Here is a 55,124-nt window from a genome sequence, read left to right as displayed (position 1 = left end):
GCCGTGCTGCCGTGCTGTCGTTCGATTGGCTCCCTGCCTCGACCTGCGGGGCCGGGCAGGGAGCGGCTTGTCACCGCACCGGAATATGCGGCGGATCCCCGTACTGCCGGTAGGCCGCCTGCAATTGCGTGCGCAGTTCCTCGTTGCTGCTGGCCGCCATGCCGAGGTCGCGCAGCAGGCCGTCGGACACGCCGTAGATCCAGCCGTGCACCGTGACCTGCTGGCCGCGCGCCCAGGCGTCCTGGATCACCGTGGTCTGGCAGACGTTGTTGACCTGCTCGATCACGTTGAGCTCGCACAGGCGGCTGTGCGCATCGTCCTCGCGCACGATGGTGCCCAGGTAGGCGTCGTGCTTGTCGGCCACGTCGCGCACATGGCGCAGCCAGTTGTCGACCAGACCCACGCGCTCGCGCTTGAGCGCGACCTTGACGCCGCCGCAGCCGTAGTGGCCCACCACGGTGATATGGCGCACCTTCAGCACCTCGACCGCGAACTGGATCACCGACAGCGCGTTCAGGTCGCTGTGCGCGATCACGTTGGCGATATTGCGGTGGACGAAGACCTCGCCCGGCGCCAGCCCCAGGATCTGGTTGGCGGGCACGCGTGAATCCGAACAGCCGATCCACAGGTATTCGGGCGCCTGCTGGTTGGCCAGGCTGGTGAAGAAGTTCGGATCTTCCGCGTTGACGCGGTCGACCCATTCGCGGTTGTTGCGGAACAGCTGGGCGATGGCGTCAGTCATGCTGCCCTCCTTGCCGGCTCGTCGCCGGATTCGGTTGGGCCGTATCGATGAATGAAGCGTTCCGAGGCATGGTAAGCGTAGAAGTCATGAACATGTCCGGCCAGCAGCCGGTCCTTGTGTCCCTGCCACAGGGCAGGATCGAAAAAGTCCGCATGGTGCCGCAGGAAGGCCGCGCGCACGCGCGGGTCGCCCAGCAGGAAGGTGCGGAAGGTTTCGGGAAAGATGTCGTGGCGGCCGACGCTGTACCAGACCTCGCCCGACATCTCCTCTTCCTCGTTGCGGGGAGTCGGTACGCGGCGGATATTGCAGTCGGTCAGGTATTCGATCTCGTCGTAGTCGTAGAACACCACGCGGCCATGGCGCGTGACGCCGAAATTCTTGTACAGCATGTCGCCCGGGAAGATGTTGGCGGCCATCAGCTCCTTGATCGCATTGCCGTATTCGATGATGCCGTGCTCGACCTGCTCGTCGGTGCCTTCCTGCAGGTAGATGTTCAGCGGCGTCATGCGGCGCTCGATATAGAGATGGCGTACCACGATTTCCTCGGTGCCGTCCTTGGCGCGCTGATATTCGATCATCGACGGCGCATGCTCGTGCAGCTCGCGCACCAGCGCATCGTCGAAGCGCGACAGCGGAAAGGCGACGTCCGAATATTCCAGCGTGTCGGCCATGCGGCCGACGCGGTCGTGCTGCTTGACCAGCTGGTACTTGGACTTGATCAGCTCGCGCGTGGTTTCCTTCGGCGCCGGATAGAAGTCCTTGATCACCTTGAAGACGTAGGGATAGGACGGCAGCGTGAACACCAGCATCACCAGCCCGCGGATGCCGGGGGCGATGATGAACTTGTCCGACGAATGCTGCAGGTGGTGCAGGAAGTCGCGGTAGAACAGATTCTTGCCCTGCTTCTGCAAACCCAGCGAGGTATAGATCTCCGCGCGCGGCTTGCGCGGCATGATGTCGCGCAGGAAGGTCACGTAGGCCGACGGGATCTCCATGTCGACCATGAAATAGGAATGCGTGAACGAGAACAGGATCAGCAGCTGTTCCTTGCGCAGCAGCACCGTGTCGAGCGCCAGCTTGCCCGACGGCCCGTGCACGATCGGGATCGCCAGCGGATAGGTGCGGTCGCCGTTCAGCACGCGGCCGATGATGAAGGCCGACTTGTTGCGGAAGAACAGCGACGACAGCACGTGGATCTGGAAATTCGGCGCGATGCGGAAATCGCCCAGGTGCTCGGTGACGGCGCGCACCACATAGCCGATATCGCGCTTCAGGTCCTCGTACGGCCGCTCGAGCTGGAAGTTGTGCACGATCCGTTCGAAGCAGTCGGCCATGCCCTCGCGGCTGCCCGGATAGTAGGCGCGGAAGGTCGGCCGGGTCGGCGACTCCTCGTTCTCGATGTATTCGGTCGAGATCGCCGGGCGCACGAAGATGAAGTCGTTGTTGAAGTACGACCGATGCAGGATGCGGGTAAAGACCGAATTGAAGAAGGTCTCGGCCAGCTCGGGCTGGTGGTGGTTGGTCAGCAGCCCGATGTAATGCAGCTTGATCTGCTGCCAGATCTCGTCCTCGATCTGCTCGGCGTCGTACTCGTCCTCGAGGATCACCGTGGTTTCGCGCACGCGCTCGTTGTAGAACGCGATGCGGTCGCGCTGCAGCTGCTGCAGCCCGGCCCAGTCGCCGGCCTCGAAGCGGACCTTGGCCTCGATGCTGACCTCGCGAAACAGCCGATAGTGCTTGTCGAACCCGTCCAGCATGGTGCGCGCCACATCGTAGGCGATCTGCGACGACAGCAGTTTCGGGAAGTGGGACATGGCTGGGACGGACTACCTGGGCGCGGGTGAGGTTCGGAAGGCGGTTTCGGCGGAGATATCGGCGGAAATAACGACTGAAATATCGGCTGAGATATCGGCTGGAACCTGTGCATCGGCGCTCGCCGCGGCGAGGCCGGATGTCAGGGGTGATTGTAAGCGCTTCGCGCGAGGCATCGGTGGCGCCGCCCACCATGGAGCGGCGCACCGTGCACGGCGCTTTCCTGTCTTTTACCTCGCGATTACATCGTTTCGGAGAACAGTTCGCGGCCGATCAGCATGCGGCGGATCTCCGAGGTGCCGGCGCCGATCTCGTACAGCTTGGCGTCGCGCCACAGGCGGCCGGTCGGATATTCGTTGATATAGCCGTTGCCGCCCAGGATCTGCACCGATTCGCCGGCCATCCAGGTCGCCTTCTCGGCCGTATAGAGAATCACCGCCGCGCAGTCCTTGCGTACCTGGCGCACGTGCTCGCTGCCGAGCGCGTCGAGGTTCTTGCCCACCGTATACAGATAGCTGCGCGCGGCCTGCAGCGTGGTGTACATGTCGGCGATCTTGCCCTGGATCAGCTGGAATTCGCCGATGCTCTGGCCGAACTGCTTGCGGTCGTGAATGTACGGCGTGACCACGTCCATGCAGGCCTGCATGATGCCGACCGGGCCGCCGGACAGCACCGCGCGCTCGTAGTCCAGGCCGCTCATCAGCACCTTGGCGCCGCCGTTCTCGGCGCCGAGGATGTTCTCGGCCGGCACCTCGACGTCCTGGAACACCAGTTCGCCGGTATGCGAACCGCGCATGCCGAGCTTGTCCAGCTTCTGCGCCACCGAGAAGCCCTTCATGCCCTTTTCGACGATGAAGGCGGTCATGCCGCGCGCGCCCAGATCCGGCTCGGTCTTGGCGTAGACCACCAGCACGTCGCAGTCCGGACCGTTGGTGATCCACATCTTGGTGCCGTTCAGCACGTAGTGGTCGCCCTTGCGGTCGGCCCGCAGCTTCATGCTGACCACGTCCGAACCGGCATTGGGCTCGCTCATCGCCAGCGCGCCGATCCACTCGCCGGACACCAGCCTGGGCAGGTACTTCGCCTTCTGCGCCGGCGTGCCGTTGCGGTGGATCTGGTTGACGCACAGGTTCGAATGCGCGCCGTACGACAGGCCGACCGAGGCGGAGGCGCGGCTGATCTCCTCCATCGCGATCATGTGGGCCAGATAGCCCATGTTGGCGCCGCCGTACTCCTCGGCGACGGTGATGCCCAGCACGCCGAGGTCGCCCATCTTCTTCCAGCAGTCCATCGGAAACTGGTCGGTACGGTCGATCTCGGCCGCGCGCGGCGCCAGTTCGGCCTGGGCCCAGGACTGCACGGACTCGCGCAGCATCTCGATGTCTTCACCCAGGTCGAATTTCAGGCCTGGCAGGGTCGCGGTCATGGTTTGTCTCCTGTTGGAATCCGGATTCGATACGGAATGGGGGCCGGGTGCGGCCGGGGTGGCGCGGGTGGCAGGTATGGACGGGCTCAGACGTGGTCGAGCGTGCGCACCACGCACAGCGTCATCAGCATCGTCGCCACCGCCTTGCGGACGCCGCCGGTTTCGGTAAACACGTCGCCCTGGGCGACGATCAGCGTGCGGCCCGGCTTGAGCACGCGGCCCACGGCAATCAGCCGCTCGCCCCGGGCGGGCGACAGCAGATTGATCTTGTACTCGGCGGTCAGGCCCGCCTCGCCTTCGCCGACCATCGACAGCGCGGCATAGCCGCAGGCGCTGTCGGCCAGCGCGCCGACCACGCCGCCGTGGAAAAAGCCATGCTGCTGGGTGACGCCTTCGGACCATGGCATCGCCAGCTCGACCTCGCCGCGCTCGACGCGGACCAGCGAGGCGCCGAAGGTTCGCATCAGCCCTTGGCGCGAGAAGCTGGCGGCAATTTCCTCGGCGCGGCCCGGCGGCAGGTCGGCGGCGGTGCGGGCCGGGGCATCGGCCTTCATGTCGAGGGCGTCTGCGGCCTCGGCGGCCTCAGCGGCCCCTGCGGCGGCGTATGTCACAACATCCGTGGCGGAATTCGGCATGGCAGCTTCCTGTCGGCGCCGGCACCGCGCGCTGCGGTGGGCTGTCGGCTTATTTTATTTACGTTTACGTAAACGTCAATCAAATTTGTCGGGCGACGAGGGGCGAAGGTGGCATCGGCCACATTCAGGCGCCGGCCGCGCGCTCCCGCTCGGGCTCGGCCGCCGCCAGCAGGGCGCGGCATTGGCGCTCGTGCTGGTCGATCTCGGCCAGTTGCGCCTGCAGGTCTTCCATCTGCCGCTCCAGCGCCTGCCGGTGCTGCGCCAGCGAGGCCAGGAAGCGCTCCAGCTGGGGCACCGTGTCGCGCGGCGATTCGTACAGATCGAGGATCTCGCGGATCTCGTTCAACGTCAGGCCGAGCCGCTTGCCGCGCAACGTCAGCTTCAGGCGGGTGCGCTCGCGGCCGCTGTAGAGCCGCTGCCTTCCCCCGGCGCCGACGCGGTCCGGCGACAGCAGGCCCTGGTCCTCGTAGAAGCGGATTGCCCGGGGCGTGATGTCGAACTCGCGCGCCAGTTCGGTGATGGTGTAGGTGGTGCCCGCCGGCGGGTTGGCGGGCATCGCGGTAGAGGTGGCGGAGCTGGGCATGGGCGCCTGTAAAAGAGAACGAACGTTCGATACGCGTGGGCGTTTTCGCTTAAGATGGCAACAGGCCGTCCGAATTGACGTTTACGTTAGCGTCAAGCAGCGCGCCTGGCAACCGCCCCGACGCCGTTCCGCGCATTGCGTGCCTCATGGCGCCCGGAATCGCGTCCGGCATCCGGATCCACGACGAGAAAGCCCACCGCAGGGCTTCGCAACCGAGAGACTCCCCGATGAACGCACTCGAACACCAGCTCCAATACCCGTTCGGCGAGACCATGCCCGAGCCCGGCGCGCGCCAGCAGGTGGCCCCCGGCGTCTACTGGCTGCGCATGCCACTGCCGTTCGCGCTTGACCATATCAATCTATGGCTGGTGCGCGACCGTGTGGACGGGCGCGACGGCTGGACCGTGATCGACTGCGGCATCACCAACGACACCATCAAGGCGCACTGGGAAACCGTGTTCGCCAACGAGCTGGAAGGCCTGCCGGTGCTGCGCGTGCTGGTCACCCATTGCCATCCCGACCACGTGGGCCTGGCGCACTGGCTGTGCCAGCGCTGGGACGCGCGGCTGTGGATGAGCCTGGGCGACTATATGAGCGCTCGGGTGATGGGGGGCGGCAACGGCGTCGGCTCGAACGCGGGCGGCGACTTCGCGGCGAGCCACTTCGCCCGCCATGGCCTGGCCGACCCCGACAGCCTGGAAAAGCTGCGCGCCCGCAAGAGCTACTACGCGACGCTGGTGCCCGATCTGCCGACGCAATACCGCCGCCTGATGGACGGCGATACGGTGACGATGGGCGCCGATCCGGCGGCGGCCAGCTGGCGCGTGATCACCGGCTTCGGCCACGCTCCGGAGCACGTCGCGCTCTACAACGCCGAGCTGAAGGTGCTGATCTCCGGCGACATGGTGCTGCCGCGGATCTCGACCAATGTCAGCGTGTTCGACATGGAACCGGAGGCGAACCCGCTGGCGCTGTATCTGCGCTCGCTGGACCGCTACCAGGACCTGCCCGAGGACACGCTGGTGCTGCCCTCGCACGGCCGGCCGTTCCGCAACCTGCAGACGCGCATCGGACAGCTGCGCGAGCACCATGTCGAGCGCCTGGCCGAGACCCGCGCCGCCTGCGCCGAAAAGCCGTGCAGCGCGCGCGATATCGTCGACGTGATCTTCCGCCGCCAGTTCGACATCCATCAGATGACCTTCGCGATGGGCGAGGCGCTGGCCCACCTGCACGTGCTGTGGCATGCCGGCGAACTGCGGCGCGCCACGGACGACGATGGCATCATCCGGTTCCGGGCCAACGCCTGAATTGCCGCCTGAATTGCCGCCTGAGTCGCGCCTGAATTCCCGCCTGAATTGGGCCTGACTCGCGCCGTGAATCGCGTCCTGAATCGCGCCTGAATCGCCGCCCATGTCCGCCACCGACAGCCCCACCCACGGCGCCCCCGACAGCGCCTTCGCCCACACCCCGCCGCCGCCCTATTACGCGGTGATCTTCACGTCCACGCGCACCGGCGAGGACGTGGGCGGAGAAAACCACGAGGCCGACTACGGCGCGATGGCGCAGCGGATGGTGGAACTGGCCGCGACCATGCCGGGCTTTCTCGGCGTCGAGTCGGTGCGCGACGGCAGCACGCCGGGCGCGCCCGGCATCACGGTGTCGTACTGGCGTTCGCTGGAGGACATCGCCGCCTGGCAGGCGCATGCCGAGCACCGGGTCGCGCAGCGCCTGGGGCGCGAGCGCTGGTATCAAGGCTTCCAGCTGCGCGTCTGCAAGGTCGAGCGGGCCTACGGGTTCGAGCGCTGATCCCGGTCGCCGTCCCGCGCAGGTGGGGACCCATGGACGTGCTGATGGCGACGTCAACAAGGCAGGCCCCGCGCCGGCGGGGACGACAGGGAGCTGGCGTCAAGCCTGGCGCGCCAGCGTCTCCAGATACGCGATGCCGTCGATCGCGCGGCTGCCGTACCACGACACCATTTCCCCATCGACCAGCAGCACCGGCAGGCCGAGCTGGCGCTCGAGCGCGTCGGCGTGGTCCTCGGTAAAGCGATAGGGTTCGGTCGACAGCAGCACCAGGTCGAGCTCGCGCACCAGCGCCTCGCTCCAGCGAAAGCTCGGATAGCGCTGCCCCGGCGCATTGGGCCGCGCGCAATCGCCATCGACGCAGGCCTGCGGCGCGGCACCCGCATCGTCGGCATCCTGGGCATCGGGCCAGGTCTGCCAGCCGATCAGCGCCAGCATGCGGCTGATATAGGTGTCGCGCGACACCGTCATCCACGGGTCCTGCCAGATCGCGTACAGCACCCTGCGCGTCGGCCACGCGCGCGCCTCGAGGCGCGCCAGCGCCTGCTCCAGCCGCGTGCATAGCGTCTCGGCTTCGGCTTCGCGGTCGAAGATGCCGCCCAGCAGCCGGTACAGCTCCAGGTTGTCGCGCGGCGCGCACGGATGGGTCACGATCACGTTCGGCACGAATCCGCGGATCTCGTCCACGGTCTCGCGCCGGTTCTCGTCGATATTGACCACCACGTGGGTCGGCGCCAGCGCGCGCAGCTTGTCGAGCTGGACGTCCTTGGTGCCGCCGACCTTGGCGACCGCGCGCACCTGCGGTTCGGGATGGATGCAGAAGCCGGTGCGCGCCACCAGCCGGTCGCCGAGTCCCAGCGCAAACAGCAGTTCGGTAACCGACGGCACCAGCGAGGCGATGCGCGCATCGGCAGCGGCGCGCGGGTGCGGCTGGCCCAGCGCGTCCCGCCACATCACGCGCTCCCGCTGCCGTCGCCGGCCGGGTCCGCCGGGCCGTCCGGCCGTTGCGGCCGCTCCGGCTGGCGCGGCTTGCGTGGCGCGCGCGTGAACAGCGCGTCGTAGAGCCAGCGCGGCAGCACGTGCAGTACCGAGGCCACGACTCCCATTTGCCACGGCACCACGGCAAAGCGCCGGCCCGCGGCGATCGCCCGGACCGCCTTGCGCGCGAAGGCGTCGGCGTCCATCAGGAAGGGCATCGGATACGGATTGCGCGCGGTCATCGGCGTGCGGATATAGCCGGGCGCGATGGTGACCACGCGGATGCGGTGCGGCCGCTGCTCCAGCCGCAGGCTCTCCAGCAGCTTGATCACCGCCGACTTCGACGCGCTGTAGGCGCCCGCGCCGGGCAGTCCGCGCACGCCGGCGACGCTGGCGATGCCGACCAGCGTGCCGCGCCACTCGCGCGGCCCCACGTCCCGGGCCTGCATCGGCGCCAGGAAGGGCTGGAAGGTGGTCAGCACGCCGAACCAATTGGTATCCATCACCGCGCGGAACGCCTCCAGATCCTCGCGTTCGCTCGCCACCGTGCCGACCGACACGCCGGCATTGGCGATCACGACATCGGGACAGCCGAAATGGTCGAGGAAGTCCTGCGCGGCGCCGAGCATCGCGTCGGCATCGCGTACGTCGGCCGCATAGACGCGGGCGGCATTGGGATTGGGCAGGGTGGCGACGAACGCGCGCAGTGCATCGTCGCGGCGGCCGACCAGGCCGAGAATCGCGCCCTGCCGCGCATATTCGCGCGCCAGGGCCTGGCCGATTCCGCTCGATGCGCCGGTGAGAAAGACTTTGACGGGTCGCATCGGGCGGCGGGGGAAGGAGAGAGGCGAAGCGGAGGGACGAAGCGGAAGGAAGCGCGCCGCTCAGCCGCGCGCCGGCCGTGCTTCGGCGGCGACGGCGGCGCGCGGTGTCATCACAGCTTCTTGTCGCGGACCTGGGTCACCAGGTAGTCCATCGTCTGCAGCGCGGCGCCCTTGCTGCCCGCGATGGACGGCGAGGTCACGTACTTGCCCTGGATCACGATGGTCGGCACGCCGTCGATCTTGTAGGCGTCGGCGATCTTGTTGGCCCGCGTGGTATTGGTCGACACCGAGAACGAGTTGTAGGCCTCCAGGAAGGCCTTGCGGTCGATGCCGTTCTTGGCCATCAGGTCGGCGATCTCGTTCGGGTCCAGCAGGCGCTTGCGCTCGGCGTGGATCGCGCTGAAGACCTTGTTGTGCATGGCGTCGAGCTTGCCCATCGATTCGAGCGCGTAGTAGATGCGCGTATGCGGCAGCAGGTCGTCGCGGAACGCCACCGGCACGCGCTTGAACACCACGTCCTTGCCCTGCTTCTTGACCCAGCCCTCCAGCTCGGGCTCGAAGTCGTAGCAATGCGGGCAGCCGTACCAGAAGAACTCGGTGATCTCGATCTTGCCTGCGGTGACGGGCTGGGCCGCCTTCAGGACCTGGTATTCCTTGCCTTCGGCCGGCGCGGCCTGGGCGGGCGATGCCATCATCAGTCCCGCGGCGGCGGCGAGCGTGGCGAACAAGGCGGCGATTTTCTTCATGGCGCGAGAGAAAAGTGAAACGGTCTGCGTATGACAGCGATGCGCCGCGCGGGTTCAGCCCGCCCCGGCGCCGCCGCCTCCTGGCTTACTGCTTGGTGAAGCGGATCACCGACGCCTCGAAACCGGCCGATTGCAGGCGGTCGCGCGCGCGGTTCATGTCTTCGATCTTGTTGTACGGGCCGAGCCGCACGCGATACAGCTTGACGCCGTTGACCTCGCGGTCGGTGACCTTGGCCTCGAAGCCCTGCATCGCCAGGTTGGCCTTCTGCCGGTTGGCGTCGTCCTGCGAGCGGAAGGCGCCGACCTGCAGCAGATAACCGACCTTGTTGGCATCGGCCTGGGCGATCTCGGCGATCGGGTCGGCGACCGGACGCTCGGCTGCCTTATCCGCCGGCTTCTCGGCGGTCTTGGGCGCGGGCCTGGCGGCTTCCTCAGGCGCCGGCGCCGGCCTGGTCGCGGGAGCGGCCGGAGTGGTGGGCGCGGTGGGCTCCCGATGCGCCGGTTCCGCCGGCGGGCCGACCGGCTTGGGCGGGGTCTTGCTCCACAGCGGCTTGTTCGGGTCCGACGGCGGCTCCTGCACCGGCGACGGCAGGGTCCCGACCACGTTGCCGGGCTCGGCCGGCTTGGGCGTGCCCTTGCGCTGGAACGGCGTCGGCGCCTTGGTGATATACAGCGCCACCACCACCGCGATGGCCAGGCCGATGATCAGGCCGAGCACCAGGCCGAGAAACGTACCCCCGCGCTGCTGGGCGCGGCTGGCCTTGCGCGGGGCACGCTTGCGTTGCTGTTGCATGGAGTCCTCTTGGATATTGCCGGAAGATTATAGAGCCAGTGCCCGGCATGGCGACCGGGCAGCCGAGCCATCGCGGCCTGCAAACGGGTGGGACGTCGGCAGGCCGCGCAGCCGCCTCACATGCGCTGCGGGGCGGAGACGCCGATCACCGCGAGGCCGTTGCGCAGCACCTGGCGGGTGGCCGCCAGCAGCGCGAGCCGCGCCAGCTTGACCGGCTCGTCATCGACCAGCACGCGGTCGGCGTTGTAGAAGGCATGGAAGTCGCCCGCCAGATCGCGCAGGTAGAAGGCCACCGCGTGCGGCGCCAGCTCGTTCGCGGCCTGGGCCAGCATCTCGGGGAATTCGGCCAGCCGCTGCGCCAGCGCCAGCGCCTGCGGGCTCGCGTCGGCGCCGGTCACCGGCTCCAGGTCGGCGCCGGCCAGCTCGGCCAGGCGCTGCTGCCAGCCCTCGCCGCCCCACGACTCGAAGATCGAGCAGATGCGGGCATGCGCGTACTGGACGTAGTACACCGGGTTCTCGTCGTTCTGCTTGAGCGCCAGGTCGACGTCGAAGACGAACTCGGTGTCGGCCTTGCGCGACAGCAGGAAGAAGCGCACCGCGTCGCGGCCGCGCGTGAAATGCGCCGGCCAGTCGGCCACGCCCGCTTCCAGGCAGGCGCGGATGGTCTCGTCGCCGCCATTGCTCCATTCGATCAGGTCGCGCACCGTGACATACGAACCGGCGCGCTTGGAGATCTTGACCTCCTCGCCGTTCTTCATCACGGTGACCATCTTGTGCAGCACGTAGTCGGGATAACCGGCCGGGATGCCGATCTCCAGCCCCTGCAGGCCGGCGCGCACCCGCGCGATGGTGCCGTGGTGGTCGCTGCCCTGCACGTTGATGACCTTGTGGAAGCCGCGCTCCCACTTGGTGGTGTGATAGGCGACGTCGGGCACGAAGTAGGTGTAGCTGCCATCGCCCTTGCGCATCACCCGGTCCTTGTCGTCGCCGTCGTCGGTGGTGCGCAGCCACAGCGCGCCTTCGCTCTCGTAGGTCTTGCCCTTGGCGATCAGCGTCTGCACCGCTTCCTCGACCTTGCCGTCGGTGTACAGCGACGACTCGAGGTAATAGCGGTCGAACTTGACGCCGAACGCCTGCAGGTCGATGTCCTGCTCGTTGCGCAGGTAGGTGACGGCGAACTTGCGGATCGAATCGAGATCCTCGACGTCGCCCGAGGCGGTCACCGGCTCGCCGTCGGAGGCGCGCACGGTCTTGCGGGCGAGGAAGTCGGCGGCGATGTCGGCGATGTAGTCGCCGTTGTAGGCGGCCTCGGGCCAGCCGGCCTCGCCCGGCTTCAGCCCGCGCGCGCGCGCCTGCACCGAGATCGCCAGGTTCTGGATCTGCACGCCGGCGTCGTTGTAGTAGAACTCGCGGTGGACCGCGAAGCCCTGCCACGACAGCAGGTTGGCGAGCGCGTCGCCCAGCGCGGCCTGGCGGCCGTGGCCCACGTGCAGCGGGCCGGTCGGATTGGCCGAGACGAACTCGACCAGCACCTGGCCGCGCGCGCCCTGCTGCTGGGCGCCATAGCCGTCGCCCTGCTCCAGCACCGCGCGCAGCGTCTCGGCCTTGGCCGCCGGCGTCAGCCGCAGGTTGATGAAGCCGGGACCGGCGATCTCCAGGCTCGCCACCAGCGAGGCGGTACGCGCATCGGCCTTCACGGCGTCGACGATCTGCTGCGCCAGCTCGCGCGGATTGCGCTTGAGCGTGCGGGCCACCTGCATCGCCAGATTGCAGGCGAGATCGCCGTGGGCGGCCACCTTGGGCCGTTCGAAGGCGACAGCGGGCAGCACGGCATCGGCCGGCGCCAGCGCGCGTACCGCATCGGTGAACGCGGCGGCAAGTTTGGAGGTCTGAACAGGCAGCATGAATGTCTGGGCCCGGGCGCCACGACCAGGACCGCGATGGCTTGGGCCATAGTGGCGGTGCCGTCACCGGCAGCGTGGCGATGCCGCAGCGCGGCACGGGCAATCGATTGCAGAACGCGGATTTTATCAGGTGCTATGCTGACATCATCCGCAGGAGCCAGTCGGCCGGCTCCCGGCGCGCCGGAGCAGGACGGCTACCATCCCAACAAGGCTGACAAGGAACCACCATGCTGATCACCTTCAAGTCCCACGCGTCGCAAGACCTGATCATGATGAACGATCTCGCCGTCACGTTGCTTGGCATCATCGGCAAGCACGTCGGCGAACGCGGGGTGATCACCAAGGAAGAACTCCCCCGCGCGATCCACCGGCTCGAGGCCGCCGTGATGCAGGCCAAACAGTCGCCGGCGCAGAGCCAGCTGCCCGAGGAGCAGCGCGGCAAGGGCAGCGACTACGACGATGACGAAGAGGAGCCGCTGCACCTCGGACAGCGCGCCTATCCCTTCCTCGACATGCTGCGAGCCTCGCAGCGCGAGGGCTGCGACGTGTTGTGGGGCGTGTAGACGTCTGAGGAAATCCCGCCTCCCCCCAAAAAAACAGCCCGGCCGCTGGGGGCGGACCGGGCACCGGACCAGGGGGGATCCGAAGGGGGGGTACTGCGATATTGCGGCGTCGGGGGAGGCACCGCAATTCCTTGTCCGGCGCTGCCGATGGCTTCATCGGCAGCGCCGGCGACATTCTTGATGGCGGCATGCGCGGCCGCCGTGGTCGGCCGGGACCGTTACTCCTTGCTCAGCATGTCGGCCAGTTCGTCCGCGTGCTCCTCCTCGACCGCCAGGATCTCTTCCAGGATGCGCCGCGTGGTCGGGTCGCGCTCGCCCATGTACTGGATCATCTCGCGATAGCTCTCGATCGCGATCCGCTCGGCGATCAGGTTCTCGCGGATCATGTCCGTCAGCCCGTTGGGGGCGACATATTCCGAATGGCTGCGCGCCGACAGGCCGTCGGGCGAGAAATCCGGCTCGCCGCCCAGCTGCACGATGCGCGCGGCGATGCGGTCGGCGTGGGCCTGCTCTTCATCGGCATGGACCTTGAACTCGGCCGCGATCGGCTCGGCGTGGATGCCCTTGGCCATGAAGTGGTGGCGCCGGTAGCGCAGCACGCAGACCAGCTCGGTTGCCAGCGCTTCGTTCAGCAGCTTGAGCACGGTGGCGCGGTCCGCGTCGTAGTTCTCGGTGACCGCGCCGTCCTCGATATGTTTGCGGGCACGTGCGCGGATGGTGGCGACATCCGACAGAAAGCCCTGGGTCGGCCCCTTGCCGGCGGAGGAGGCATCGGTGCGGGAAGAGGCGGCGCCCGTGGTCTGGGTGTCCATGTATGCGGTTCTCCTGTCAGGTTGCTTTGTGGGGTTCGCGGCCGGAGGTGCGTTGCCTCCGTTGCCGTCGCTCGTTGCCGTCGCTCGTTCGCTCAGTTGCCGTCGTAGTTGCCGTCCTCGCTGCGGCGGCGGCTGCTGCCGCCCACCAGCAGCAGCGCGGCGATCGCGCCGACCGCCGCGGCGATCGCGATGGCGCGGAACGGCGACTCGGCGACGCTGTGCTGGACGCCGACGACCGCCTGGTCGACACGCTCGCGCGCACGGCTGGCGCTCTGCACCGTGGCCTCGCGGGCCTGATCGGCCAGCATGCGCGCCCGCGTCTGCAGCCGGCGGCTGGCCTGCGCGGCCTCGGACGAACCTTCGCGCGCCAGCACCTCGATTGTGTGTTCGAGGGCCGAGATCAGTCCCCTCACCTCGTCCACCACCGGCGAGGCGGCCTCGCGCGCGGCGCCGCTGGTATCGCGGGCGGCGTGGCGCAACTGGCGAACCGTGTCGCTGGCGCAATCGGCGAGATGGCGGACTTCCTTCTTCACCTTCGGATTGTGGGTCAGCATGGGACTCTCCTTAAGACGCGCGTCGGCCAACGCGCGACGCTAAGCGCCGCGCTTGGCCGACGCAATGCAGGCAACCTGGCGCAGGACCTGGCGAAGATCAGCGGGCCGTCAACGGGCCCTTGTCGGACCATCGACGGCCCTTCATCGGCCTTTCATCGGCCGATCATCGGCCCTTGCGGACCAGGCTCATGACGAAGGTCACCAGCGCCACTACCAGGAAGATGAAGAACAGGATCTTCGCGATTTCGACCGCGCCGGCAGCGATGCCGCCAAAGCCGAACACGGCGGCGACCAGGGCGATGATGAAAAAGACCAGTGCGTAGTAAAGCATGGTGAAACTCCCCTAGTTGGATCGAACTGCCTTAGCACAACAGCGCGCGTGAGCGCGAGCGGTGATCGTCGGGTGGGCCGTCATTTGACCGACTTGAAGATCGTTACCCCAAGCACCAGGAACAGCACGAACAGAATCAGGAACAGGAAGAACAGCACCTTGGCGATGCCCGCCGCGCCCGCCGCGATGCCGGTGAAACCGAGCAGCCCCGCGACGATGGAAATCACGGCAAAGATCAGCGCCCACTTCAGCATGGTGTTTCTCCTGTTCTCGCGGCTCGGTGCTTCGGTGCGCCAGGCCATGCAAGCATGGTAGGAATCGCCACTTCGGCGAGGCACCGACCTTGCACCGATTCCCCTGTCAGCGGTTTCCTACAGGTCCCGCGCGGCGCCAGGTCCCGTGCGGCGCACCGCTTCGCCACGCCTCCGGATGTCCCGGTGGATCGGTTGACCGGGCGCTATCGTTGTGATTCCATCGGCGCAGTCACCGCGCGCGACCGCGAGCGCGCAATCCAGGAAATTCCATCATGTTGAAGCTATCGTCGTTGCGGTCCACCGTGCTGCTCGCGGGTGGCATCCTGCTCACGGTGGTCGTGCTGATCGCCTCGGAGGCCGGCAATATCCGGCTGCGCCAGGGCTACTCGCAGGTCATCCGCTCGCAGAACGTGCAGAGCGACATCAGCGCGCTGCTGGCCGAGCTGGTCAACGCCGAGGCGGGCCAGCGCGGCTACCTGCTGACCGGCAAGGAAAGCTATCTCGAGCCGTACCATCGCGCCATTCCGCGCATCAACACGCTGATGAACGACATCCGCAACCGGTTCGCCGACGACCCGGAGGCGTTGAAGCAGTTCGGCGAGGCGTCGCTGCTGATCAGCCGCAAGCTGACCGAAATGGAGCTGACGCTGATCTACGGCAAGCGCGATGTCGAGGTGGCGCTGGACCTGATCCGCACGGACTTCGGCAAGCAGACCATGGAGAAGGCGCGGCTCGGCCTGGAGACGCTGCGCGCGCGCTCGGCCGCGTCGGTATCGCGCAATCTCGAGAACGCGGACCGCGACATCAACCTGTCGCGCTATGGCATCGGCCTGCTGACCGCGATCAACATCGTGCTGCTGGTCATCGTCGGCTTCCAGCATTCGCGGCGCCTGGCGGTCTCCGAGGCCGCGCGCAGCGAGCTCGAGGAGGAAAGCGCGCGGCTGGACCGCATGGTGCGGGCGCGCACGCGCCAGCTGTCGGCGCTGGCCTCCCACCTGCAGCGCGTCACCGAGGACGAGAAGACCCGGCTGGCGCGCGAGCTGCACGACGAGCTGGGCGCGATCCTGACGGCGACCAAGCTCGACATGCACTGGATCCGCCGGCGCCTGCAGAACGACTATCCCGAGATCCAGGAAAAGATCACGCGGGTGATGCTGCACGTGGACCAGGGCATCCAGATCAAGCGCCGCCTGATCGAGGACCTGCGCCCGACCGTGCTGCTGAACCTCGGCCTGAAGGAGGCGATCGCCCAGCTGGTCGAGGAAGTGGCCACGCGCAATCACTGGGAGACCGAGGTCGAGCTGGACCCGTCCGTGCCGCCACTGCGCGACGCCGCGGCCATCGCGCTGTACCGCATCGTGCAGGAGTCGCTGACCAATGCGACCAAGTACGCCGAGGCGAGCCGCGTGTCGGTCGCGCTCACGCGTACCGACGACCATCTGCTGCTGAAGGTCAGCGACAACGGGCGCGGCCTGCCGGCCGATATCGAAACGCGCCGCACCTCCGGCCACCATGGGCTGCTGGGCATGGAGCAGCGCGTGATCGCGCTGGGCGGCACGCTGCAGATCGATTCGACGCCGGGCGCCGGCGTCACGGTCCGCGTCGAGGTGCCGCTGACCGATGCCGTGGTGGCGCCGCCGCCGTCGCTGGACGAGGCCGACGAGCCGCTGCCGCATGAGCTGCCGATCGCTGGCCCCGGGCAGACGGGATCTGCGCAGACCGGACCTGCGCAGACGGGGCCCGGGCTGACGGCGTCGACGCGGACAGAGCCGACGCAGACCGAGCCCACGCAGACGGAGCCGGCGCGGCCGGAGCCGACACCGGCGCGGCCGGCCGCGGGCGCGGACACGGGCACCGAGCCTTCGCCGGCCACCGGCCCCGCGGGGACATCCCAGCACGGGCAAGGGGCATAAAAAAAAGGAACCTGCGAAGGCTCCTTTTTTCTGCTGGCTGCGTCGCGGCGCATTACATCTTGCGTTTGGTTTCCTCCGCCGCTCCCTGCACCTTCTCGCCGCCCCTTTCGACGTCCTTGCCGGCGCCGGCGATGGTGTTGCAACCCGTAATCAGCGTGACACCGGCAAGAGCGAACAGCGCGATCAGCTTTTTCATGACGATCTCCTTTGCTTAGCGAGGGGGTGCGGCGCGTTGCCGCGACGGGAAAAACAGTTGCTGCCCAAGGATCGGTCGATGGAGCTCAGCACGAGTCGTCGTCGCTGGCCGCCAGCCACAAGCCGTTCGTTTCGAACTCAGGACGGTGCCTGGGCGTATTCCTCGATCACGCGGAATACCTGTTCAAGCTCGAGCGACTTGTCGAAAAAATAGTCGGCTCCCGCCTCGGCGCACTGACGCCGGTAGGTGGGCACCTGCGCATGATTGGTGTAGACGATCCGGATGCCCGGCGCCTGCGCCTTCTGGATCGCCCGCAGCACGTTGATACCGTTGCCCTGACGCAATTGCAGGTCGACGATGACGACCTCATACCTGCCGCTTTCGAACAGGCGGATTGCGGTGCTTTCGGTATCCGCCCAATCGACGGTCTCGACGAAGGAGAATGCGTTCAAGTACTCCAGCAACATGCTCCGCAGGACCGCCGAGTCCTCGATCAGTAAGACCCGCAGCGTACGGTAGGGAGTTGCCGCGGCTTGATCCAACATGGTTCGATGGTAGCAATGGCGCCAGGGGCCAGGTATCCGGGTCCGTCCTACAGCACCGCCGCCGGCCCCGTCCATGCCGGGACGAACGGCGTGCCGCCTACTCGACCAGGCCGTTCTTGATCGCGTAATAGGTCAGATCGGCGTTGGTCTTCATGCCCATCTTTTCCAGGATGCGCGAGCGGTAGGTGCTGACCGTCTTGACGCTGAGGAACAGCTCGTCGGCGATCACCGAAACGGACTGTCCGCGCGAGAGCTTGCAGAAGATCTGGAATTCGCGTTTCGACAGGGTCTGGTGCAGCGGCTGGTCGGTCGGCTTCTCCAGCCCGCCGATCAGCAGCTCGGCCACGGTCGGGCTGACATAGCGCCGCCCCTGGGCCACGGTGCGGATCGCCTTGACCAGATCGTCGGGCGCGCTTTCCTTGGTCAGGTAGCCGGAGGCGCCGGCACGGATCAGATTGATCGCGTACTGGTCCTCGGGATAGGTGGACAGGATCAGCACCGGCAGGTCGGGATGACGCTGGCGGATCAGCTTCAGTACGTCGATGCCGTTGCGGTCGGGCATCGAGATGTCGAGCACCACCACGTCGAACTCGGTTTCGCGCAGGCGCGCCATCACTTCGTCGCCGCTGGCCGCTTCGCCCTCGACGCGAATATCCGGTTCGTCGGAAATGAACTGGCGCAGACCGGCACGGACGATCTGGTGATCGTCGGCGATCAGGACGCGAATCATCAAAGTTTCCCCCCTGCGATGGTATTGCCCGGACGCCGGGGCCAGGCTGTATTTGGCCTGTTGCATTGTAGTCATTACAAAGCACCGGGAATGTCGGTGTCAGGCTGACAATGTGGCGTGCCCGACGATCAGGACGTCCGGCCGACGCCCGCCCATCTCGAGGCGCTGCTCGACACCATGCCGAGCGGCCGCGGCGATCCCGCATGCCAGTCGTATTTCCTGTGGTGCCTTGCCGCCGTGCTGGCCCGGCTGTCCTCGCAGGCGTTCTTCGGCACGCACAATGATGGTCCGTTTGCGCTGAGACGCTATGCGGCGGCGTTGGGCAATGCGGCCATCCGCCTGCAGGACGACCAGCAGTCCCCCTGGCGTGCCGGCTATGTCATGCAGCTTCTTTCGAAGTACTGCACCGACGAGCTGACGAAGAAGAAGATGTATCCCGACCTGGCCGCCGCGGCGAGGAGGAATGACGGCTTCCGCTCGATACTCGCTACGGTTTGGCCACCGAACTGGGGCCACCTTCTGTGAGCAGTGGGCCAATAGCGGGCCGACAACGGAAAAGGGGCGAAGATCCCGGATCTCCGCCCCTGGCTTGCGCGGCGGCTCGCCGCCGCGCATCGATGCGCCCCTGCGGGCGATCGGCTTACTGGACCTTCGCCGACGCACCCGCGCCGACGGTCGCCGAGGTGCCGCCAGTCGCGCCACCGACCAGGCCGCCCACCTTGCCCGCGGTACCGCTGACCGTGTCGCCGACGGCGCCGACCGTCTTGTCGGCGGTGCCTTCGACCGCGCCGACGGTGTCCTTGGCCTTGCTCCTGGTCTTGCCATGCGCGTCGTGGGCCTTCGACTTGGCCTTGCTGCCGGCGGTGGCGGCACGATCCTTGGCGCTCTTGCGGGTGTCGTCGATTTCGCCGGCCTTGTCGTTCAGGCCAGCCTTGACGCCGGTATCCATGTTCGCGCGGCTTCCTGCCACTTCAGCGCCCGCATTCACACCGGCATTGGCGCCGGCAGACGGCGCCGTCGCCGTCGGGGCGGTCAGCGAGCCGGCGGCGCCGCCGGTCGCACCGGCTTGCGTACCTTGCGCCATGGCCAGCGACGAGGCGGCGGCGATCGACAGGGCGGACAGCGAGATCAGCAGTTTCTTCATGGAGTACTCCTTTCGAATGACTGTGCGGCGAGGCTTTCGCCGCGGGTTGTCGCCTGGAGAGCGAGTCCTCAGTCTAGGGAGCACCCCACTGCGATGCTGTGAGGAGATGTAATGCGCTGTAAGGAGTCGTGAGCCGGCGCAAAGGCCGTCAAACCCGCGGCCGCGGCGACTTTCGCCAGTCCCGTCAACGACTTGCGGCGGCGCGCCGCCGGTTGAAGGCCGCGGCGGCGGCGGCGCGGCTTCGCAACACGTTACAGGTTCGGCGCCAGCGCCCGCTCCATCGCCGCGCGGTCCTCGTGCCGGCGCGCGATCATGTCGTCGAGCTGATCCTGGCCGATCTTGCCGACCGAGAAGTAGGTCGCCTCGGGATGCGCCAGATAGAAGCCGCTGACCGAGGCCGCCGGCGTCATCGCCAGCGCATCGGTCAGGCCCATGCCGATCTCGCCGGCGTCGAGCACCTGGAACATCGGGCCCTTGACGGTGTGCTCGGGGCAGGCGGGATAACCGGGCGCGGGCCGGATGCCGCGATAGGCTTCCGCGATCAACTGCTCGTTGTCGAGCGATTCGTCGGCGGCGTAGCCCCACAGGTCCCGCCGCACGCGCGCGTGCAGGCATTCCGCGAAGGCCTCGGCGAGGCGGTCCGCCAGCGCCTTCAGCATGATCGCGCTGTAGTCGTCGTGGTCGGCCTCGAACTGGGCCTCCTTCTTGTCGACGCCGATGCCGGCGGTCACCGCGAACAGGCCGATATAGTCGGCGATGCCGCTCTCCTTCGGCGCGACGAAGTCGGCCAGGCACCGATTCGGCCGGCGCACGCCGTCGACCACCGGGCGTTCGCTCTGCTGGCGCAGGTTGTGCCAGGTCAGCGCGACCCGGCTGCGGCTCTCGTCGGTGTAGACCTCGATGTCGTCGTCGTTGACGGTATTGGCCGGCAGCAGCGCGATCACGCCGTTGGCGGTCAGCCAGCGGCCCTGGATCAGCCGCGCCAGCATCGCCTTGCCGTCGGAGAACACGCGGCGCGCCGATTCGCCGACGATCTCGTCGTTCAGGATCGCGGGGAATTTGCCGGCCAGGTCCCAGGTCTGGAAGAACGGCGCCCAGTCGATGTAGTTGGCGAGCTCGGCCAGGTCGTAGTTGCGGAACACGCGGCGGCCGATGAATTTCGGTTTCGGCGGCACGTAGCCGCTCCAGTCGATCGGCGTCTTGTTCTTGCGGGCCTCGGCCAGCGTCACCATCGGCACGGCTTTCTTGTTGGCATGCTGGGTGCGGATGCGCTCGTAGTCGGCGCGCAGCTCGTCCAGGTAGCGCGTGGCGCCCTCGTCGGACAGCAGGCTCGAGGCCACGCTGACCGAGCGCGAGGCGTCGGGCACGTAGACCACCGGTCCTTCGTAGTTCGGCGCGATCTTGACCGCGGTGTGCACGCGCGAGGTGGTCGCGCCGCCGATCAGCAGCGGAATCTTCTTGACGCGGAAATAGTCGTCGCGCTGCATCTCGGAGGCGACGTAGGCCATCTCCTCGAGCGACGGCGTGATCAGGCCGGACAGGCCGATGATGTCGGCGCCCTCGACCTTGGCCTTGGCCAGGATCTCGTTGCACGGGACCATCACGCCCATGTTGACGACCTCGAAGTTGTTGCACTGGAGCACCACCGACACGATGTTCTTGCCGATGTCGTGCACGTCGCCCTTGACCGTGGCGATCACGATCTTGCCGCGCGCGCGCACGTCGCCGCCGGCCTCGGCCAGCAGGCGCTTTTCCTCCTCGATGAAGGGCAGCAGATGCGCCACCGCCTGCTTCATCACGCGCGCGCTCTTGACCACCTGCGGCAGGAACATCTTGCCGGCGCCGAACAGGTCGCCGACGATGTTCATGCCGTCCATCAGCGGGCCCTCGATGACCTCGATCGGGCGGCCGCCGCGCGCGGCGATCTGCTGGCGCGCTTCCTCGGTGTCCTCGACGATGAAGGTGGTGATGCCGTGGACCAGCGCATGCGCGAGGCGGTCGGCCACCGGCACCGGCTTCTCCGGCGTGCCGCGCCATTCGAGGTTCTCCTCGCGCTTCGCGCCGCCGCCCTTGTAGCGGTCGGCGATCTCCAGCAGGCGGTCGGTCGCGTCGGCACGGCGGTTCAGCACCACGTCCTCGACCCGCTCGCGCAGCTCGGCGTCGAGCTGATCGTAGACGCCGAGCTGGCCGGCATTGACGATCCCCATGTCCATGCCGGCGGCGATCGCGTGGTACAGGAACACCGTGTGGATCGCCTCGCGCACCACGTCGTTGCCGCGGAACGAGAACGAGACGTTGGACACCCCGCCGCTGACCTTGGCGTAGGGCAGGTTCTGCTTGATCCAGCGGGTCGCCTCGATGAAGTCGACCGCGTAATTGTTGTGTTCCTCGATGCCGGTCGCGACCGCGAAGATGTTCGGATCGAAGATGATGTCCTCGGGCGGAAAGCCGACCTCGTTGACCAGGATGTCGTAGCTGCGCTTGCAGATCTGCGTCTTGCGCGCGAACGTGTCGGCCTGGCCCTGCTCGTCGAAGGCCATCACCACGGCCGCCGCGCCGTAGCGGCGGATCAGCGTGGCGTGGTGGCGGAACTGCTCCTCGCCTTCCTTCAGCGAGATCGAGTTGACCACGGCCTTGCCCTGCACGCATTGCAGGCCGGCCTCGATCACCTCCCACTTCGACGAATCGATCATGATCGGCACGCGCGCGATATCGGGCTCGGACGCGATCAGATTCAGGAAGCGCACCATCGCCGCCTTGGAGTCGAGCATCGCCTCGTCCATGTTGACGTCGATGATCTGCGCGCCGTTCTCGACCTGCTGGCGCGCGACCGCCAGCGCCTCGTCGAACTGGCCGTTCAGGATCATCCGGGCGAAGGCCTTGGAGCCGGTGACGTTGGTGCGCTCCCCGACGTTGACGAACAGGCTGCCCTCGCCAAGCGTGAACGGCTCCAGGCCGGACAGGCGCATCGGACGAGCGGGACGGGTATCGGTAGACATGGCGGACTCAGGTTCGGGATCGGATGCACGGCGCGCCGGGGACGGATTCGTGCGGCGGCGCGCCGGTGATGCGTGGCGTGGGCGTGGGCGGCGGGGCGGCCGGTCAGGCCGCGTCCGCTTCGTCGCGATACTGGCCGGGCCAGGCGCGCGGCTTGCGGTTGGCGACGCGCTGCGCGATCGCGGCGATATGCTCGGGCGTGGTGCCGCAGCAGCCGCCGACCAGGTTGACCAGCCCGGACGCGGCGAACTCGTCCACCAGCGACGAGGTAACATCCGGCGTCTCGTCGAAGCCGGTGTCGCTCATCGGGTTCGGCAGCCCCGCGTTTGGATAGCACGAGATCGCGGTATCGCACAGCTTGGCCAGCTCGGCGATATAGGGCCGCATCAGCGTCGCGCCCAGCGCGCAGTTCAGGCCGAACGTGATCGGGCGCGCGTGGCGCAGGCTGTTCCAGAAGGCCTCGACGGTCTGGCCCGACAGGATGCGGCCGGAGGCGTCGGTGACGGTGCCCGAGATCATCACCGGCAGGCGTTCGCCGGTGTCCTCGAACAGCTGGTCGATGGCGAACAGCGCGGCCTTGGCGTTGAGCGTGTCGAAAATGGTCTCGACCAGGAACACGTCGGCGCCGCCTTCCAGCAGGCCCTTGCCCTGCTCGTAGTACGAATCGCGCAGCTCCTCGAAGCTGACGTTGCGCGCGCCCGGATCGTTGACGTCCGGCGAGATGCTGGCGGTCTTCGGCGTCGGACCGAAGGCGCCGGCGACGAAGCGCGGCCGCTCGGGCGTGCTGTAGCGATCGCAGGCCTCGCGCGCCAGGCGGGCGGCGGCCACGTTCATCTCGTAGGCCAGGTCCGCCATCTTGTAGTCCTCCTGCGCGACGCGCGTCGCACCGAAGGTGTTGGTCTCGATGATGTCGGCGCCGGCCGCCAGGTATTGCTCGTGGATTTCGCGGATTACCGCCGGGCGGGTCAGCAGCAGCAGCTCGTTGTTGCCCTTGACGTCGACCGGATGCGCAGCGAAACGCTCGCCGCGATATTCGGCCTCGCCCAGCTTGTAGCGCTGGATCATGGTGCCCATCGCGCCGTCCAGGATCAGGATGCGCTCGCGCAGCAGCCGCGGCAGTTGCGCGGCGCGGGTGTACGGCCGGGCCGGGGGACCGGCCTGCGGGCCCGCGTGCGCGCCTGCCTGCAGACCTGCCTTTGCGCCCGGTGCGATGGCGGACGCCGTGCCGGACGATTCGATGGATGCAGCGCTCATGGCTTCACTGGCCTCGGTGATGCTGGAAAAGTGGTCGATTTTATCAGTTACGGCACCTTGCCGCCCCGGCTTGCCCGGGCCTACACTCGGGCAGATCGCCCCCTACCCGACCCCGACGACACCGCATGCAACATCTTGCCCCGCGCGAGGCCCAGGCCCTGCTGGCCGAGCACCCCGACGCCCTGTTCATCGACTGCCGCAGCGAGATGGAATACCTGTTCGTCGGCCACCCGACCGGCGCCCTCAACGTGCCGTGGAACGACGGCCCGGACTGGGAGGTCAATCCGCACTTCGTGCAGGCGGTCAAGAAGCTGGCCGGGCAGGCGTCGGCGCGGCCGGTACTGCTGATCTGCCGCAGCGGCAACCGCTCGACCGCGGCCGCGCAGGCGCTCGAAGGCGCCGGCTTTACCACCGTCTACAACGTGCTGCACGGCTTCGAGGGCGATCTCGACGCGCAGCGGCACCGCAATACCGTCAACGGCTGGCGCTTCGAAGGGCTGCCGTGGGAGCAGTACTGAGGCATAAAAAAACCCGCGCCATGGCGCGGGCTTTCTGCGGCGGCGGTGCGTCGTCAGTGCATCGCCAGCGAGTGCGTCATCACCGTATCGAACTTGCCAAGAAATTCGTCCACCTCTTCCACGGACGGTTCGGTCTCGATCAGACGTTGCACATCGGCGCGGAAATGCTCGGCCAGCTGGCCGCCAAGGAAGATCTCGCGCTTCATGTTCTTGTCGACGATCTCGTAACCGCCGGAGGCAAGAGGGGCATGCTCGACGTCGGCACCGAACTCCACGATGCAGTAGTTGTCGCTGTTATAAATCATTTGCATGGCGCACCTCCGGGCTATGGGACGGACGGAAGGTTTGTTGATTCTTGCGTCAGCCGGTGGGAGCGCCGGCTTCCTTCCGCGATTTCACCTCCAAGCTGAGGGCATGAAGACGCTTTTCAAGCGCATGCCTCGCTGGGCGCTGGCGTGGTGCCCGATGCCGTAGCGCCCGCTCATCAGGTTGGAGCCGCCCCCAAGGCGGCAAGTTCGGTTTCCCCAACGAAAAGAGGGTTTGTCCTACGAAGCGCTTGCCGATCGCCTACGCGGGCCGGCCCGGCTCAAGGGGTATCGCACTGCGCCCCGCAGGCCGCCTTGACCAGGAAAGCGTCGAGAAGCGCATGAAACCGCTCCGGCTGCTCGATCGGGGACAGATGGGCGGCGTCCGGCAGCACCTCGAACTGGGCGGCCGGAATGCCGTCCGCAATGGCCCTGGACTCGGCGACCGGACAGCCCTGGTCCTGGTCGCCGACCACCACCAGCGTCGGGCAATGGATGCGCGCCAGCGCATCGGCCTGGTCGAAGCCGAGGATCGCCAGGCAGGCGCCGACATAGCCGCGGACGGGCGTGGCCAGCACCATCTGGCGGATCCGTTCGACCTGTTGCGCATGCGCGGCACGGTACGGCGCGGTCAGCCAGCGCTGAAGCGTCGCATCAAGCACTCCGGCCATCCCGTGCGCCTCCACCTGCCCGATGCGCTCATGCCACATCGGATGGGCCTGGCGCGGGGTGCGGCAGACGGTGTCGACCAGCGTCAGCGAGTGCAGCCGCTCGGGATAGCGCACCGCAAACGTCTGGCCGATCATGCCGCCTAGCGAAAGTCCGATGAAGTGCGCCTGCGGCACGTCCAGGCCGTCCATCAGGGCGACCACGTCGTCGGCCATGCGCAGCATCGAATACGGCCCCACGGGCGCGTCGCTGCGGCCGTGGCCGCGCAGGTCGAAGCGCAACACCCGATAGCGCGGCGCCAGATGGGCCGCGGTGGCGTCCCACAGCGTGTGATCGCAGGCCAGCCCGTGGCACAGCACGACCCATGGGCCTTCGGTGCCGTCGATGCGGGCCTGCAGCGTCACGTCGCCGACGATCACGCGGTGTGTCTCGGAGGCGGGCGGCTGGGCGGCTGGACTGGAAGCGGGCGCCGCCCCCTGGGCGTGGGCTGGCGCGGTGGCAGGCGTGGCGGTGGGCGGCAAGGTGTCGGTCATCGTGTCCTCCTGTCGGGGTCGGTGGGCGGCGACGCATCGCACGGGAGCGTCGCGGCGGCCACGCCGCTCGGCTCCGATCCTTCCAGACTAGGGCTCGGCGCCGCGCAGTACCAGATCGATCTGCGTGCCGTCGGGCTCGGTCTGCCGCAGTTTGACCGGCATCCAGCCCACCGATTCCGCCAGCCAGACCTCGACGCGGCGGCGGTCGTCGGCCCGGCGCGGCAGGCGGATGAAATGCTTGGCGCGCACGAAGCCCGCGCCGGTCTCGATGTCCTCCTCGCCGACATACTGGACGCGCATCGGCTCGAGATCGCTGGTGTCGGCGACCTGGAAGGTCTCGGTGGCGCCCGGCGCGGCATAGCGCTGCGGGTTGCCGCGCACCAGGCCGACCAGTTGCAGGAAGACGCTGAAGCGGTCCTGCGCGCCCTCGGGCAGCGGCGCCTGGCCGCCGCGCGACTCGAACACGACGGCGCCGGTCGCGCGGTCGAAGCGCGTCACCTGGCTGCGCTTGCGGCGTTCCTCGACGTAGCGCTCTGGCGCCAGCCCCTGCTCGCCCAGCGCCCCGGTACTGTGGAAGGCGAACCGGAACCACAGCATGCGGGTTTCGACCGACAGCTGATAGCGCCCGCCCCCGTGCTGCCAGCGGATGGTGCCGTCGGGGTTCTCGACCCCGTTGACGAAACTGGCGTAGCGCAGCGTTGCCGACGGCGGCGGCGCGTAGCGCAGCGCATCGGCCGGCGCCGGCGCCGGTGCGGAACCCGGACCGGTACCCGTGCCGCCCGCGCCGCCGCCCGCCGCGACGCTGCCGGTGCCGCCCGGCGAGGTCGCCAGCGGGGAGCCTTCGGCCGGCGCCGGCGGCCCTGGCGCGGGCTCGGCAGCCGGCTCAGGTTCCGGCGTGGCGGCCGGGGCGGGAGCGGGTTTTGGGGGAGGACGGCGCGGACGTGGCGGCGGAGTCGGGGCGACGGCGACCGGCTTGGGCGGCAGCAGGATCGCCTCGAGCGCCGGCGTGTCGACCGCGTCGAGCGGAATCAGCGGACCGGGCATCCGCACCAGCCCGATCAGCACCAGCGCATGCGCGACCAGTACGACCGCCAGCGCGACCGCCCAGCGCAGGCGGCGCGCACGTTTCGCATCAGGCGTGACCGGCGTCTCCGGTCGGCGGGGTCCCGCCAAGATATCCAAGCTCCGTCGAGATCCGATGTGCGATCTCGCGCACCTGGCGGTCGATCGCTCCGCCCCATTCTGCATCGAATACGGTCTGGGCGCCCAGCACGATCAGCGCCATCGAGACGTGGCCGCTGGCATCGAACACCGGAAACGAGATCGCGTTGATGCCGGGCAGCACCCCGCCCAGCGTGCGTGCCGCGCCGTGGGCGCGCACGTCGGCGCACACCGCGTCGTAGTCGGCCAGCGAGCGCGGCAGGTCCGGCAGATTGTCGTCGCGGCGCTCGTTCAGTTCACGCTCGATCAGCGGCAGCGTCTGCTGGCGCGGCAGATAGGCGCCGAACAGGCGGCCTGTGGCCGAATTGAGCATCGGCATCACGTCGCCCAGGCGCAGGCTGACGGTGACCGGGTGGCTCGACTCCTCCCAGTGCACCACGGTCGGCCCGTGGTTGCCCCAGACCGCGATGCCGACGGTCTGGTCGATGTCGTCGCGCAGCTGGGACAGGATCGGGCGCGCCTTCTTGACCGGATCGAGCCGGTTCAGCCCCGCCAGGCCCAGCTGCAGCGCGAATGGCCCCAGGTCGTAGCGGCCGCTGACCGGGTCCTGCGCGACCATGCCCAGCCGCTGGAAGCTGACCAGATAGCGATGCGCCTTGGCCGGATTCATGTCGGCCGCGGCGGCCAGGTCCCGCAGCATCATCGCGCGCGGCGAGGCGGCCAGCGCCTTCAGCAGCTGGAAGCCCACCTCGATGGACTGGATGCCGGTGCGCAGCTTGGCGTCGTCTTCTTCTAGTTCGGTCATGCGTCGATATGGAGCGGGCGGGTCGGTACCCGGGATTGGGCTACGGGGGATACGGAATGGCAGCGCCCGGGCCGGCGAGCCGCGGGCCAGCGCGGCAATATAGTTCGATTCCGTCACGTCGCGCTACGCCCCGATCCGTAAATTTACTATAGCGAAATCGATTTACCAGTTTTTAATCCGTCGCTAGACTGCGCAAGGGTGCCGACCGTGCCGAAAAGCGTCGAAATGCATCCAGGGACGTCCGCAAGCCCAAAACCCAAGAGCCCGAAGGCCAGGACGCCCGGGCCGCCCGGACGGCGGACGCCCGGCGCCCGAACACCCGAAAACCCGAACACGGCACCACGCCCGCACAACAACATCCCGGAGACCCGCATGCCAGCCCCGCTTGCCGCTGCGCCCACCGCGCGCCCTTCCCTGCCGATCCTGCGTCGCCTGCTGAATGCCGCCGTGCTGAGCGCCGGCGCGCTGGCCGCCATTGCCGCAGCCCTGCCCCGCCCGGCCGCGGCGCAGCAGCCGGCGTGGCCGACTCAGCCGGTCCGCTGGGTGGTCCCCTATCCGGCCGGCGGCGGCACCGACGTGGTGGCGCGCACGCTGGCCCAGGCGATCTCGCCCGCGCTCGGCAAGCAGGTGGTGATCGACAACCGGCCCGGCGCGGCGACGATCGTCGGCGCCGACACCGTCGCGCACAGCAAGCCGGACGGCTACACGATCCTGACCGCCGACACCGCGACGCTGGCCGCCAACCCCTCGCTGTACCGCAAGCTGCCGTACGACCCGGCCAGGGACTTCGTCCACGTCGGCATGATCGCCCGCTTCCCGCTGATCCTGGTCGCCAACCCGAACTTCCCCGCGCGCACGCTGAAGGAGGCGGTCGACTACGCGCGCAAGAACCCGGACAAGGTCAATTTCGCCTCGCCCGGCGCCGGCAGCCCGCACCATCTGGCGATGGAGCTGTTCATGGAGCAGACCGGCATCAGGATGACCCACGTGCCGTACAAGGGCGCGGCGCCCGCGGTGCAGGACCTGCTGGCGGGCCAGGTCGACGTGATGTTCCTCGATCTGGCGGCTGGCCAGCAGAACGTGCTCGGCGGCAAGCTGCGCGCGCTCGGCAGCGCCACGCCCAAGCGGCTGGCAGCGCTGCCGCAGGTTCCGACGGTGGCCGAGGGCGGCGTCGCCGGCTTCGAGGCCTACGCCTGGCAGGGCGTGGTCGCCCCGGCCGGCACGCCGCAGCCGGTGGTGACCCGGCTGAACGCCGAGCTGGTCAAGGCGCTGAAGCAGCCCGAAGTGCAGAAGCGCTTCGAGGGCATCGGCGTCGAGCCGGTCTCCAGCACGCCGGACGAGTTCGCGCAGTACGCCCGCACCGAGGCCGAGCGCTGGGGCAAATTGATCAAGGCCAAGGGCATCACGGTAGACTGACGCCCTCGCGGCGGCCGGCACAGCCGGCGCCATCTCGCCATCCGCACGCCGGCTCGATGCCGGCGTCGTTCTTGATATGCAGGAATCCCGATGAAACTGGCCACCCTGAAGGACGGCTCGCGCGACGGACAGCTCGTGGTCGTGTCGCGCGACCTGAAGACCGCGCACTATGCCACCGACATCGCCGGCAAGCTGCAGACCGCGCTGGACGACTGGCACTTCCTCGCGCCCCAGCTGCAGGACCTGTACGACGCGCTGAACGCCGGCCGCGCGCGCCATCCCTTCGCGTTCGATCCGCGCCAGTGCATGGCGCCGCTGCCGCGCGCCTACCAGTGGGCCGACGGCTCGGCCTACGTCAACCACGTCGAGCTGGTGCGCCGCGCACGGGGCGCCGAGATGCCGCCGGAGTTCTGGACCGATCCGCTGATGTACCAGGGCGGCTCGGACGACCTGCTCGGGCCCTGCGACGACATCGTCTGCGCCAGCGAGGCCTGGGGCATCGACTTCGAGGCCGAGGTCGCGGTGATCACCGGCGACGTGCGCATGGGCGCGACGCCCGAGCAGGCGGCCGAGGGCATCCGGCTGCTGGTGCTGGCCAACGACGTGTCGCTGCGCAACCTGATCCCGGCCGAACTGGCCAAGGGCTTCGGCTTCTTCCAGAGCAAGCCGGCCACGGCCTTCTCGCCGGTCGCGGTCACGCCCGACGAGCTCGGCGAGGCCTGGCGCGAGCGCAAGGTCCATCTGCCGCTGACGGTCTGGTGGAACAGCAAGAAGGTCGGCTCGCCCGACTGCGGCACCGACATGGTGTTCGACTTCGGCCAGCTGATCGCCCACATCTGCAAGACGCGCAATGTGCGGGCCGGCAGCATCGTCGGCTCGGGCACGATCTCCAACGTCGACCGCAGCAAGGGCTACTGCTGCATCGCCGAGAAGCGCACGCTCGAGACGATCGAGAGCGGCGCGCCGGTGACGCAGTTCCTGCAGTACGGCGACGCGGTCAAGATCGAGATGTTCGACGCGCAGGGCCGCTCGATCTTCGGCGCGATCGATCAGGTGGTGGCGGCGCCGGCCTGAAGCGGCCCGAAGCGGCCCGAAGCGGCCTGAATGGCCTGAGCGGCCTGAGCGGCCCGAAGCGGCCTGAATGGCCTGAATGGCCTGAGCGGCCTGAGCGGCGTGACGCGGCGTGACGCGGCCGGAAGCGGCCGGAAGCGGCCTGACCCGCCGGATTGCGGCGGAGTCTGGGACCGGCGCGGCGTGATGCGGGCCGCGGCAGCGATGCGCCTATAATTTCCCGACCGTCCGGTTGGGGAATTCCGGCGCGCCCGTTTCGGGCCGCCGATTGCTCCCCTGTCCGGCGCAGCCGCGGCCGCCCGCCGCGCCTCCCACCCACGCCAGGAGTCCGCGCCCGCCATGACCACCACCCCCGCCGCCACTTCAGCCGCCACCGTTGGCAACAACGGCACCACGCCTTCCGAACGCTACGCCCGCTATCAGGCGCTGACCCTGCGCCAGCACGGCCCCATCCTCGAGATCGTGATGGGCGCACAGCAATCGGCCAACCGCAAGCTGGCCACCGCCGACGCCAACATGCATCGCGAACTGGCCGAGATCTGGCGCGACGTGTCGGCCGACCCGGAGATCCGCGTCGCGCTGATCCGCGGCGAAGGCAAGGGCTTCTCGGCCGGCGGCGACCTCGCGCTGGTCGAGGACATGGCCAACGATTTCGAGACCCGCGCGCGCGTCTGGCACGAGGCGCGCGACCTCGTCTACAACGTGATCAACTGCGACAAGCCGGTGGTGTCGGCGATGCATGGTCCCGCCGTCGGCGCCGGGCTGGTGGCCGGGCTGCTGGCCGATATCTCGATCGCCGCGCGCACCGCGCGCATCGTCGACGGGCATACGCGGCTCGGCGTCGCCGCCGGCGACCACGCCGCGATCGTCTGGCCGCTGCTGTGCGGCATGGCGAAGGCCAAGTACTATCTGATGCTGTGCGAGTCGGTCAGCGGCGAGGAAGCCGAGCGCATCGGGCTGGTCTCGCTGGCGGTCGACGAGAGCGAGCTGGTGGCCAAGGCCTTCGAGATCGCCAACCGGCTCGCCGAAGGTTCGCAGAGCGCGATCCGCTGGACCAAGTACGCGCTGAACAACTGGCTGCGCATGGCCGGGCCCGCCTTCGATACCTCGCTGGCGCTCGAATTCATGGGCTTTGCCGGACCCGATGTCCGCGAAGGCGTGGCCAGCCTGCGCGAGAAACGGCCGCCGCGTTTCGGCGCTTGAGCCGACGGTTCGGTCGACTTTGTGCGTCGGCCACGGGTCAGCGTTCAAGTCGGCCTTTGAGTCGGCCTTTGAGTCGGCGTTTGAGTCAGCGTTTGAGTCAGCGTTTGAGTCAGCGTTTGAGTCAGCGTTTGAGTCAGCGTTTGAGTCAGCGTTTGAGTCGGCCTTTGAGTCGGCGTTTGAATCAGCGCTTGAGTCGGCGTTTGAATCAGCGCTTGAGTTGGCGCTTGAGCCCGCGCGCGGGACGCCCCGGACAGCGCGCATTTTCCAATGACGATGGCCCCACCGCGGAGCACAGACCATGTTTGGACAGATACCCGATTTCAATGACGGCTTCGAATTTCTGCGCAAGATGTGGGGCAACGCGGCGGGCATGCCGACCGGGCTGATGCCCGGCCTGCAGGCGATGACGCCGCCAATGGATCTGGACGAGGTCGACAAGCGCATCCATGACCTGAAGGCGGTCGAAAGCTGGCTGCAGCTGAACGCCAACCTGCTGCGCACCACGATCCAGGGGCTCGAGGTCCAGCGCGCGACGCTGGTCGCGCTGAAGACGGTCGGCGAGGCGCTGTCGCCCGAGGCGCTGCAGAGCGCGATGGAAAACGTCGCCCGCGCGGCCAACGCGCCGAGCGCGACGCCGCCGCGGCGTCCGGCTTCACCGCCGCCGGCACAGCCCGCCGCCGGCGCGGAAGGCATCGACCCGAGCGATCTGGCCGACATGGCCGAGATGGAGACCACGCCCGATTACGACGAGGACGAGGACGAGGGCCCGGACAGCCCGGACCAGGAAGCGCCGCCCGAACGCCGAGGGGAACGAGCGGAACAGCCGGGGCAACGCGCGGGACAGCAGGCCGGACAGCGGGCCGGGCAGCAAGCTGGCGCATCGCAGTCCGGCGGCGCCTCGCCGCCCCCGCAGGCCAATCTGTGGTGGGACATGCTGCAGCAGCAATTCAATCAGATCGCGAGCAGCGCGGCCGCCGCGAGCCTGGCCTCGCTGAACAATCTGGGCGCCTTCGGCGCCGGCCAGCCGGGAACCGGGGCGGCGGCCCAGGGCAGCGGCCAGGCGGGGGCCGCTGGCGCGAGCGAACCGGAACAGCCGGCGCCGTCCGGCAAGGGCAGCGCGAAGCCGACGGCCAAAGGCCGCTCCAAACCGGCGGCGAAGGCGGCAGGCAGCAGGGCGACACGCGCGGCAAATGACGGCCCCCCCGACGGCACCCCCGGCGGGACCCGCGGAGGCGGCGCGAAGGCGGGTGCAAAAGCGGGGGCAAAAGCGGGCACGAAGGCCGGCACGAACGGCACCTCCCATGGCACCTCGAATGGCGCCTCGAGTGGCCCCTCGCATGGCCCCTCGAATGGCGCCGCGCCCGCCGGCAAGACCGCGAAGCCCGTGCGCCGCCGCAAGGCCAACAACGGACACTGACAGCGGAGGCGCCTTGGCAGCGAGCAAGACCACCGCGGTGATCCTGATGGGCGGCGGCGCGCGCGCCGCCTACCAGGCCGGCGTGCTGCGCGGCATCGCCCGCATCGCCGCCCGCCATGGCGTGGGCACGCGCAATCCCTTCGAGATCATCTGCGGCACCTCGGCCGGCGCGATCAACGGCGCCGGCCTGGCGATCGACGCCGGCGACTTCGATCGCGCCACCGAAACGCTGGCCGCGCTGTGGTCCAGCATCCATGCCGAGGACGTCTATCGCACCGACGTGCTGCGCGTCGGCATCTCGGGGGCCCGCTGGCTCTCGGCGCTGGCGGTCGGCTGGGCGCTGCAGCACGCGCCGCGCGCGCTGTTCGACAACAAGCCGCTGGACAGCCTGCTGAGCGAGCTGTTCGATCCCGACCGTGTGCAGGGCAGCCTCGATGCCGGCCATCTGCAGGCGCTGGCCATCACCGCGCTGTCGTATTCGACCGGCCGGCACGTGACCTTCTACCAGTCGCACCGCCGCATCCAGCCCTGGCGGCGCAGCCAGCGCATCGCGGTGGAGGCGCGCATCGGCGTCGATCATCTGCTGGCCTCGTCGTCGATCCCCTTCCTGTTTCCCGCCACGCCGCTGGAACTGGACGGCCACCACGAGTGGTTCGGCGACGGCACCATGCGGCAGATGTCGCCGCTGTCGCCGGCCATCCACCTCGGCGCCTCGCGCATCCTGGCGATCGGCGCGGCCTCGGCGCCGCGCGCCGGCGGCTACGACACCGTGCCGGCGGGCGGCTACCCGTCGCTGGCGCAGGTCGGCGGCCAGGCGCTGGCCAGCATCTTCCTGGACGGCCTGTCGGCCGATCTCGAGCGGCTGCAGCACATCAACACGCTGCTGACCCGCATGCCGGAGATCGCCAACGATCGCGAAGGCTGGCGCCCGGTGCAAGTGATGACGATCTCGCCGAGCGAGCCGATCGAGTCGCTGGCGATCGAACACGTCAAGCGGCTGCCCCGCACCGTGCGCGCGCTGCTGGCCCCGCTCGGCGGCACCGAAGCCAAAGGCGCGGCATTTGCTAGCTACCTGCTGTTCGAGCCCGAGTTCACGCAGGCGCTGATCGCGCTGGGCGAGCGCGATGCGCAGGCGCAGGGCGACGAACTGGCCGCTTTCCTCTACGGTGTGATCCCCGGCACGCCGGCCGCGAGCCGCGCGCCGGCGACCAGCGAGGCAGGCTCTCCGCCCGCTTCGGCGCTGGCCTGACGCTGTTTTGCGGATTTTCACAGTCCCGACAGCTTGCTGTGGCAGGCTGCCGCCGGGTCCGCCCTTGGCAAGCGGCATCGAACCGTTCGCGCGGCAACTTGCGGACGGCCAGCAAAAGGTCTATAGGAATGATTCGCATCTGGTAGAATCTGCCCGTAATTTCAAAGGCTTACCATGCTCTACCCCGAACTGTTCAAATCGCTGGAAGCGGTCCGCTGGCATATGGACAAGGACATCCCCTGGGATTCCTTCGACGCCAGTCTGCTGACGGACGATCAGGCGAAAACCATCCGCATGAACGCGATCACCGAGTGGTCCGCCCTGCCGGCCACCGAAATGTTCCTGCGCGACAACCGCCACGACTCCGACTTTTCGGCGTTCATGAGCGTGTGGTTCTTTGAGGAGCAGAAGCATTCGCTGGTGCTGATGGAGTACCTGCGCCGCTTCCGCCCGGATATGGTCCCGACCGAGGAAGAACTGCACGCGGTGCGCTTCGAATTCGATCCGGCGCCGCCGCTCGAAACGCTGATGCTGCATTTCTGCGGCGAGATCCGCCTGAACCACTGGTATCGCCGTGCCGCCGAATGGCACACCGAGCCGGTGATCAAGCATATCTACCGCACGCTGTCGCAGGACGAGGCTCGCCACGGCGGCGCCTACCTGCGCTACATGAAGAAGTACCTGAACCAGTTCGGCGACAACGCGCGCTCGGCCTTCGCCAAGATCGGCGTGCTGATGGCGTCGGCGCGCCGCACCGAGAAGCCGCTGCACCCGACCAACCTGCACGTCAACAAGGCCCTGTTCCCGAACGACACCGTGCAGTCTCGCCTGCCCGATCCGGACTGGCTCGAGCACTGGCTGGACAAGCAGATCCGCTTCGACGAAGGCTGGGAGAAGAAGGTCATCGACCGCATCCTGCACAACATGTCGCTGCTGTTCGAGCGCACCTTCGAGACCGTGCAGGACCTGAACCGCTATCGCAAGGAACTGAACGCGCGGCTGCAGGCCAATGGCGGCGCCAAGCCCGCCGAAGCCTGATGCCGGCGCCGTCCTTGCGATGACGCTGTCTCCCCCGGCCTTCGAGGCCAAGCTCGCTTCGACCGACGATCCCCAGGCGCTGCAACGGCGCCTGGCGGCCCTGCCGCGCCCGATGGTGTTTACCAACGGCGTGTTCGACATCCTGCATCGCGGCCATGCCACCTACCTGGCGCAGGCGCGCCAGCTGGGCGCCTGCCTGGTGGTCGGCGTCAACAGCGACGCCTCGGTACGGATGCTGGGCAAGGGTGACGATCGCCCGCTCAATGGCGAGGCCGACCGCATGGCGCTGCTGGCCGCGCTCGAATCGGTCGATCTGGTGCTGATGTTCGGCGAAAAGACGCCGGTCGAGCTGATCCGGCTGGTCCGCCCCGACATCTACGTCAAGGGCGGCGACTACGAGATCGATACGCTGGAAGAGACCCGGCTGGTGCGCAGTTGGGGCGGCCAGGCTTACGCGATCCCCTTCCTGCACGACCGCTCGACCACCAAGCTGCTGCACAAGGTCAGGCAGGGCGGCTGAACCTGCGGGCCGGGCCCTGCGGACCGCGGCCGTGGTTCCGCGTTGAACGGTGCCCGCATTCGGCCCTGTTCGGGCCGCGTTCAACCCGCGTTCAGCGCCCTCGCTGCTGCGCCGCCATCACCGACAAACCCAGCAACACCAGATTCTCGTGCCGCTCGAACGGCAGCGTCAGCGCGCCGGCCAGCGCCTCGCGCGCGCCGCCCGACAGCAGGCAGCGGGCCGGACCGCGCCGGGTCAGCGCGTCCCAGGCGCGTTCGATCGCGCCGGCCTGGGCCGCCAGGCAGCCGGCGGCGATCGCATCGCGGGTGTTGTCGGCCCAGGCCGCCGCGGCATGGGCCTCGCCGATCTCGACCGCCGGCAGCTGCGCGGTATTGCGCGCCAGCGATCCCATCATCAGCGCGAGTCCGGGCAGGATCATGCCGCCGGCGAAGCGAGAGCGCGCCGGCGTGCCGCTGCTGGCGTTGCTGGCGTCGCTGCCGCCACTGCGGTTGCTGGCGCTGCCGCCGATGCGCTGTTCATTGCCGTCACTACCGTCGCCGCGGTCCGGCGCCAGCACCACGTCGATCGTGGTCGCGGTGCCCGCCGTGACGATCATCAGATTGCCCTCGGGCAGATGGTGGCGCGCACCGATGCCGCCGACCCAGCGGTCGACGCCGAGCTGGCTCGGCTCGCGATAGCCGTTGTCCAGCGTGCCGTGCGACGCGGTGGCGCGGGCCCAGTGCACCGCCGGCGGACCGCCGAAGGCATCGGCCAGCAAGGCATCGACCTCGGCCGCGATGACAGGGCCGGCCACATTGCTGATCCACACGCCGCGTGGTGCGCCCTCGGCATCGGCCAGCGCGCGCCAATCGCCGGCCAGCGTGGCCAGCGCTTCATGCCCGCAGGCGCCGCCGGTGCGCCACGGCACCGGCAGCGCGCCGGTGGCCGGGGCGCCGAGCGAGGCCGCGTCGCACCAGGCCCACTTCAAGCGGGTATTGCCGATATCGATCAGCAGCACGGTGGCGTTCGCGGTGGTATCTGCGGCAGCGGCCGCGGCGATGTCCGCGGCAGCGTCAGCGGCAGCGCCCGCGGTGGTGTCCGCAGTGGCGGTCGCATTGGCGTCGGCGGTGGTGTCAGCAGTCGCGCTCGCATTGGCGTTCGCATTGGCGTTCGCATTGGCGCGCGCAGTGCCGCTCGCATTGGCGCGCGCAGTGCCGCCCGCAATGGTGTCCGCATCCTGGTTCGCGCTCATCGCGCCCCCTCGCCGGCGGGCCGCATCGACAGCTCGCCCGAGGCGATCCGCTGCAGCCCGTTTGCGGTTTCCAGCAGCAAATGGCCCTCGTCGTCGACGCCGCGCGCCATGCCCTCGGCCTGTACCGCGCCGTCGTGCAGCAGCCGCACCGGCTGGTCGCGATAGGCATCGCGCGCCGACCAGCGCCGCGCCATCGGCGCAAAGCCGTCGGCAAGGAAGGCGGTGCGCATCGCCGCCAGCCGGTTCAGTACCGCGGCCAGCAAGTCGGTCGGGCCATGCTGCGGGTCGAATCGGTCCATGCATTCGGTGACGCCGGCCAGCGAGCGGCCGAGCGCGGCCTCCATCGCGGCGTCGCGCACCAGGTTCAGGCCGATGCCGACCACCGCCCAGACCCGCTGCGGCCCCGCCGGCACCGATTCGATCAGGATGCCCGCCAGCTTGCGCCCGTCGATCTGCAGATCGTTCGGCCATTTGAGGCCGACCGCCTCGCCCAGCCGTGCGTCGACATCGTTCAGCGCGTCCGCAAGCGCCAGCCCGACCGCGAGGCTCAGCCCCGCCAGCCGCGCCGGGGGCAACGCGAGCGGCATCGCCACCGAGAACGTCATGCCGGCCTGCCCCTGCCATGGCCGCCCCTGGCGTCCGCGGCCGGCGGTCTGCCGGTAGGCGAGCCTGAGCATGCCGGCCTCGCCCCACTGGGCCCGACGGCAGGCCTGGACCAGATCGGCATTGGTCGAGCCGGTTTCCTCGACGATCTCGAGCTGCCACTGCCGGGCCTCTTCGGCCAGCGCGGCCCGCAGGCGGACCGGATCGATACGCCAGGCAGGCGGCAAGGAGGACGAAGACGCGGGGGAATCGATCGGGGCGGCGGTCATGCGGGCGGAGGGAAGCTGGAATTCGGCGGCGGCCCGTGGATATCGGGCCATGCGCATTGTAGCCGCGTCCACTTTGGCGCCTGCCGGCGCGTGGCTTAAAATCGGCTTTCGCACCTTACATCGGTCAGCCATTGGAACGCTATACGAAGCCGGACATCGCTGTCACGCAACAGGACGGCACCGCCGCCGTGCAGTTGCAGGGAGACTGGACCGCGCTGTCGCTGGCGCAGGAGCGCTGCGCCCATGACCTGCGCCGGCAGCTGCAGGCACTCGTTCCCGGCACGGCGCGCTGGCAGCTGAGCGGCATCGGCCGGCTCGACCATATCGGCGCGCAGCTGTTGTGGCAGGCCTGGGGCGAGCGCTTTCCGGCCCATCTCGAGGCCACGGACGGCCAGCGCCGCGCCTTCGAGCGGATCGCCGCGGTACGGCGGCACGGCTGGAAAAAACGGATGGTCGACCGCTTCAACCCGGTCACGCTGCTCGGCGCCTCGATGCTGTCGCTGTTCTCGCAGCTCGGTAACGGCATCGCGATGCTGGGCCAGTTGTCGCTGGACCTGCTGCGCTTCGCCGCCGCGCCGCGGCGCGGCCCGTGGCGGGAGATCTCGGCCAACGTCTACAGCATCGGCTACAAGGCGCTGGGCATCACCGCGCTGGTGGGTTTCCTGATCGGCGTGGTGCTGGCCTATCTGCTGGCGAACCAGCTGCGTACCTACGGCGCCAGCGTCTTCATCGTCAATATCCTCGGCCTGTCGGTGATCCGCGAGCTCGGTCCCGTGCTGGCCGCGATCCTGGTGGCGGGCCGCTCGGGTTCGGCGATCACCGCGCAGATCGGCGTGATGCGCGTGACCGAGGAGCTCGACGCGATGCGCGTGATGGGCATCTCGCACAGCTTCCGGCTGATCATGCCGCGCGCGATCGCGCTGGCCGTGGCGATGCCGCTGCTGGTCGCCTGGACCGCGCTGCTCGCGCTGATCGGCGGCATGGTGGCGTCGAACATGCAGCTGGGCCTGAGCCCGGTCTTCTTCCTGCGCGAGCTGCCCAACGCGGTGCCGGTGGCCAACCTGTGGCTGGGCCTGGGCAAGGGCGTGGCCTTCGGCATGCTGATCGCGCTGACCGCGTGCCACTTCGGCCTGCGCATCAAGCCCAATACGCAGAGCCTGGGCGAGGGAACGACCGCGTCGGTGGTCACCGCCATCACCGTGGTGATCGTGGCCGATGCGATCTTCGCGATCCTGTTCAAGGATGTCGGCATATGACGGCGAGCATCGATACGCGGGCCGGCACCGTCGGCGGCACCGGCGGCGGAACCCCGCCTGGCGCACGCACCCCGATCATCGAGGTACGCGGCCTGGTCAAGCGCTTCGGCGATACCGTCGTGCATGACGGCCTCGACCTTGAGGTCTATCGCGACGAGGTGCTGTCGATCGTCGGCGGCTCGGGCACCGGCAAGACCGTGCTGCTGCGGCAGATCGTCGGCCTGGAGCGGCCCACCGCCGGCACCATCCGCCTGTTCGGCGAGGACCTCGCCGGCCTCGATCCGGCGCGGCTGCAATGGATGCGCAACCGCTGGGGCATGCAGTTCCAGCGCGGCGCGCTGTTCTCGTCGCTGTCGGTGATCGACAATATCGCGCTGCCGCTGCGTGAACTTCGCTGCCTTCCCGACAATCTGATCTGCGAGGCGTCGCTGCTCAAGCTCGAACTGGTCGGCCTGTCGGCGCGCGACGCCGACAAGATGCCGGCCGACCTGTCCGGCGGCATGATCAAGCGCGTGGCGCTGGCTCGCGCGCTGGCCCTCGAGCCGGAACTGGTGTTCCTGGACGAGCCCACCGCCGGCCTGGACCCGATGGCGTCCGACGACTACGTCGCGCTGATCCGCGAACTGCGGCGCGAACTGAAGCTGACGGTGGTGATGGTGACGCACGATCTGGACACGCTGGTGGCGCTGTCCGACCGCGTCGCGGTGCTGGCGGACCGCAAGGTGCTGGCGGCGCTGCCGATCCCGCAGCTGGTGAAGATCGACCATCCCTTCATCCGCGAATATTTTCTCGGCGAACGCGGCCAGCGTGCGCTCAGCGCGCTCAGCACGCAGAGCGCCGGCGCCAACCCTGCATCGGACGTGGCGGCCGTGGCGCGCCACGCTGGAGAGTCGTGATGGAAAACAAGTCGAACGCCTTTCTCGCCGGCGTGTTCACCATCGGCCTGGCCGTGCTGGTGCTGTTCGCGCTGTTCTGGTTCGGCACCGACCATACCGAGCGCGTGCCCTACGACCTGGTCACGCGCTCGACCGTGACCGGGCTCGGCCCGCAGGCCGACGTCAAGTACCGAGGGCTGACGGTGGGCCGGGTCGAGTCGATCCGCTTCGATGCGTCCGTGCCGGGCCAGATCATCGTGCGCATCAGCGTCGACAAGGAGGCGCCGATCACGCGCACGACCTATGCGACGCTGGGCCTGCAGGGCGTGACCGGCATCGCCTATGTGCAGCTGGACGACACCGCGGCGCAGGAAGGCAGCACCGCGCCGTCGCCGCCGCTGGAGACCTCGCCGCGCGCGGTCGCCCGCATCCAGATGCGGCCGGGCTTCTTCGAGGAACTGGAGCGGCGCGGCGATTCGCTGCTGACGCAGGTCGAATCGCTGATGGCCTCGCTCAACGACATGTTCCAGGGCGAGAACCGGCGCGAGCTGATGACGACGATCCGCTCGATCAAGGAAGGCGTCGACGACTATGCCCGCGTCGCGCGCGCGCTCGAACCGGCCGCGCGGCAACTGCCGCAGGTCACCGCGAACCTGAACGCCACGCTGAAGTCGACGCAGCAGCTGACCCGCGAGCTCGGCAGCCCCGACGGCACGCTGATGCGCACCGTCGACGGCGTCGGCCAGCAGTTGCGCGCCGCGGCGGGCTCGGTCGAGCACGCGGCCAACAATCTGAACGACCAGACCTTGCCCCAGCTCAACGGCCTCGCGCGCGATGCGCGGCAGACGGTGCGCAGCCTGGACCGCGCCGCCGGCCAGTTCAACGAGCGGCCGCAAAGCGTGCTGTTCGGCGGCTCGGCGACCCCGCCCGGTCCCGGCGAGGACGGCTTCAGCGCGCCATCCGCGGGGACCGCACCGTGAATCCAACCCTGTACCGGGAACCGACGCCCATGACCGACGCTGCCCCGCTCCGCCTCACCCGCCTTTCCGCCGCGCTTCGCCCCGGCGCCGGCGCAATGCTGGTCGTTACCCTGCTGGCCGCCGCGCTGCTGACCGGCTGTTCGCTGCTGCCGGATACGCCGCAGAGCACGACGTACGATCTCGGCCCGCCCACCGCAGCACCGTCGGCCGCAGCGAGCAAGACGCTGCCGCGGCTGCGCGTGCTGTCCACCGATGGTCCCTCCTGGCTCGACGGCAACGCGATCCACTACCGGCTGCGCTATGCCCAGGCCGAACGCCTGCAGCCCTATGCGACGCAGCGCTGGATCATGTCGCCGGTGCGGCTGTTCGACGAGCGGCTGCGCGAAGCGGTATCGGCCCGCGGCGAACTGAGCTGGGGCGGCGACACGCAGGCGCCCGCGCTGAAGGTCGATATCGTCGACTTCGAGCAGGTGTTCGACAGCGCCGACAGCAGCCGCGGCGTGGTGCAGGTGCGCGCGACCGTGATGCGCAACGGCATGATCGGCCAGAAGACCTTCACCGCCGAGCAGCCCGCCCCCAGCGCCGACGGCGCGGGCGGCGTGCGCGCGCTGGCCGGCAGCACCGATGCCGTGATCGCGGCGATCATCGACTGGGTGGCGACGCTGCCGGTACGCTGAATCGGTACGCCATCACAGCGGCACCATGAAACAGGCCGATCTGCCTCCGTCCTCCACGCCGCCGGACCCGCGCTTCGCCGCGATCCCGCCCGAGAGCGCCAGCACGCTGCGGCATTCGCCGCTGGCGCGCTTCGGCCTGCTGTGCATGACGCTGCTGATGATCTACGCCAGCCTGTATCCGTTCACCGGCTGGACCGACAACGGCATCTCGCCGTGGGCCTTCCTCAATGCGCCCAAGCCGCGCTACATCACCGACTTCGATCTGCTGACCAATGTGCTCGGCTATTGCCCGTTCGGCGCGCTGGTGGTGCTGTCGCTGCATCCGCGCGTGACCGGGGCGCGCGCCGCGCTGCTGGCCTTCGCGGCCGGCATCGTGCTGTCCGGCGCGATGGAGGCGCTGCAGACCTGGCTGCCCAACCGCATTCCGTCGAACATCGACCTGATGACCAATGCTCTGGGCGCGCTGCTGGGCGGCACGATGATGGCGCCGTTCGCCAGCGCGATGATCGACCGCGGCACGCTGCGGCGCCTGCGCATCGCCTGGTTCGAGTCGCACGCCAGCTTCGCCATCATCCTGATCCTGCTGTGGCCGTTCGCGCAGATCTTCCCGCAGGAGCATCTGTTCGGCATGGGCGGCCTGGTGCGGCAATGGCTGACCAATCCCGAGTCGTGGCCGATGCAGCTGGTGCAGTGGGTGTTCCCCGGCTTCCTGCGGCTGCAGGAGGACATCGGCCTGCGCCCCGACGACATGCAGCAGCACCAGTTGCTCGAATCGCTGGTGACCGGCTGCGCGTGGGTCGGCACCGGCCTGTTCGCCTCGGTGGCAATGCGCCGGCAGGCGCCCACGCTGCGCATCCTCGCCGGCCTGCTGGCCGCCACGCTGCTGCTCAAGGGGCTCGCGGCCGAACTGCAGTTCCCGGCGGACAACGCCTTCAATTGGCTGTCCGAGGGCGGGCGCTACGCGCTGGTGACCGGCACGCTCGCGCTGGTGCTGCTGGTGCGTCTGCCGCGCCCGCTGCGCGGCATCCTGGCGATGAGCGCGCTGCTGACGCTGGTGATCCTGACCAACGTGCTGCCGCCCAATCCCTACGCCTGGGTCTCCGAACAGGGCTGGCGCCTCGGCCGCTTCGTCCATTTCAACGGCCTGGCCCAATGGCTCGGCTGGCTGTGGCCGTTCCTGGCCTTCTGCTATCTCGCCTGGCGCGTCGAGCAGTTCGGACTGACCCGGCGAAGGGAACGACGCAGCCGTGGGGCGCGGCGAAACGCACCGAACACCGGCGACGCGGCCTAAGCCCGCACCGCAATCCCCTCTTCCCGCAGACGGTCCCTTATCCGTTGCGCAAAGGCCAGCGCGTGGGGGCCGTCGCCGTGCAGGCAGACGGTGTCGGCCTGGATCGGTATCCATTGCCCGTCGATGGCGCGGACCTTGTGGTCGCGGACCATCGACAGCGTTTGGGACAGCACGGCCTCGTCGTCGTCGAGCAGCGCGCCGGGCGTGCCGCGGCGGACCAGCGAGCCGTCGGGGTTGTAGCCGCGGTCGGCGAAGACCTCTTCCTTGACCGTCAGCCCGGCCTCGCGCGCGACCTCGATCATCACGCTGCCGGCCAGGCCGAAGAAGGTCAGCCGCGGATCGAAGTCGCGCACCGCGTCGACGATCGCCTGTGCCTGCGCGCGGTTGCGTGCGGCCTGGTTGTAGAGCGCGCCATGCGCCTTGACGTGGGCGAGGCGGCCGCCCTGGGCCCTGACGATCGCCGCGAGCGCGCCGATCTGGTACAGCACGTCGGCATAGATGTCGCGCGGGTCGCGCTGCATCTCGGTACGCCCGAAATTCTCGCGATCGGGGTAGCTCGGATGCGCGCCGATGGCGACGCCTTTGGCCAGCGCCCACTGCACCGTCTGCAGCATGGTCGACGCGTCGCCGGCATGCCAGCCGCAGGCGATATTGGCCGAGCTGATCAACGCCAGCAGCGCTTCGTCGCTGCCGCAGCCTTCGCCGAGGTCGGCGTTCAGATCGATCTGCATGACGGGTCTCCAGGATGGTTCGGGCGGTTCGTTGCGTTCGTTCGGTTCGTCGGGCTCGGTGCGCGCGGTGCGCTCGGTGCGCTCGGTGCGCTTGGTTCGTTCGTTGCGTTCGTTGGGTTCGTTGCGTTCGGTTCGATGCGTCGGTGCGTCGGTGGGTCGGTGCGCTCTGTCCGTTCGTCGCGTTCGTTGGGTCCGCTCGCGTCACGGCAGCGTGGCGTCGGCCGGTGACAGCCGGCGCGTCATCGCCCGACGTCGCGCGGCCGGCGCCTGTGCGCCGGTCCGCGCCTCCGACTGCCACGCCACCGCCTGCGCGATCTGGCGCAGATAGGTCTGCACCTGCATGCGCGCGGCCTCGGCTTCCTCGAGGCTGACGCGGTGAAAGCGCACCGCAGCGCCCAGCGGCGCCTGCGCGAGGCGCCACAGATCGGCCTCGATGACGACGCCGATCTTCGGATAGCCACCGGTGGTCTGGGCGTCGGCCATCAGCACGATCGGCTGACCGCCCGGCGGCACCTGCATGACGCCCGGCACCACGCCATGGGACAGCAACTCCGGCGCACCGGGCCGCCGCGCCAGCGCGGGACCTTCGAGCCGGAAGCCCATGCGGTTGCTGTTCGGTGTGACGGTCCAGTCAGCCTGCCACAGCGCCTGCTGGGCATCGGCCTCGAACTGATCGTACTCCAGCCCCGGCAGCATGCGGATCGGCAGCGCGCGGCCGTCGGCGGATGCTGGCGACGGCGACGACTGCGGCGTCCGCAGTGACTGCGGTGACCGCGGTGAATGAGACGGCTGTGGCGACTGCCACGACTGCAGCGACTGCGACGGCGACGACTGCAGCGACTGCGGCGACGAGGACGAGGGCGACGATGGAGACGGCAACGGCAACGCCCACGCGGGCGCCAGCACGCCGATCGGCGGCAATGGCGCCGGACCGAAGCCGGGCCGTAGCGCCGCCAGCCGATCGCCCCGCCGCAGCGCGCGGCCCTGGTGTCCACCGAAGCCGGCCTTCAGGTCGGTGCTGCGCGAGCCCATCGCCAGCGGCACGTCGATGCCGCCGGCCACGCACAGATAGGTACGGGTGCCGCCACGGGGCGCGGGCAGCGTCAGCGTGCTGCCCGCGCGCACGTCGAACGCATGCCAGCACCAGACCGGCTCGCCGTCGAGGTCGGCGCGGCATTCGGCACCGGTCAGCGCGATGCGCAGGTCGGCATGGAAGCGGACCGTGGCGCGGCCCAGCGTGAATTCGATGGCGGCCGCGCCGGGCTCATTGCCCAGCAGCAGATTGCCGACCCGCAGCGCGAGGCTGTCGAGCGCGCCGGTGCCGCCGACGCCGAACCGCCGCATGCCGTTGCGGCCGAGGTCCTGGATCGACGCCAGCGCGCCGGGGCGAAGGATCTCGATCATGGGCGCACCGATTTGGCGACCGGTTTGGCGACCGGTTTGGCGTCCGATTTGGCGTCGGATTTGGCGTCGGATTTGGCGTCCGGTCGCGCTCCCGCCTTGGGATCCGATCCGGCATCCGACCTTGCATCCGACCTTGCATCCGACCTTGCGTCCGAGCCGGCGTCCGATTTGGCGTCCGGCGTGGCGACCGGTCCGGCGACCGATGCCACCACGAAGCGCACGGTGTCGCCCGGCGCCAGCAGCGAAGGCGGATCGCGCTCGGGCAGGAACAGCGGCAATTCGGTACGTCCGATCAATTGCCAGCCCCCGGGCGCGGCCGCGGGATAGACGCCGGTCTGCTCGCCGCCGATGCCGACCGCGCCGGCCGGCACCGCGAGCCGCGGCTCGGTTCGGCGCGGCGTCGCCAGCGCGGGGTCAAGTCCGCCGAGATAGGCGAAGCCGGGCTGGAAGCCGAGGAAGTAGACGGTATAGGTACCGGCGCTGTGCCGCCGCACCACTTCCTCGGGCGTCAGGCCGGTATGAGCGGCGACGTCGGCCAGATCGGGACCGTCGTCGCCACCGTAGCGGACGGGAATCTCGACGACGCGGCCGGCGACCTCGGGGCCGGCGTTGGAGCCGGCGTTAGGGCCGGCGTTGGGGCCGGCGTTGGGGCTGACGTTGGCGCGGCCGTGGGCGTGGGCGTGGACCTCGCCGCTGACCTTGCCGCCGACGTTACCGCCCTCCCCGCGCGCCCACGCCTGCGCCAGCGCGGCTTCGAGCTGGTCCGCGTTGGCCCCGTCGTCGAACAGCACCGTCAGGCTGTTCATGCCGGGATAGGCGTCCACCACGCCGGGCCATGCGCCGGCCAGATCGGCCATCGCCCAGAAGCGGCGTTGCACGTCGAGCGACGCGGGAGGCGGCACGCTGCACAGCAGCGCGCGCTCGGCAAGGCGGTGGATCGTGCAGGTGGCCATGATGGTGATCGGTGCGGAATCCAGGTGGCGTGGCGGGTCCGGAATGCGTTCGGGAATGCGTTGGGGGATGCGTTCGGCAATGCGCCCGGAATGCTGTCCGGAATGCTGTCCGGAAAAGCGCGGTGGAGCCCGCCATGCGTCTTATCGGCAATTTATCGAGAAAGTGAGTTTTGCGAAACCTGTGGCGCCATGCCGGCGCCTAGGGTTTTCCATAGCGGCGCGCGCCGATAGTTGATTAGATCAATCGTCGATGTCCCGCTTAAATTTGCCCGCAACCTCGCAGAAAGGAACCTCACGGAGACGCCATGACATTCGCAGAATTGACCCGCAAGGCCCGCCATGCGGCCGTGGCCGTTGCGCTGCTGGCGGCCGGCGCCGCCGGCGCGCCGGCCGCGCTGGCACAGAAGATCGAGAAGATCGACGGACCGCTGCGCTTCGTCGTCGGCTACGCGCCCGGCGGCGCCTCGGACCGCGCCGCGCGCATCGTCGGCCAGGCGCTGCAGGCAAAGTACGGCGTCACCGTGGTGGTCGAGAACAAGGCCGGCGCCGGCGGCCGGCTGGCCGCGCAGCAGGTCAGGCACGCCGGTCCCGCCGACAACGTGCTGATGCTCGGCAATCCCGCCGTGATGACGGTCGCGCCGCTGGTGTTCAAGGACACCAGCTACGATCCAGACACCGATTTCGTGCCGGTGTCGCAGGTCTCGTCCTACGACTTCGCCGTGATCACCGGCCCGCAGGTGCCGGTCCGCGAGATGTCGCATCTGGTGGCCTGGCTCAAGGCCAATCCCGGCAAGGCCTTCTTCGGCGTGCCGGCCACCGGCAGCCTGCCCCACTTCTTCGCGCTGATGCTGGCCGAGCGCGCCGGCGTCAAGGGCGACGTGGTCGGCTACAAGGGCTCGGCGCCGCTGGCCACCGACATGCTGGGCGGCCAGGTGCCGGTCGGCGTCGACACGCTCGACGCGGTGCTGTCGCTGCACCAGAGCGGCAAGCTGAAGATCCTGGCGGTCTCCGGCAAGACACGCTCGTCGTTCGCCAAGGACATCCCCACGCTGAAGGAGGCCGGCATCGACCTGGCCGCCGACGGCTGGAACGCGTTCTTCGCGCCGAAGTCGATGCCGCCCCAGAAGGTCAAGGCGCTGTCCGCGGCGATCCACAGCGTGATGTCGGACCCGGCGGTGCAGCAGCGCTTCGTCGCCGCCAACATGCAGCCGGTGGCCAGCACGCAACAGCAGACCGCGGACATGCTCAAGGCCTACAACGCCCAGTGGCAGCCGGTGGTCAAGCGCAGCGGCTTCCAGCAATAACGTCCGGCCGGACTGGATCAGCAAGGAGCGACGGCGATGGCTCGCAATATCCTTTTCATCATGTGCGACCAGCTGCGGTGGGACTACCTGTCCTGCACCGGGCATCCGACCATCCGCACGCCGAATATCGACGCGCTGGCCGCGCGCGGGGTGCGCTTCTCGCGCGCCTATGCGCAATCGACGATCTGCGGCTCGTCGCGGATGAGCTTCTACACCGGCCGCTATGTCGATTCGCACGGCGCCGCCTGGAACAACTTCCCGCTGAAGGTCGGCGAGATGACGCTGGGCGACTATCTGCGCCCGCTCGGGCGGCAGACGGTGCTGGTCGGCAAGACCCATATGGCGGCCGACACCGAGGGCATGGCGCGGTTGGGCATCGACCCCAATTCGCTGATCGGCACGCGCGTGGCCGAGGGCGGCTTCGATCCGTACGAGCGCGACGACGGGCTGCACGGCAGCGGCCCGGCCGGCCGCTACGATCCCAAGCCGGTGCGCTACAACGACTACCTGCGCGAGCTTGGCTATGCGGGCGACGACGGCTGGGACGACTGGGCCAACGCCGGCGAGGACGAGCACGGCAATCTGCTGTCGGGCTGGCTGCTGCGCAATTCGACCCGGCCCGCGCGCGTGGCGGAAGAGCATTCCGAAACGCCGTACATGACGCGGCGGGCGATGGAATTCATCGAGCAGGCGGGCGAGGCACCGTGGTGCCTGCATCTGTCCTATATCAAGCCGCATTGGCCCTGCATCGCGCCGGCGCCCTATCACGCGATGTACGGCCCCGCCGACGTGCCGCCGCCCGTGCGCAGCGAGGCCGAGCGCGCGCAGCCGCATCCGATCTACCAGGCCTTCCTCAATTCGCGCGTCAGCCGGGCCTTCTCCCGCGACGAGGTGCGCGAGGCGGTGATTCCCGCCTATATGGGCCTGATCACGCAGATCGACGACCAGATCGGCGTGCTGATGCGCTTCCTCGAGAGCCAGGGCCGGCTCGACGACACCATGATCGTGTTCACCTCCGATCATGGCGACTACCTGGGCGACCACTGGATGGGCGAGAAGGACCTGTTCCACGAGCCGTCGGTGCGGCTGCCGCTGATCGTCGTCGATCCCTCGCCGGCGGCGGACGCGACGCGCGGCTCGGTATGCGATGCGCTGGTCGAGGCGATCGATCTGGTGCCGACCTTCGTCGAAGCCTGCGGCGGCACGCCCCAGCCGCACCGGCTGGAAGGACGCCCGCTGCAGCCCTGGCTGCATGGGCAGGCGCCGGCCAGCTGGCGCCGCCATGCGATCAGCGAATACGACTACTCGGCCACCGGTGCCGCGATATCGCTGGGCGTCGCGCCGCTCGATGCGCGGCTGTTCATGGTGGTCGACGAGCGCTGGAAGTACATCCACGCGCCGGGCTTCCGGCCGATGCTGTTCGATCTCGCCGAGGACCCGCACGAGCTGCACGACCTCGGCGCCGATCCGGCCCACCAGGCGCAATGCGAGCGGATGTATCTTGCGCTCGCGCAATGGGGACTGCGGCAGTCGCAGCGCACCGCGATCAGCGACGAGCGCATCGCCGCGATGCGGGGCGCATCGGTCCGCAAGGGCATCCTGCTGGGATTCTGGGACGAGAGCGAACTCCCGGAGGAGCTGCTGCACGAGAAATGGCGCGGCGCGCGGGAGGCGCTGCGTTAAGCGTCGGCGCTGCGCTGGCGGTCGGTGCCGCGCCAACGGGCGCCCGCTGGCGATCGACCCCGCTGGCGGTGGGCTACGCTGACGGTGGGCTACGCTGACGTTAGGCGGTGGGCTGACGATCGGCGCCGCGCTAGCGGTCGGCGCGGTCCTGGCCGGAGACGGCCTGCGTTTGCAGTTCGTCCTCCGACGCATCGTCCAACGCATCGTCCAACGCATCGTCCAACGCATCGTCAGACGCATCGTCAGACGCATCCTCCGGCGCATCCTCCGACGCCGGCTCCGGCGCCGACCACTGGCGCCGCGCACCGCCGCCCCGCCAGCGGTTGGTGCTGACCGTGGTGGCGACCTGCCGCTTGACGCGTACCGCCTGCTCGGTCAGCGCGGTCAACAGCGTGTCGAGCGCCGCCAGTTCGCCATCCGATAGCGTCTCGACCAGCTGCCGGTTGATCGCCGCCACCTCGTCGAACAATTGCCGATAGAGCGCCTGCCCCGCTGGCGTCAGCGCGACGCTGGCGCGCCGGCGGTCCCCGTCCAGCGTCTGCCGCCGGATCAAACCCTTGGCGGTCAGCCGCGTGATCGCGCGCGACACGCGCGTCCGGTCCAGATGGCATTGGTCCGCGATCTCCGACGGCGCCTGCGCGCCGCGCACGGCCAGCAGCCCAAGCAGCGCCCATTCGCGGCGCGACACACCGTACTGGCCCTCGCACAGGCGGATCACGGCCGCGCCGCTGGCGCCAACCAGCGCCGCGAGACGGAAATTGAGCAGATCGGTGATATCGCGCGGCGTGCGCAGGCGGCTGGTGCCCGCATCAAGAGCAGGGGCGGCCGCGGAAACTGCGGCCGCCGGAGGGGCGGCCGCGCAATCGTTGTCGGGCAAGGCGGATGCCGGCGCCGCGGAAGGGCGCCGGGCGGGATCAGGCGAAGCCGGCCTGGTGCGCCTGCTGGTCGGCATGGTAGGAACTGCGCACCATCGCACCGACCGCGGCGTGGGTGAAGCCCATCTTGTAGGCCTCTTCCTCGAACATCTTGAAGGTGTCGGGATGGACGTAGCGCAGCACCGGCAGATGGTGATTCGACGGCGCCAGGTACTGGCCGATGGTCAGCATGTCGATGTCGTGCGCGCGCATGTCGCGCATGACCTCCAGGATTTCCTCGTCGGTCTCGCCCAGGCCCACCATCAGGCCGGACTTGGTCGGCACGTCCGGATTGCGGCGCTTGAACTCCTGCAGCAGCTTCAGCGAGTGCGCGTAGTCGGCGCCCGGACGCGCCTGCTTGTAGAGGCGCGGCACCGTTTCGAGGTTGTGGTTCATCACGTCGGGCGGGCAGGCCTGCAGGATGTCCAGCGCCTTGTCCAGGCGGCCGCGGAAGTCCGGCACCAGCACCTCGATGCGGGTGATCGGCGACAGCTCGCGGGTCTTGCTGATGCAATCCACATAGTGCTGGGCGCCGCCGTCGCGCAGGTCGTCGCGATCGACGCTGGTGATCACCACATAGTTCAGCTTCAGCTGGGCGATGGTCTTGGCCAGGTTCAGCGGCTCGTTGACATCGAGCGGATCCGGGCGGCCGTGGCCGACGTCGCAGAACGGGCAGCGGCGCGTGCACTTGTCGCCCATGATCATGAACGTCGCGGTGCCCTTGCCGAAGCATTCGCCGATGTTCGGGCAGCTCGCTTCCTCGCACACCGTCACCAGGTTGTTGGCGCGCAGGATGTCCTTGATCTCGTAGAAACGCGAATTGCCGGTGGCCGCCTTCACGCGGATCCAGTCCGGCTTCTTCAGCTTCTCGGCGGGGACGATCTTGATCGGAATGCGGGCGGTCTTGTCGGCCGACTTCTGCTTGCGGGTCGGGTCGTAGGCCGCGCCTTGGGCGGCATCGCCTTGGGGATTCGAGGTGGCGATCAGGGCGTCGCTCATGGTGTTCTCCGCGCGCTCCCCGCGCGCATAGGTCGGCTAGGCCGTGGTCAGGGGTGTCAGTTGGCCGGGGGCCGTGGCGGCTGGCTCGTTCTCTCGCTGGTTCGCCGGTTCGTTCGCTTCGTCGTTCACTACCGGCTCGCCGCCCGCCGCGCGCAGTTGCGCCGCCGCCAGTACCTCGCACAATGCCGCCGCCAGGCGACGCGCGATCTCGGGCTGGTGCCGGGCGTCGACCGCTTCCCGGCGCACGCCGCCGTCGGCATCGGCCGCCGGCACCGTCGCGCCGGCGCGGGCCATGTCGACCGTCTCGAGGCCGGCATAACCGCACGGGTTGATACGCAGGAACGGGTCCAGATCCATCCGCACGTTCAGGCTGACGCCGTGATAGCTGCAGCCGTTGCGGATCTTCAGGCCCAGCGCGGCGATCTTGGCGCCGCGGTGCGGACCGTCGGACAGATAGATGCCGGGCGCGCCAGGCTTGCGTTCGGCGGGCAGATTATACGCCGCGAGCGTGTCCAGCACCGCCTGCTCGATCGCATGGACCAGCTCGCGCACCATCAGGCGGCGGCGGCGCAGGTCCAGCAACAGGTAGGCGACGACCTGGCCCGGTCCGTGATAAGTGATTTGGCCGCCACGATCGATCCGCACCAAAGGGATCGCCGGATCGGGCGACAGCAGATGCGAGGGGTCGCCCGCCTGGCCCAGCGTGTAGACCGGCGGATGCTCGACGAGCCAGATCTGGTCGGGAGATTCGGCGGTGCGCGCGGCGGTGTAGGCGCGCATCGCGTCGAAACAGGGCGCGTAGTCCTCCCGGCCCCGTTCGATGACTTCGATTGCTTGCATGCCGAGAGTGTAGCGAAAAGGGCCGGTTCGCACCGGCCCTTGGTTCGCTGGCGGCTGTCACCCTGGCGCCGTCAGGGTTGTCCGCGGCTGGGCCGACCTTCGTCCGGGATCGGACGCGCCGGCGGCCGGCTGTAGACCAGCCGCAGATGGCGCCGGCCTGCCGCTTCCGTTTTCGCCTCCCCGTTCCGTTCAGGAGGCGGCGACGACGTCCTGGCTAGGCGACCATTGCGTGCCTCGAACCAGGCGCCTCACGATGCGGTTCACCAGATGCGGCAGGTTGGTGGCCGCCGGGCGGCGCGCCTCGGCGATCAGCGCCAGCCGTACCGGGCGCTCGGCGCGCGGATCGACGCTGAGCACCACTTCGTCGCCGCGGTTCAGCTGCAGGCTGGCGCCGCAGCGCAGCCAGTAATCTTCCGAATCGCCGTCGCGGGTGACCCACAGGTTCAGGCCGGCGGCATCTTCCACATAAAGCCGTTGCGCGGTATGCACCGACAGCGGCGCGACCTCGCCCGGGTTCAGGCTGAAGACGGTCGTTGTGAGCAGGGTTTCCATTTTGGACTTCCTTCACTAAGGTGACGGTACCGTCCGGCACGCAAATCTCGCGTGGCTGGCGTCCCGCTTTACCGTGTCTGGCCTGGGTTGGCCTGGCGCGCTCGCTGTTGCGGTCCCGATGCACTGCATTCTAGTGATTGCCCGGCCACCCCCAAAACGATATATATTGATTTCCCTTGTTAGCCAATCTCACATAACGAACCCCTGACGAACGCTGCAATGACCCTCAAGCGCAACCCCGCCGAACTGCCGCGCGCCTGGCATCGGGAACTGCCACGGCTGCCGGCGCTGACCGCGCTGCGCGCCTTCGAGGCCGCCGCCCGGCACGAAAGCTTCTCGCGCGCGGCCACCGAGCTGTTCGTCACCCATGGGGCGGTCAGCCATCAGGTACGGGCACTGGAAGAGGAGCTGGGCCAGCCGCTGTTCGCCCGCAACGGCAAGCGGGTCAGCCTGACGCCGGCCGGACGCGTCTACGCCGAGCGCGTGCGCGACGCGCTGCTGCAGATTGCCGAGGCGACGCGGGCGCTGCAGTCCGGCACGCGCGACAAGCGGCTGACCATCAGCACCATGCCGTCGTTCGCGGCGCGCTGGCTGACGCCGCGCATCGGCAGCTTCATCGAGCGGCATCCCGAGCTGGACGTCGAGCTGATGTCGTCGAACACGCTGGTCGACTTCACCCGCGACGAGGTCGACGTGGCGCTGCGCATGGGCAGCGGCAACTATCCGGGGCTCTATGTCGAACGGCTGCTCGACGATGTGTTCTTCCCGGTCTGCAGCCCGAACTTCCTGGGCGGCAAGCTGCCGGCGCGTCCCGAGGACATGCAGGGGCTGACGCTGCTGCGCGGAGAAGGCGATCCGTGGCGGCCCTGGTTCGAGGCGGCCGGACTGGACTGGCCCGAGCCGCGCAAGGGGCTGATGTTCGAGGATTCGTCGCTGCTGCTGCAGGCCGCGGCCGAGGGCCAGGGCATCGCGCTGATCCGCTCGTCGCTGGCCTATAACGATCTGCTGTCGGGGCGGGTGGTGCGGCTGTTCGACGTCAGCATCCCGTGTCCGTGGCTGCTGTACTTCGTCTGCACGCCGGCGATGCTCGATACGCCGAAGGTGCAGGCGTTCCGGACCTGGCTGCTGCCGGAGATCGCGGCGTTCCGGCAGGTGCTGTCGCAGTGGGCCTAGGGTTGGGCTTGGGCTTGGGCTTGGGCTTGGGCTTGAGCGGAAGCCAGGAGCCTCAGGCCGGTTCGTCGTCGCCCGGCATCGATGACTTCGAGGGCGTGGATGCCTTCGAGGGCGTCGAGGGCGTCGAGGGCGTCGCCGCCGTGTCACGCTCGGCCAGCCGTGCGCGCGGATGGGCCTGGTCGTAGACCTTTGCCAGGTGCTGGAAGTCGAGCGCCGTGTAGATCTGCGTGGTGGCCACGCTGGCGTGGCCCAGCATCTCCTGCACCGCGCGCAGGTCGCCCGACGACTGCAGCACGTGGCTGGCGAACGAGTGCCGCAGCATGTGCGGATGCACGTCGGCCGGCACGCCGGCGCGGATGGCCTGCTGCTTGATGCGGGTGCGCACGGTGCGGTCCGACAGGCGCTCGCCGCGCCGCGACAGGAACAGCGCGTGCCGATGGCCAGCTTCGGCCGTCGCCCGTACCCACTCGTCGCGCACCGCCAGCCAGGCCCGCAGTGCCTGCACGGCCTTGCTGCCGACCGGCACGCTGCGGCGGCGCGAACCCTTGCCGAGCACCGTGACCTCGCCCGCGGCCAGGTCGACCCAACCAGACGAGCGGTAACCGTCCTCTTCCACGTAGCGCAGATCGAGCTGCACCAGCTCGGACACGCGCAGGCCGCTCGAATAGCCGAGCTCGAACACGGCCTGGTCGCGCAGCCCTTCGGCGCCCTCGCCGGCCGGCTGGCCGACCAGCGCCACCGCATGCTCGACCGACAGCGCCTTGGGCAGCGGCCGTCCGGCCTTGGGGGCGCGCACGCCGTCTACCGGATTGGCCTCGACGCCGTGGCCGTGCCGCGCGGCCCACAGATAGAAGCCGCGCCAGGCCGACAGCGCCCGCGCAATGCTGGTGGAAGCAAGGCCACTGCCGCGCAGACGCGCGGCGAAGCTGCGGATCTGGTCGGTACGCAGCGCGGTCAGCGCGGTACCGGGGGCGAATTTGGCGGCCTGCGCCTGCAATACCGACAGGTCGCGCCGGTAGCCGACCAGCGTGTGCTCGGCCAGCTTGCGGCTGCTGGCCAGCCAGTCGAGGTAGGTGCGCAGCAGCGGATCGAGAGCGGGAGGGGGCGCGTCCGCCGCGGCGGCGGGTTCGGGGGAGCGGGCCATCTGTTGCCGCCCGGGTCCTCGCCTCAGGCGCGCAGCCGCGCCAGCGCCGCGCCGGCCAGTTCGCCGATGCGGCTCAGATAGGCGGTGCCCATGCCTTCGTGGAAGCGGCGCGGGTCGGGCGAGCCGAGCACCAGCAGGCCGAAGGTCGGACCCGTTTCGGCGTCCTCGCCGGCGGGGGCGCGCAGCGCGACCATCGCGAGCGATGCGATGTCGTCGCGCTCGAGCCAGTCGACCGCCTGCTTGCCGCCTTCGCCAAGCGTATCGGCCGCGGCCGCAGACGCGGGTGCGGGTGCAGGCGGGGCGCCCTCTTCGGCGACGGCCGGTTCGATGGCCCACGGATTGCCGCCGCAATACGGCGTCTGCAGACCCTCGGCAAAGCGGCGCGCGGCTTCGGTCGCGGCGGCCGCGTCGCCGCGCAGCAGATCAAGCGGGGCGTGCGTTTCGGCCAGCTGCCACAGCCGCAGCGCGACGGCCGGCACATCGAACACCTGCTGCAGGCCCTGGCTGACCGCCATCGGCAGCGCCAGCGCATCGGCTTCGCCGAGCAGCCGCAGCTGCCACGCGTGCATGCGGTTCTGCGTGCGGTCGTTGTCGTGGCCGTGGCGCATCAGGTTGGCCAGCTTCAGTTCGAGGCCCTTGTTCTTCTCGCGCAGGATTTCCATCTGGCGTTGCTGCAGCGACACCGCGCGATGGCTGTGCGGGCTCGTCAGCTGCACCGAGGCCAGCAGCTCGGCGTGGTCCTCGAAGAACTGGGGATGACTTTGCAGATAGGCGGCGACGTCTTGCGGATTCATTGGCGGG

General features: G+C 68.9%; 55 protein-coding genes and 1 pseudogene. 21 read left to right on the top strand and 35 right to left on the bottom strand.

What is annotated here, in order from left to right:
- Positions 1-70: 70 nt before the first annotated feature.
- The 5 genes from can to KZ686_RS04330 form a co-directional block, all read right to left on the bottom strand.
- Entirely contained in the window at positions 71-742 is a 672-nt protein-coding gene (gene can, locus KZ686_RS04350) for a carbonate dehydratase (protein WP_006578377.1), read from the bottom strand.
- Positions 739-2,556, bottom strand: coding sequence for a bifunctional isocitrate dehydrogenase kinase/phosphatase (aceK, locus tag KZ686_RS04345; RefSeq protein ID WP_149317297.1), 1,818 nt, complete (start codon positions 2,554-2,556; stop codon positions 739-741). Before aceK ends, can begins: the two co-directional genes overlap by 4 nt.
- A gap of 239 nt (positions 2,557-2,795) precedes the next feature.
- Positions 2,796-3,980, bottom strand: a complete 1,185-nt coding sequence (locus KZ686_RS04340; RefSeq protein ID WP_149317298.1) for an isovaleryl-CoA dehydrogenase — start codon at positions 3,978-3,980, stop codon at positions 2,796-2,798.
- 86 nt (positions 3,981-4,066) lie between these two features.
- A complete protein-coding gene (locus tag KZ686_RS04335) occupies positions 4,067-4,534 on the bottom strand; it encodes a PaaI family thioesterase (RefSeq protein ID WP_149317299.1) in 468 nt (155 codons plus the stop codon).
- A 205-nt stretch (positions 4,535-4,739) separates the two neighbouring features.
- Positions 4,740-5,171: a MerR family transcriptional regulator gene (locus KZ686_RS04330; RefSeq protein WP_149317600.1), complete on the bottom strand. Its 432-nt coding sequence runs from the start codon at positions 5,169-5,171 to the stop codon at positions 4,740-4,742.
- Positions 5,172-5,425: 254 nt separating this feature from the next.
- On the opposite strand from KZ686_RS04330, the gene KZ686_RS04325 reads away from it, so the two are divergent.
- Together KZ686_RS04325 and KZ686_RS04320 are read left to right on the top strand one after the other, a co-directional pair.
- Positions 5,426-6,505, top strand: coding sequence for an MBL fold metallo-hydrolase (locus tag KZ686_RS04325; RefSeq protein WP_149317300.1), 1,080 nt, complete (start codon positions 5,426-5,428; stop codon positions 6,503-6,505).
- A 103-nt stretch (positions 6,506-6,608) separates the two neighbouring features.
- Positions 6,609-7,004 (top strand): antibiotic biosynthesis monooxygenase family protein, encoded by a 396-nt coding sequence (locus KZ686_RS04320; RefSeq protein WP_149317302.1) that lies wholly within the window; start codon positions 6,609-6,611, stop codon positions 7,002-7,004.
- 99 nt (positions 7,005-7,103) lie between these two features.
- Here the strand turns inward: KZ686_RS04320 and KZ686_RS04315 are convergent, their stop codons facing one another.
- The 5 genes from KZ686_RS04315 to argS all read right to left on the bottom strand — a co-directional run bounded on the left by KZ686_RS04315 (position 7,104) and on the right by argS (position 12,246).
- Positions 7,104-7,955 carry a helical backbone metal receptor gene (locus KZ686_RS04315; protein WP_265633077.1) on the bottom strand — a complete coding sequence of 284 codons (852 nt, stop codon included), beginning with the start codon at positions 7,953-7,955 and terminating at the stop codon, positions 7,104-7,106.
- Positions 7,955-8,803: an SDR family oxidoreductase gene (locus KZ686_RS04310; RefSeq protein WP_149317304.1), complete on the bottom strand. Its 849-nt coding sequence runs from the start codon at positions 8,801-8,803 to the stop codon at positions 7,955-7,957. The genes KZ686_RS04315 and KZ686_RS04310 overlap by 1 nt, the downstream gene beginning before the upstream one ends.
- Positions 8,804-8,913: 110 nt before the next feature.
- The gene (locus tag KZ686_RS04305; protein WP_149317305.1) at positions 8,914-9,549 is read right to left on the bottom strand and encodes a thiol:disulfide interchange protein DsbA/DsbL; all 636 of its coding nucleotides are present in this window, start codon (positions 9,547-9,549) and stop codon (positions 8,914-8,916) included.
- Between the two features lie 85 nt (positions 9,550-9,634).
- Positions 9,635-10,342, bottom strand: a complete 708-nt coding sequence (locus KZ686_RS04300; protein ID WP_150082720.1) for an SPOR domain-containing protein — start codon at positions 10,340-10,342, stop codon at positions 9,635-9,637.
- Between the two features lie 116 nt (positions 10,343-10,458).
- Complete coding sequence (gene argS, locus KZ686_RS04295) at positions 10,459-12,246, bottom strand: arginine--tRNA ligase (protein ID WP_265633076.1); 1,788 nt, start codon at positions 12,244-12,246, stop codon at positions 10,459-10,461.
- Between the two features lie 227 nt (positions 12,247-12,473).
- Between argS and KZ686_RS04290 the strand changes: the two genes are divergently transcribed.
- Positions 12,474-12,809, top strand: a complete 336-nt coding sequence (locus KZ686_RS04290; RefSeq protein WP_149317308.1) for a DUF1840 domain-containing protein — start codon at positions 12,474-12,476, stop codon at positions 12,807-12,809.
- 218 nt (positions 12,810-13,027) lie between these two features.
- On the opposite strand, the gene KZ686_RS04285 is transcribed toward KZ686_RS04290, so the two are convergent.
- From KZ686_RS04285 to KZ686_RS04270, 4 genes are all read right to left on the bottom strand, one after another.
- Positions 13,028-13,621 carry a ferritin-like domain-containing protein gene (locus KZ686_RS04285; protein WP_006579440.1) on the bottom strand — a complete coding sequence of 198 codons (594 nt, stop codon included), beginning with the start codon at positions 13,619-13,621 and terminating at the stop codon, positions 13,028-13,030.
- A 92-nt stretch (positions 13,622-13,713) separates the two neighbouring features.
- Positions 13,714-14,175 carry a glycine zipper domain-containing protein gene (locus KZ686_RS04280; protein ID WP_149317309.1) on the bottom strand — a complete coding sequence of 154 codons (462 nt, stop codon included), beginning with the start codon at positions 14,173-14,175 and terminating at the stop codon, positions 13,714-13,716.
- Between the two features lie 163 nt (positions 14,176-14,338).
- Complete coding sequence (locus KZ686_RS04275) at positions 14,339-14,506, bottom strand: DUF1328 domain-containing protein (RefSeq protein WP_006579618.1); 168 nt, start codon at positions 14,504-14,506, stop codon at positions 14,339-14,341.
- 80 nt (positions 14,507-14,586) lie between these two features.
- Positions 14,587-14,760, bottom strand: coding sequence for a DUF1328 family protein (locus KZ686_RS04270; RefSeq protein WP_006579617.1), 174 nt, complete (start codon positions 14,758-14,760; stop codon positions 14,587-14,589).
- Positions 14,761-15,032: 272 nt separating this feature from the next.
- Here KZ686_RS04270 and KZ686_RS04265 point away from each other — a divergent pair, with 272 nt between their 5' ends.
- Positions 15,033-16,673, top strand: a complete 1,641-nt coding sequence (locus tag KZ686_RS04265; RefSeq protein ID WP_150082718.1) for a CHASE3 domain-containing protein — start codon at positions 15,033-15,035, stop codon at positions 16,671-16,673.
- Positions 16,674-16,725: 52 nt separating this feature from the next.
- On the opposite strand, the gene KZ686_RS04260 is transcribed toward KZ686_RS04265, so the two are convergent.
- The 3 genes from KZ686_RS04260 to KZ686_RS04250 all read right to left on the bottom strand — a co-directional run bounded on the left by KZ686_RS04260 (position 16,726) and on the right by KZ686_RS04250 (position 18,144).
- Complete coding sequence (locus KZ686_RS04260; protein WP_149317310.1) at positions 16,726-16,869, bottom strand: entericidin A/B family lipoprotein; 144 nt, start codon at positions 16,867-16,869, stop codon at positions 16,726-16,728.
- Positions 16,870-17,006: 137 nt separating this feature from the next.
- The gene (locus tag KZ686_RS04255; protein WP_023263511.1) at positions 17,007-17,414 is read right to left on the bottom strand and encodes a response regulator; all 408 of its coding nucleotides are present in this window, start codon (positions 17,412-17,414) and stop codon (positions 17,007-17,009) included.
- Positions 17,415-17,511: 97 nt separating this feature from the next.
- Complete coding sequence (locus KZ686_RS04250) at positions 17,512-18,144, bottom strand: response regulator (RefSeq protein WP_006579377.1); 633 nt, start codon at positions 18,142-18,144, stop codon at positions 17,512-17,514.
- A 117-nt stretch (positions 18,145-18,261) separates the two neighbouring features.
- Here KZ686_RS04250 and KZ686_RS04245 point away from each other — a divergent pair, with 117 nt between their 5' ends.
- On the top strand, positions 18,262-18,669 hold the full coding sequence (locus KZ686_RS04245; RefSeq protein ID WP_265633075.1) for a hypothetical protein: 408 nt from the start codon (positions 18,262-18,264) through the stop codon (positions 18,667-18,669).
- 115 nt (positions 18,670-18,784) lie between these two features.
- On the opposite strand, the gene KZ686_RS04240 is transcribed toward KZ686_RS04245, so the two are convergent.
- The 3 genes from KZ686_RS04240 to KZ686_RS04230 form a co-directional block, all read right to left on the bottom strand.
- A complete protein-coding gene (locus tag KZ686_RS04240; RefSeq protein ID WP_265633074.1) occupies positions 18,785-19,288 on the bottom strand; it encodes a hypothetical protein in 504 nt (167 codons plus the stop codon).
- 251 nt (positions 19,289-19,539) lie between these two features.
- The gene (gene metH, locus KZ686_RS04235) at positions 19,540-22,287 is read right to left on the bottom strand and encodes a methionine synthase (protein ID WP_265633073.1); all 2,748 of its coding nucleotides are present in this window, start codon (positions 22,285-22,287) and stop codon (positions 19,540-19,542) included.
- 103 nt (positions 22,288-22,390) lie between these two features.
- A complete protein-coding gene (locus KZ686_RS04230; RefSeq protein ID WP_226107963.1) occupies positions 22,391-23,539 on the bottom strand; it encodes a homocysteine S-methyltransferase family protein in 1,149 nt (382 codons plus the stop codon).
- 125 nt (positions 23,540-23,664) lie between these two features.
- On the opposite strand from KZ686_RS04230, the gene KZ686_RS04225 reads away from it, so the two are divergent.
- Complete coding sequence (locus KZ686_RS04225) at positions 23,665-24,057, top strand: rhodanese-like domain-containing protein (RefSeq protein WP_149317314.1); 393 nt, start codon at positions 23,665-23,667, stop codon at positions 24,055-24,057.
- A 53-nt stretch (positions 24,058-24,110) separates the two neighbouring features.
- Here the strand turns inward: KZ686_RS04225 and KZ686_RS04220 are convergent, their stop codons facing one another.
- The 4 genes from KZ686_RS04220 to KZ686_RS04205 form a co-directional block, all read right to left on the bottom strand.
- A complete protein-coding gene (locus KZ686_RS04220) occupies positions 24,111-24,368 on the bottom strand; it encodes a BTH_I0359 family protein (RefSeq protein ID WP_149317315.1) in 258 nt (85 codons plus the stop codon).
- A 275-nt stretch (positions 24,369-24,643) separates the two neighbouring features.
- Positions 24,644-25,450 carry a 3-oxoadipate enol-lactonase gene (pcaD, locus tag KZ686_RS04215; RefSeq protein WP_149317602.1) on the bottom strand — a complete coding sequence of 269 codons (807 nt, stop codon included), beginning with the start codon at positions 25,448-25,450 and terminating at the stop codon, positions 24,644-24,646.
- A gap of 201 nt (positions 25,451-25,651) precedes the next feature.
- Entirely contained in the window at positions 25,652-26,737 is a 1,086-nt protein-coding gene (locus tag KZ686_RS04210) for a DUF3108 domain-containing protein (RefSeq protein ID WP_322784901.1), read from the bottom strand.
- Positions 26,697-27,530 carry an IclR family transcriptional regulator gene (locus KZ686_RS04205; RefSeq protein WP_149317317.1) on the bottom strand — a complete coding sequence of 278 codons (834 nt, stop codon included), beginning with the start codon at positions 27,528-27,530 and terminating at the stop codon, positions 26,697-26,699. The genes KZ686_RS04210 and KZ686_RS04205 overlap by 41 nt, the downstream gene beginning before the upstream one ends.
- 372 nt (positions 27,531-27,902) lie before the next feature.
- Between KZ686_RS04205 and KZ686_RS04200 the strand changes: the two genes are divergently transcribed.
- The 7 genes from KZ686_RS04200 (at position 27,903) to rfaE2 (ending at position 35,444) form a co-directional block, all read left to right on the top strand.
- On the top strand, positions 27,903-28,946 hold the full coding sequence (locus KZ686_RS04200; RefSeq protein WP_265633072.1) for a Bug family tripartite tricarboxylate transporter substrate binding protein: 1,044 nt from the start codon (positions 27,903-27,905) through the stop codon (positions 28,944-28,946).
- A 90-nt stretch (positions 28,947-29,036) separates the two neighbouring features.
- Positions 29,037-30,020, top strand: coding sequence for a fumarylacetoacetate hydrolase family protein (locus KZ686_RS04195; RefSeq protein ID WP_265633071.1), 984 nt, complete (start codon positions 29,037-29,039; stop codon positions 30,018-30,020).
- 336 nt (positions 30,021-30,356) lie between these two features.
- Positions 30,357-31,220, top strand: coding sequence for an enoyl-CoA hydratase/isomerase family protein (locus tag KZ686_RS04190; protein WP_150083256.1), 864 nt, complete (start codon positions 30,357-30,359; stop codon positions 31,218-31,220).
- Between the two features lie 298 nt (positions 31,221-31,518).
- On the top strand, positions 31,519-32,637 hold the full coding sequence (locus KZ686_RS04185) for a PhaM family polyhydroxyalkanoate granule multifunctional regulatory protein (RefSeq protein WP_322784900.1): 1,119 nt from the start codon (positions 31,519-31,521) through the stop codon (positions 32,635-32,637).
- A 46-nt stretch (positions 32,638-32,683) separates the two neighbouring features.
- Positions 32,684-33,886, top strand: coding sequence for a patatin-like phospholipase family protein (locus tag KZ686_RS04180; RefSeq protein WP_226108178.1), 1,203 nt, complete (start codon positions 32,684-32,686; stop codon positions 33,884-33,886).
- Positions 33,887-34,060: 174 nt separating this feature from the next.
- Positions 34,061-34,924, top strand: coding sequence for an acyl-ACP desaturase (locus KZ686_RS04175; protein ID WP_149317322.1), 864 nt, complete (start codon positions 34,061-34,063; stop codon positions 34,922-34,924).
- A gap of 25 nt (positions 34,925-34,949) precedes the next feature.
- The gene (gene rfaE2 / locus KZ686_RS04170; protein WP_149317603.1) at positions 34,950-35,444 is read left to right on the top strand and encodes a D-glycero-beta-D-manno-heptose 1-phosphate adenylyltransferase; all 495 of its coding nucleotides are present in this window, start codon (positions 34,950-34,952) and stop codon (positions 35,442-35,444) included.
- Positions 35,445-35,535: 91 nt separating this feature from the next.
- Here the strand turns inward: rfaE2 and KZ686_RS04165 are convergent, their stop codons facing one another.
- Complete coding sequence (locus KZ686_RS04165) at positions 35,536-36,675, bottom strand: type III pantothenate kinase (protein ID WP_407648507.1); 1,140 nt, start codon at positions 36,673-36,675, stop codon at positions 35,536-35,538.
- Positions 36,672-37,547: a biotin--[acetyl-CoA-carboxylase] ligase gene (locus KZ686_RS04160; protein WP_265633403.1), complete on the bottom strand. Its 876-nt coding sequence runs from the start codon at positions 37,545-37,547 to the stop codon at positions 36,672-36,674. The genes KZ686_RS04165 and KZ686_RS04160 overlap by 4 nt, the downstream gene beginning before the upstream one ends.
- 131 nt (positions 37,548-37,678) lie before the next feature.
- On the opposite strand from KZ686_RS04160, the gene KZ686_RS04155 reads away from it, so the two are divergent.
- From KZ686_RS04155 to KZ686_RS04135, 5 genes are all read left to right on the top strand, one after another.
- The gene (locus KZ686_RS04155; protein ID WP_150083253.1) at positions 37,679-38,803 is read left to right on the top strand and encodes an MlaE family ABC transporter permease; all 1,125 of its coding nucleotides are present in this window, start codon (positions 37,679-37,681) and stop codon (positions 38,801-38,803) included.
- Complete coding sequence (locus KZ686_RS04150) at positions 38,800-39,699, top strand: ABC transporter ATP-binding protein (protein WP_226107955.1); 900 nt, start codon at positions 38,800-38,802, stop codon at positions 39,697-39,699. Before KZ686_RS04155 ends, KZ686_RS04150 begins: the two co-directional genes overlap by 4 nt.
- A complete protein-coding gene (locus tag KZ686_RS04145; protein WP_187829131.1) occupies positions 39,699-40,658 on the top strand; it encodes an MlaD family protein in 960 nt (319 codons plus the stop codon). Before KZ686_RS04150 ends, KZ686_RS04145 begins: the two co-directional genes overlap by 1 nt.
- A gap of 95 nt (positions 40,659-40,753) precedes the next feature.
- Positions 40,754-41,335 carry an ABC-type transport auxiliary lipoprotein family protein gene (locus KZ686_RS04140; protein ID WP_265633070.1) on the top strand — a complete coding sequence of 194 codons (582 nt, stop codon included), beginning with the start codon at positions 40,754-40,756 and terminating at the stop codon, positions 41,333-41,335.
- Between the two features lie 25 nt (positions 41,336-41,360).
- Positions 41,361-42,626, top strand: coding sequence for a VanZ family protein (locus KZ686_RS04135; protein WP_150083251.1), 1,266 nt, complete (start codon positions 41,361-41,363; stop codon positions 42,624-42,626).
- On the opposite strand, the gene pxpA is transcribed toward KZ686_RS04135, so the two are convergent.
- The 3 genes and pseudogenes from pxpA to pxpB all read right to left on the bottom strand — a co-directional run.
- The gene (gene pxpA / locus KZ686_RS04130; RefSeq protein WP_149317328.1) at positions 42,623-43,357 is read right to left on the bottom strand and encodes a 5-oxoprolinase subunit PxpA; all 735 of its coding nucleotides are present in this window, start codon (positions 43,355-43,357) and stop codon (positions 42,623-42,625) included. The two genes, KZ686_RS04135 and pxpA, sit on opposite strands and share 4 nt — an antisense overlap.
- A 201-nt stretch (positions 43,358-43,558) precedes the next feature.
- A complete protein-coding gene (locus tag KZ686_RS04125) occupies positions 43,559-44,761 on the bottom strand; it encodes a 5-oxoprolinase subunit C family protein (protein ID WP_265633069.1) in 1,203 nt (400 codons plus the stop codon).
- A gap of 197 nt (positions 44,762-44,958) precedes the next feature.
- Positions 44,959-45,714 (bottom strand): annotated as a pseudogene (gene pxpB / locus KZ686_RS04120) (5-oxoprolinase subunit PxpB); the annotation flags it as partial.
- A gap of 305 nt (positions 45,715-46,019) precedes the next feature.
- Here pxpB and KZ686_RS04115 point away from each other — a divergent pair.
- The gene (locus KZ686_RS04115) at positions 46,020-47,018 is read left to right on the top strand and encodes a tripartite tricarboxylate transporter substrate-binding protein (protein WP_265633068.1); all 999 of its coding nucleotides are present in this window, start codon (positions 46,020-46,022) and stop codon (positions 47,016-47,018) included.
- 36 nt (positions 47,019-47,054) lie between these two features.
- Positions 47,055-48,701 carry an alkaline phosphatase family protein gene (locus KZ686_RS04110; protein WP_265633067.1) on the top strand — a complete coding sequence of 549 codons (1,647 nt, stop codon included), beginning with the start codon at positions 47,055-47,057 and terminating at the stop codon, positions 48,699-48,701.
- Positions 48,702-48,831: 130 nt separating this feature from the next.
- Here the strand turns inward: KZ686_RS04110 and KZ686_RS04105 are convergent, their stop codons facing one another.
- The 4 genes from KZ686_RS04105 to KZ686_RS04090 all read right to left on the bottom strand — a co-directional run bounded on the left by KZ686_RS04105 (position 48,832) and on the right by KZ686_RS04090 (position 52,006).
- Positions 48,832-49,578: a MarR family winged helix-turn-helix transcriptional regulator gene (locus KZ686_RS04105; protein ID WP_265633066.1), complete on the bottom strand. Its 747-nt coding sequence runs from the start codon at positions 49,576-49,578 to the stop codon at positions 48,832-48,834.
- A 37-nt stretch (positions 49,579-49,615) separates the two neighbouring features.
- Positions 49,616-50,614: a lipoyl synthase gene (lipA, locus tag KZ686_RS04100; protein WP_006577815.1), complete on the bottom strand. Its 999-nt coding sequence runs from the start codon at positions 50,612-50,614 to the stop codon at positions 49,616-49,618.
- Positions 50,615-50,650: 36 nt separating this feature from the next.
- The gene (gene lipB / locus KZ686_RS04095) at positions 50,651-51,454 is read right to left on the bottom strand and encodes a lipoyl(octanoyl) transferase LipB (protein ID WP_149317333.1); all 804 of its coding nucleotides are present in this window, start codon (positions 51,452-51,454) and stop codon (positions 50,651-50,653) included.
- Positions 51,455-51,643: 189 nt separating this feature from the next.
- Positions 51,644-52,006, bottom strand: a complete 363-nt coding sequence (locus tag KZ686_RS04090; RefSeq protein WP_149317334.1) for a DUF2917 domain-containing protein — start codon at positions 52,004-52,006, stop codon at positions 51,644-51,646.
- A 219-nt stretch (positions 52,007-52,225) separates the two neighbouring features.
- Here KZ686_RS04090 and KZ686_RS04085 point away from each other — a divergent pair, with 219 nt between their 5' ends.
- The gene (locus tag KZ686_RS04085) at positions 52,226-53,179 is read left to right on the top strand and encodes a transcriptional regulator GcvA (RefSeq protein ID WP_265633065.1); all 954 of its coding nucleotides are present in this window, start codon (positions 52,226-52,228) and stop codon (positions 53,177-53,179) included.
- Positions 53,180-53,231: 52 nt separating this feature from the next.
- Here KZ686_RS04085 and KZ686_RS04080 read toward each other — a convergent pair whose 3' ends face one another.
- Both KZ686_RS04080 and KZ686_RS04075 read right to left on the bottom strand, forming a co-directional pair.
- The gene (locus KZ686_RS04080; RefSeq protein ID WP_226107944.1) at positions 53,232-54,323 is read right to left on the bottom strand and encodes a tyrosine recombinase XerC; all 1,092 of its coding nucleotides are present in this window, start codon (positions 54,321-54,323) and stop codon (positions 53,232-53,234) included.
- 23 nt (positions 54,324-54,346) lie between these two features.
- Complete coding sequence (locus KZ686_RS04075; RefSeq protein ID WP_149317336.1) at positions 54,347-55,117, bottom strand: DUF484 family protein; 771 nt, start codon at positions 55,115-55,117, stop codon at positions 54,347-54,349.
- Positions 55,118-55,124 lie beyond the last annotated feature (7 nt).

It is taken from the genome of Cupriavidus cauae, assembly GCF_026210475.1.
Classification (GTDB): Bacteria; Pseudomonadota; Gammaproteobacteria; order Burkholderiales; family Burkholderiaceae; genus Cupriavidus; species Cupriavidus cauae.
The sequence above is the reverse complement of the archived record's forward strand: the minus strand, read 5'-3'. Positions and strand labels throughout refer to the sequence as shown.

Coding starts and splice junctions, on each gene's coding strand:
- can (WP_006578377.1), bottom strand. CDS start 742: ATGACTGACGCCATCGCCCAGCTGTTCCGCAACAACCGCGAATGGGTC.
- aceK (WP_149317297.1), bottom strand. CDS start 2,556: ATGTCCCACTTCCCGAAACTGCTGTCGTCGCAGATCGCCTACGATGTG.
- KZ686_RS04340 (WP_149317298.1), bottom strand. CDS start 3,980: ATGACCGCGACCCTGCCAGGCCTGAAATTCGACCTGGGTGAAGACATC.
- KZ686_RS04335 (WP_149317299.1), bottom strand. CDS start 4,534: ATGAAGGCCGATGCCCCGGCCCGCACCGCCGCCGACCTGCCGCCGGGC.
- KZ686_RS04330 (WP_149317600.1), bottom strand. CDS start 5,171: ATGCCCGCCAACCCGCCGGCGGGCACCACCTACACCATCACCGAACTG.
- KZ686_RS04325 (WP_149317300.1), top strand. CDS start 5,426: ATGAACGCACTCGAACACCAGCTCCAATACCCGTTCGGCGAGACCATG.
- KZ686_RS04320 (WP_149317302.1), top strand. CDS start 6,609: ATGTCCGCCACCGACAGCCCCACCCACGGCGCCCCCGACAGCGCCTTC.
- KZ686_RS04315 (WP_265633077.1), bottom strand. CDS start 7,955: ATGTGGCGGGACGCGCTGGGCCAGCCGCACCCGCGCGCCGCTGCCGAT.
- KZ686_RS04310 (WP_149317304.1), bottom strand. CDS start 8,803: ATGCGACCCGTCAAAGTCTTTCTCACCGGCGCATCGAGCGGAATCGGC.
- KZ686_RS04305 (WP_149317305.1), bottom strand. CDS start 9,549: ATGAAGAAAATCGCCGCCTTGTTCGCCACGCTCGCCGCCGCCGCGGGA.
- KZ686_RS04300 (WP_150082720.1), bottom strand. CDS start 10,342: ATGCAACAGCAACGCAAGCGTGCCCCGCGCAAGGCCAGCCGCGCCCAG.
- argS (WP_265633076.1), bottom strand. CDS start 12,246: ATGCTGCCTGTTCAGACCTCCAAACTTGCCGCCGCGTTCACCGATGCG.
- KZ686_RS04290 (WP_149317308.1), top strand. CDS start 12,474: ATGCTGATCACCTTCAAGTCCCACGCGTCGCAAGACCTGATCATGATG.
- KZ686_RS04285 (WP_006579440.1), bottom strand. CDS start 13,621: ATGGACACCCAGACCACGGGCGCCGCCTCTTCCCGCACCGATGCCTCC.
- KZ686_RS04280 (WP_149317309.1), bottom strand. CDS start 14,175: ATGCTGACCCACAATCCGAAGGTGAAGAAGGAAGTCCGCCATCTCGCC.
- KZ686_RS04275 (WP_006579618.1), bottom strand. CDS start 14,506: ATGCTTTACTACGCACTGGTCTTTTTCATCATCGCCCTGGTCGCCGCC.
- KZ686_RS04270 (WP_006579617.1), bottom strand. CDS start 14,760: ATGCTGAAGTGGGCGCTGATCTTTGCCGTGATTTCCATCGTCGCGGGG.
- KZ686_RS04265 (WP_150082718.1), top strand. CDS start 15,033: ATGTTGAAGCTATCGTCGTTGCGGTCCACCGTGCTGCTCGCGGGTGGC.
- KZ686_RS04260 (WP_149317310.1), bottom strand. CDS start 16,869: ATGAAAAAGCTGATCGCGCTGTTCGCTCTTGCCGGTGTCACGCTGATT.
- KZ686_RS04255 (WP_023263511.1), bottom strand. CDS start 17,414: ATGTTGGATCAAGCCGCGGCAACTCCCTACCGTACGCTGCGGGTCTTA.
- KZ686_RS04250 (WP_006579377.1), bottom strand. CDS start 18,144: ATGATTCGCGTCCTGATCGCCGACGATCACCAGATCGTCCGTGCCGGT.
- KZ686_RS04240 (WP_265633074.1), bottom strand. CDS start 19,288: ATGAAGAAACTGCTGATCTCGCTGTCCGCCCTGTCGATCGCCGCCGCC.
- metH (WP_265633073.1), bottom strand. CDS start 22,287: ATGTCTACCGATACCCGTCCCGCTCGTCCGATGCGCCTGTCCGGCCTG.
- KZ686_RS04230 (WP_226107963.1), bottom strand. CDS start 23,539: ATGAGCGCTGCATCCATCGAATCGTCCGGCACGGCGTCCGCCATCGCA.
- KZ686_RS04225 (WP_149317314.1), top strand. CDS start 23,665: ATGCAACATCTTGCCCCGCGCGAGGCCCAGGCCCTGCTGGCCGAGCAC.
- KZ686_RS04220 (WP_149317315.1), bottom strand. CDS start 24,368: ATGCAAATGATTTATAACAGCGACAACTACTGCATCGTGGAGTTCGGT.
- KZ686_RS04205 (WP_149317317.1), bottom strand. CDS start 27,530: ATGACCGAACTAGAAGAAGACGACGCCAAGCTGCGCACCGGCATCCAG.
- KZ686_RS04200 (WP_265633072.1), top strand. CDS start 27,903: ATGCCAGCCCCGCTTGCCGCTGCGCCCACCGCGCGCCCTTCCCTGCCG.
- KZ686_RS04195 (WP_265633071.1), top strand. CDS start 29,037: ATGAAACTGGCCACCCTGAAGGACGGCTCGCGCGACGGACAGCTCGTG.
- KZ686_RS04190 (WP_150083256.1), top strand. CDS start 30,357: ATGACCACCACCCCCGCCGCCACTTCAGCCGCCACCGTTGGCAACAAC.
- KZ686_RS04185 (WP_322784900.1), top strand. CDS start 31,519: ATGTTTGGACAGATACCCGATTTCAATGACGGCTTCGAATTTCTGCGC.
- KZ686_RS04180 (WP_226108178.1), top strand. CDS start 32,684: ATGGGCGGCGGCGCGCGCGCCGCCTACCAGGCCGGCGTGCTGCGCGGC.
- KZ686_RS04175 (WP_149317322.1), top strand. CDS start 34,061: ATGCTCTACCCCGAACTGTTCAAATCGCTGGAAGCGGTCCGCTGGCAT.
- KZ686_RS04165 (WP_407648507.1), bottom strand. CDS start 36,675: ATGAGCGCGAACCAGGATGCGGACACCATTGCGGGCGGCACTGCGCGC.
- KZ686_RS04160 (WP_265633403.1), bottom strand. CDS start 37,547: ATGACCGCCGCCCCGATCGATTCCCCCGCGTCTTCGTCCTCCTTGCCG.
- KZ686_RS04150 (WP_226107955.1), top strand. CDS start 38,800: ATGACGGCGAGCATCGATACGCGGGCCGGCACCGTCGGCGGCACCGGC.
- KZ686_RS04145 (WP_187829131.1), top strand. CDS start 39,699: ATGGAAAACAAGTCGAACGCCTTTCTCGCCGGCGTGTTCACCATCGGC.
- KZ686_RS04140 (WP_265633070.1), top strand. CDS start 40,754: ATGCTGGTCGTTACCCTGCTGGCCGCCGCGCTGCTGACCGGCTGTTCG.
- KZ686_RS04135 (WP_150083251.1), top strand. CDS start 41,361: ATGAAACAGGCCGATCTGCCTCCGTCCTCCACGCCGCCGGACCCGCGC.
- pxpA (WP_149317328.1), bottom strand. CDS start 43,357: ATGCAGATCGATCTGAACGCCGACCTCGGCGAAGGCTGCGGCAGCGAC.
- KZ686_RS04125 (WP_265633069.1), bottom strand. CDS start 44,761: ATGATCGAGATCCTTCGCCCCGGCGCGCTGGCGTCGATCCAGGACCTC.
- KZ686_RS04115 (WP_265633068.1), top strand. CDS start 46,020: ATGACATTCGCAGAATTGACCCGCAAGGCCCGCCATGCGGCCGTGGCC.
- KZ686_RS04110 (WP_265633067.1), top strand. CDS start 47,055: ATGGCTCGCAATATCCTTTTCATCATGTGCGACCAGCTGCGGTGGGAC.
- lipA (WP_006577815.1), bottom strand. CDS start 50,614: ATGAGCGACGCCCTGATCGCCACCTCGAATCCCCAAGGCGATGCCGCC.
- lipB (WP_149317333.1), bottom strand. CDS start 51,454: ATGCAAGCAATCGAAGTCATCGAACGGGGCCGGGAGGACTACGCGCCC.
- KZ686_RS04090 (WP_149317334.1), bottom strand. CDS start 52,006: ATGGAAACCCTGCTCACAACGACCGTCTTCAGCCTGAACCCGGGCGAG.
- KZ686_RS04085 (WP_265633065.1), top strand. CDS start 52,226: ATGACCCTCAAGCGCAACCCCGCCGAACTGCCGCGCGCCTGGCATCGG.
- KZ686_RS04080 (WP_226107944.1), bottom strand. CDS start 54,323: ATGGCCCGCTCCCCCGAACCCGCCGCCGCGGCGGACGCGCCCCCTCCC.
- KZ686_RS04075 (WP_149317336.1), bottom strand. CDS start 55,117: ATGAATCCGCAAGACGTCGCCGCCTATCTGCAAAGTCATCCCCAGTTC.